Source organism: Roseateles sp. P5_E4 (genome assembly GCF_054049255.1).
The window spans coordinates 170118-226633 of record NZ_JBFUMS010000002.1 but is presented as its reverse complement, the minus strand read 5'-3'; the positions used below and the strand labels follow the sequence as shown (position 1 = coordinate 226633).

At 67.8% G+C, this 56516-nt stretch carries 50 protein-coding genes, 1 pseudogene and 1 riboswitch (2 of these 52 cut by a window edge); of the genes and pseudogenes, 26 read left to right on the top strand and 25 right to left on the bottom strand.

From position 1 onward, the window contains the following. Together ACXJLH_RS03815 and ACXJLH_RS03810 are read right to left on the bottom strand one after the other, a co-directional pair. On the bottom strand, positions 1-131 hold the 5' portion of the coding sequence (locus ACXJLH_RS03815; RefSeq protein WP_056205145.1) for a cold-shock protein. 85 nt of this gene lie to the left of the window's left edge; 131 of the gene's 216 nt are visible here — the first part of the coding sequence; the start codon lies at positions 129-131; its stop codon lies beyond the left edge, outside the window. Between the two features lie 124 nt (positions 132-255). Continuing rightward, positions 256-477: a (2Fe-2S)-binding protein gene (locus tag ACXJLH_RS03810; protein ID WP_082533065.1), complete on the bottom strand. Its 222-nt coding sequence runs from the start codon at positions 475-477 to the stop codon at positions 256-258. Positions 478-583: 106 nt separating this feature from the next. Between ACXJLH_RS03810 and bfr the strand changes: the two genes are divergently transcribed. Next, positions 584-1060 carry a bacterioferritin gene (gene bfr, locus ACXJLH_RS03805; protein WP_056205148.1) on the top strand — a complete coding sequence of 159 codons (477 nt, stop codon included), beginning with the start codon at positions 584-586 and terminating at the stop codon, positions 1058-1060. A gap of 51 nt (positions 1061-1111) precedes the next feature. On the opposite strand, the gene ACXJLH_RS03800 is transcribed toward bfr, so the two are convergent. From ACXJLH_RS03800 to ACXJLH_RS03790, 3 genes are read right to left on the bottom strand one after another with little or no spacing between them, the layout of a single operon-like run. After that, positions 1112-1585 (bottom strand): cyanophycin metabolism-associated DUF1854 family protein, encoded by a 474-nt coding sequence (locus tag ACXJLH_RS03800; RefSeq protein WP_457442548.1) that lies wholly within the window; start codon positions 1583-1585, stop codon positions 1112-1114. Beyond that, positions 1586-2080, bottom strand: coding sequence for a RidA family protein (locus tag ACXJLH_RS03795; RefSeq protein ID WP_056205161.1), 495 nt, complete (start codon positions 2078-2080; stop codon positions 1586-1588). Beyond that, on the bottom strand, positions 2073-4319 hold the full coding sequence (locus ACXJLH_RS03790; protein ID WP_056205165.1) for a cyanophycin metabolism-associated ABC transporter: 2247 nt from the start codon (positions 4317-4319) through the stop codon (positions 2073-2075). The genes ACXJLH_RS03795 and ACXJLH_RS03790 overlap by 8 nt, the downstream gene beginning before the upstream one ends. Positions 4320-4420: 101 nt before the next feature. Here ACXJLH_RS03790 and ACXJLH_RS03785 point away from each other — a divergent pair, with 101 nt between their 5' ends. Both ACXJLH_RS03785 and cphA read left to right on the top strand, forming a co-directional pair. After that, on the top strand, positions 4421-6595 hold the full coding sequence (locus tag ACXJLH_RS03785; protein WP_056205168.1) for a cyanophycin synthetase: 2175 nt from the start codon (positions 4421-4423) through the stop codon (positions 6593-6595). A gap of 14 nt (positions 6596-6609) precedes the next feature. Further along, a complete protein-coding gene (gene cphA, locus ACXJLH_RS03780; protein ID WP_457442547.1) occupies positions 6610-9183 on the top strand; it encodes a cyanophycin synthetase in 2574 nt (857 codons plus the stop codon). Positions 9184-9187: 4 nt separating this feature from the next. Here the strand turns inward: cphA and ACXJLH_RS03775 are convergent, their stop codons facing one another. Further along, positions 9188-9892, bottom strand: a complete 705-nt coding sequence (locus ACXJLH_RS03775; protein ID WP_457442546.1) for a substrate-binding periplasmic protein — start codon at positions 9890-9892, stop codon at positions 9188-9190. Positions 9893-10089: 197 nt separating this feature from the next. Here ACXJLH_RS03775 and ACXJLH_RS03770 point away from each other — a divergent pair, with 197 nt between their 5' ends. From ACXJLH_RS03770 to ACXJLH_RS03760, 3 genes are all read left to right on the top strand, one after another. Continuing rightward, positions 10090-10563, top strand: a complete 474-nt coding sequence (locus ACXJLH_RS03770; RefSeq protein ID WP_056205179.1) for a group I truncated hemoglobin — start codon at positions 10090-10092, stop codon at positions 10561-10563. 61 nt (positions 10564-10624) lie between these two features. Then, positions 10625-11698 (top strand): MBL fold metallo-hydrolase, encoded by a 1074-nt coding sequence (locus tag ACXJLH_RS03765; RefSeq protein ID WP_457442545.1) that lies wholly within the window; start codon positions 10625-10627, stop codon positions 11696-11698. A gap of 7 nt (positions 11699-11705) precedes the next feature. After that, positions 11706-12953 carry an NRAMP family divalent metal transporter gene (locus tag ACXJLH_RS03760; RefSeq protein ID WP_056205184.1) on the top strand — a complete coding sequence of 416 codons (1248 nt, stop codon included), beginning with the start codon at positions 11706-11708 and terminating at the stop codon, positions 12951-12953. Here the strand turns inward: ACXJLH_RS03760 and ACXJLH_RS03755 are convergent. Then, positions 12925-13557 (bottom strand): cation transporter, encoded by a 633-nt coding sequence (locus tag ACXJLH_RS03755; RefSeq protein ID WP_457442544.1) that lies wholly within the window; start codon positions 13555-13557, stop codon positions 12925-12927. The genes ACXJLH_RS03760 and ACXJLH_RS03755 overlap by 29 nt on opposite strands. Before the next feature lie 78 nt (positions 13558-13635). On the opposite strand from ACXJLH_RS03755, the gene ACXJLH_RS03750 reads away from it, so the two are divergent. Next, positions 13636-14070 (top strand): Cd(II)/Pb(II)-responsive transcriptional regulator, encoded by a 435-nt coding sequence (locus ACXJLH_RS03750; RefSeq protein WP_457442543.1) that lies wholly within the window; start codon positions 13636-13638, stop codon positions 14068-14070. 5 nt (positions 14071-14075) lie between these two features. On the opposite strand, the gene pyk is transcribed toward ACXJLH_RS03750, so the two are convergent. The 3 genes from pyk to ACXJLH_RS03735 all read right to left on the bottom strand — a co-directional run bounded on the left by pyk (position 14076) and on the right by ACXJLH_RS03735 (position 16657). Beyond that, positions 14076-15506 (bottom strand): pyruvate kinase, encoded by a 1431-nt coding sequence (pyk, locus tag ACXJLH_RS03745; RefSeq protein ID WP_457442542.1) that lies wholly within the window; start codon positions 15504-15506, stop codon positions 14076-14078. A gap of 67 nt (positions 15507-15573) precedes the next feature. Next, positions 15574-16047: a GNAT family N-acetyltransferase gene (locus ACXJLH_RS03740; RefSeq protein WP_457442541.1), complete on the bottom strand. Its 474-nt coding sequence runs from the start codon at positions 16045-16047 to the stop codon at positions 15574-15576. 16 nt (positions 16048-16063) lie between these two features. Further along, positions 16064-16657 carry a helix-turn-helix domain-containing protein gene (locus tag ACXJLH_RS03735; protein ID WP_457442540.1) on the bottom strand — a complete coding sequence of 198 codons (594 nt, stop codon included), beginning with the start codon at positions 16655-16657 and terminating at the stop codon, positions 16064-16066. Between the two features lie 20 nt (positions 16658-16677). Between ACXJLH_RS03735 and ACXJLH_RS03730 the strand changes: the two genes are divergently transcribed. Then, a complete protein-coding gene (locus ACXJLH_RS03730) occupies positions 16678-17619 on the top strand; it encodes a DMT family transporter (RefSeq protein WP_082533067.1) in 942 nt (313 codons plus the stop codon). On the opposite strand, the gene ACXJLH_RS03725 is transcribed toward ACXJLH_RS03730, so the two are convergent. The 10 genes from ACXJLH_RS03725 to def all read right to left on the bottom strand — a co-directional run bounded on the left by ACXJLH_RS03725 (position 17552) and on the right by def (position 27395). Continuing rightward, positions 17552-19888: an NADP-dependent malic enzyme gene (locus tag ACXJLH_RS03725; RefSeq protein WP_457442539.1), complete on the bottom strand. Its 2337-nt coding sequence runs from the start codon at positions 19886-19888 to the stop codon at positions 17552-17554. The two genes, ACXJLH_RS03730 and ACXJLH_RS03725, sit on opposite strands and share 68 nt — an antisense overlap. A gap of 76 nt (positions 19889-19964) precedes the next feature. Then, positions 19965-21221 (bottom strand): GGDEF domain-containing protein, encoded by a 1257-nt coding sequence (locus ACXJLH_RS03720; protein ID WP_457442538.1) that lies wholly within the window; start codon positions 21219-21221, stop codon positions 19965-19967. Positions 21222-21310: 89 nt separating this feature from the next. Continuing rightward, positions 21311-22504, bottom strand: a complete 1194-nt coding sequence (locus tag ACXJLH_RS03715; protein ID WP_056205208.1) for a phosphoglycerate kinase — start codon at positions 22502-22504, stop codon at positions 21311-21313. 67 nt (positions 22505-22571) lie between these two features. Beyond that, entirely contained in the window at positions 22572-22901 is a 330-nt protein-coding gene (locus ACXJLH_RS03710) for an AzlD domain-containing protein (protein ID WP_457442537.1), read from the bottom strand. Positions 22902-22986: 85 nt separating this feature from the next. Continuing rightward, on the bottom strand, positions 22987-23703 hold the full coding sequence (locus ACXJLH_RS03705; protein ID WP_457442536.1) for an AzlC family ABC transporter permease: 717 nt from the start codon (positions 23701-23703) through the stop codon (positions 22987-22989). Between the two features lie 25 nt (positions 23704-23728). Beyond that, positions 23729-24487 carry a head GIN domain-containing protein gene (locus ACXJLH_RS03700; protein WP_162247880.1) on the bottom strand — a complete coding sequence of 253 codons (759 nt, stop codon included), beginning with the start codon at positions 24485-24487 and terminating at the stop codon, positions 23729-23731. A gap of 116 nt (positions 24488-24603) precedes the next feature. Next, positions 24604-24978, bottom strand: coding sequence for a hypothetical protein (locus ACXJLH_RS03695; protein WP_457320711.1), 375 nt, complete (start codon positions 24976-24978; stop codon positions 24604-24606). Between the two features lie 47 nt (positions 24979-25025). After that, positions 25026-25871, bottom strand: coding sequence for a zinc metalloprotease HtpX (gene htpX, locus ACXJLH_RS03690; RefSeq protein WP_457443151.1), 846 nt, complete (start codon positions 25869-25871; stop codon positions 25026-25028). Positions 25872-25926: 55 nt separating this feature from the next. Then, a complete protein-coding gene (fmt, locus tag ACXJLH_RS03685; protein WP_457442535.1) occupies positions 25927-26859 on the bottom strand; it encodes a methionyl-tRNA formyltransferase in 933 nt (310 codons plus the stop codon). Then, on the bottom strand, positions 26859-27395 hold the full coding sequence (gene def, locus ACXJLH_RS03680) for a peptide deformylase (protein ID WP_457442534.1): 537 nt from the start codon (positions 27393-27395) through the stop codon (positions 26859-26861). The genes fmt and def overlap by 1 nt, the downstream gene beginning before the upstream one ends. A gap of 116 nt (positions 27396-27511) precedes the next feature. On the opposite strand from def, the gene ACXJLH_RS03675 reads away from it, so the two are divergent. From ACXJLH_RS03675 to ACXJLH_RS03665, 3 genes are all read left to right on the top strand, one after another. Next, positions 27512-28681 (top strand): LysM peptidoglycan-binding domain-containing protein, encoded by a 1170-nt coding sequence (locus ACXJLH_RS03675; protein ID WP_056205226.1) that lies wholly within the window; start codon positions 27512-27514, stop codon positions 28679-28681. Positions 28682-28908: 227 nt separating this feature from the next. Next, positions 28909-30000 (top strand): DNA-processing protein DprA, encoded by a 1092-nt coding sequence (dprA, locus tag ACXJLH_RS03670; RefSeq protein ID WP_457442533.1) that lies wholly within the window; start codon positions 28909-28911, stop codon positions 29998-30000. A gap of 110 nt (positions 30001-30110) precedes the next feature. After that, the gene (locus tag ACXJLH_RS03665; RefSeq protein ID WP_056205310.1) at positions 30111-30563 is read left to right on the top strand and encodes a DUF494 family protein; all 453 of its coding nucleotides are present in this window, start codon (positions 30111-30113) and stop codon (positions 30561-30563) included. A 105-nt stretch (positions 30564-30668) separates the two neighbouring features. Here ACXJLH_RS03665 and ACXJLH_RS03660 read toward each other — a convergent pair whose 3' ends face one another. The 4 genes from ACXJLH_RS03660 to yajC all read right to left on the bottom strand — a co-directional run bounded on the left by ACXJLH_RS03660 (position 30669) and on the right by yajC (position 36536). After that, entirely contained in the window at positions 30669-33140 is a 2472-nt protein-coding gene (locus ACXJLH_RS03660; protein ID WP_457389596.1) for a DUF1631 family protein, read from the bottom strand. A 45-nt stretch (positions 33141-33185) separates the two neighbouring features. After that, the gene (secF, locus tag ACXJLH_RS03655) at positions 33186-34220 is read right to left on the bottom strand and encodes a protein translocase subunit SecF (RefSeq protein WP_056205235.1); all 1035 of its coding nucleotides are present in this window, start codon (positions 34218-34220) and stop codon (positions 33186-33188) included. Positions 34221-34232: 12 nt separating this feature from the next. Further along, on the bottom strand, positions 34233-36131 hold the full coding sequence (gene secD / locus ACXJLH_RS03650) for a protein translocase subunit SecD (RefSeq protein ID WP_457352588.1): 1899 nt from the start codon (positions 36129-36131) through the stop codon (positions 34233-34235). 81 nt (positions 36132-36212) lie between these two features. After that, complete coding sequence (gene yajC / locus ACXJLH_RS03645; RefSeq protein WP_056205313.1) at positions 36213-36536, bottom strand: preprotein translocase subunit YajC; 324 nt, start codon at positions 36534-36536, stop codon at positions 36213-36215. Between the two features lie 161 nt (positions 36537-36697). Between yajC and ACXJLH_RS03640 the strand changes: the two genes are divergently transcribed. The 10 genes and pseudogenes from ACXJLH_RS03640 (at position 36698) to ACXJLH_RS03595 (ending at position 50809) form a co-directional block, all read left to right on the top strand. Further along, the gene (locus ACXJLH_RS03640) at positions 36698-38458 is read left to right on the top strand and encodes a diguanylate cyclase domain-containing protein (protein WP_457442532.1); all 1761 of its coding nucleotides are present in this window, start codon (positions 36698-36700) and stop codon (positions 38456-38458) included. Further along, positions 38442-39536: a DNA glycosylase AlkZ-like family protein gene (locus ACXJLH_RS03635; RefSeq protein ID WP_457442531.1), complete on the top strand. Its 1095-nt coding sequence runs from the start codon at positions 38442-38444 to the stop codon at positions 39534-39536. Before ACXJLH_RS03640 ends, ACXJLH_RS03635 begins: the two co-directional genes overlap by 17 nt. A 369-nt stretch (positions 39537-39905) precedes the next feature. Further along, positions 39906-40958 (top strand): LacI family DNA-binding transcriptional regulator, encoded by a 1053-nt coding sequence (locus ACXJLH_RS03630; RefSeq protein WP_457442530.1) that lies wholly within the window; start codon positions 39906-39908, stop codon positions 40956-40958. 160 nt (positions 40959-41118) lie between these two features. Next, a complete protein-coding gene (locus tag ACXJLH_RS03625) occupies positions 41119-42738 on the top strand; it encodes a glycoside hydrolase family 27 protein (protein WP_457442529.1) in 1620 nt (539 codons plus the stop codon). A gap of 29 nt (positions 42739-42767) precedes the next feature. Continuing rightward, complete coding sequence (locus tag ACXJLH_RS03620; RefSeq protein WP_457442528.1) at positions 42768-44402, top strand: DUF5597 domain-containing protein; 1635 nt, start codon at positions 42768-42770, stop codon at positions 44400-44402. Between the two features lie 14 nt (positions 44403-44416). Then, entirely contained in the window at positions 44417-44653 is a 237-nt protein-coding gene (locus tag ACXJLH_RS03615) for a hypothetical protein (protein ID WP_457442527.1), read from the top strand. A 57-nt stretch (positions 44654-44710) separates the two neighbouring features. Next, positions 44711-44857 (top strand): annotated as a pseudogene (locus ACXJLH_RS03610) (cellulase family glycosylhydrolase); the annotation flags it as partial. Positions 44858-44907: 50 nt separating this feature from the next. Beyond that, a complete protein-coding gene (gene galA / locus ACXJLH_RS03605) occupies positions 44908-47772 on the top strand; it encodes a beta-galactosidase GalA (protein ID WP_457442526.1) in 2865 nt (954 codons plus the stop codon). A 313-nt stretch (positions 47773-48085) separates the two neighbouring features. After that, the gene (locus tag ACXJLH_RS03600; protein WP_457442525.1) at positions 48086-49585 is read left to right on the top strand and encodes a hypothetical protein; all 1500 of its coding nucleotides are present in this window, start codon (positions 48086-48088) and stop codon (positions 49583-49585) included. Next, on the top strand, positions 49586-50809 hold the full coding sequence (locus ACXJLH_RS03595) for an MFS transporter (protein WP_457442524.1): 1224 nt from the start codon (positions 49586-49588) through the stop codon (positions 50807-50809). Here ACXJLH_RS03595 and ACXJLH_RS03590 read toward each other — a convergent pair. Next, complete coding sequence (locus tag ACXJLH_RS03590) at positions 50799-51800, bottom strand: aldo/keto reductase (protein ID WP_457442523.1); 1002 nt, start codon at positions 51798-51800, stop codon at positions 50799-50801. The genes ACXJLH_RS03595 and ACXJLH_RS03590 overlap by 11 nt on opposite strands. A gap of 156 nt (positions 51801-51956) precedes the next feature. Between ACXJLH_RS03590 and ACXJLH_RS03585 the strand changes: the two genes are divergently transcribed. The 5 genes from ACXJLH_RS03585 to ACXJLH_RS03565 form a co-directional block, all read left to right on the top strand. Further along, the gene (locus ACXJLH_RS03585) at positions 51957-52856 is read left to right on the top strand and encodes an AraC family transcriptional regulator N-terminal domain-containing protein (RefSeq protein WP_457321844.1); all 900 of its coding nucleotides are present in this window, start codon (positions 51957-51959) and stop codon (positions 52854-52856) included. Positions 52857-52866: 10 nt separating this feature from the next. Continuing rightward, a riboswitch (S-adenosyl-L-homocysteine riboswitch) is annotated at positions 52867-52948 on the top strand. Between the two features lie 76 nt (positions 52949-53024). After that, positions 53025-54437 (top strand): adenosylhomocysteinase, encoded by a 1413-nt coding sequence (gene ahcY, locus ACXJLH_RS03580; protein ID WP_457442522.1) that lies wholly within the window; start codon positions 53025-53027, stop codon positions 54435-54437. Positions 54438-54443: 6 nt separating this feature from the next. Beyond that, on the top strand, positions 54444-55190 hold the full coding sequence (locus tag ACXJLH_RS03575; RefSeq protein WP_056192440.1) for a TlyA family RNA methyltransferase: 747 nt from the start codon (positions 54444-54446) through the stop codon (positions 55188-55190). Next, entirely contained in the window at positions 55187-56026 is an 840-nt protein-coding gene (metF, locus tag ACXJLH_RS03570; RefSeq protein ID WP_457352611.1) for a methylenetetrahydrofolate reductase [NAD(P)H], read from the top strand. The genes ACXJLH_RS03575 and metF overlap by 4 nt, the downstream gene beginning before the upstream one ends. Positions 56027-56152: 126 nt before the next feature. Then, positions 56153-56516, top strand: the 5' portion of a protein-coding gene (locus tag ACXJLH_RS03565; RefSeq protein ID WP_056192435.1) for an OmpW/AlkL family protein. 251 nt of this gene lie beyond the right edge of the window; the window shows 364 of its 615 coding nt (coding positions 1-364); it begins with the start codon at positions 56153-56155; the stop codon falls past the right edge of the window.

Below are 56516 nucleotides of genomic sequence, written 5' to 3'. Positions count from 1 at the left end.
CGGAAGCCGCCGTTGTTCTTGATTTCGCTGTGGTGGGCGAACAGGTCCTTGCTGCCGTCGGCCGGCGTGATGAAGCCGAAGCCCTTGCCGTCGTCAAACCATTTGACAGTGCCGGTTTGGAGGGTGCTCATGGAATTTCCTTACTGTTGTCGTGCTGCGTGGCCCGCCCCAGATCGGCTGCGGAATTCACAACGACGTTCAGGAAATCAGACCAACAAAAAGGCGCCGGATGTCGGCGCCGGGGAGCATTCTAGTTCATGCCGCCAGTCGGATCGGGACGACCACCATGCCGCGTCCTCGCGGAGCGGCGCCTTCGACACGACTTTCCTCGAAAACCGCACAGGCGCAGTCCCGGCAGGCGCCGCAGGCCGTGGCCACGCGCAGGTCATCCTGCAGGGCCTCGAAATCCGGGCAGCCGCTGGAGGCGGCAATCGCGATGTCGCGATCAGAGACTCGGTGGCAGACACAAACAATCATGGGTGCGAAGTCTAATGCGAATCGGTCTCATTTGCAGAAAGAGCGGTTTTGCCGTGGGGCTTTCACTGGGGATACTGCGGCTTAATTTCACGATCCGGAGCTCCCCATGAAAGGCGACCCCCAAGTCATCGCCCACCTCAACGCCCAGCTGAAGCTGGAGCTGACGGCCATCAACCAGTACTTCCTGCACGCCCGCATGCTGAAGAATTGGGGCCTGCTGAAGATGGCCAAGCACGAGTACGAGGAGTCCATCGAGGAGATGAAGCACGCCGACAAGCTCATCGAGCGCGTGCTGACGCTGGACGGCCTGCCCAACCTGCAGGACCTCGGCAAGCTCTACATCGGCGAGAACGCCGTCGAGACCATGAGCTGCGACCTGATCATCGAAAAGGCCTCGCACGTCCACCTGAAGGAAGCCGTCGCCTACTGCGAGCAGGTGCGCGACTACGTGTCCCGCGAGATCTTCGTGCAAATCCTCGACGACACCGAGGAACACATCGACCACCTCGAAACCCAGCTGGAGCTGGTCACCACCGTCGGTGAACAGAACTATCTGCAGTCGCAGATGAGCGAGCCCAGCTGAGCACCCTCACCCTCGCGCCGAGCCGCCTCTTGCAGGCGGCTTTTTCTTGTCTCAGAGGAAGCGTTCCAGCAGCCGCTTGGAATGCTTGTCCAGCGCCCAGCGATCCGGCACCTGCAACTGCACGCCATGGGTGGAAGTGATCAGCAGGCGGCCCTCTTCCAGGCGGCGGATGTCTTCCTCGCTCTTGAGCACGAAGTCGACCTCGCCGCGGTCGGTCTCGATGCGCCAGGTGCTGGGCGTGGCGAAGGTGTTGACGGAGATCAGGCGCAGCAGGGTCGGGTGGAATTCGCGGGCGGCCAGTTCGGCCTCCAGCAACCGGCGCGGCCCTTCCGGCAGGGCTGACAGGCGCTCCACCCAGGCCAGTTCATGGCCGTGCGAGCCGACCAGGGACAGGCCCTCGTCCGGTGCCGAGATCGGGTGGGCACGTACCGGCGTGACACCGACATGGCTGTCGCCGTTCAGATCGGTCAGCAGCAACCGGCCAAGGGCGTCCAGATGCAGGTCGCGGAAGGGCAGTGTGGACATTCAGGACTCCGCGGAGGTCGCGATCAGGTCGAGTTCGACCGCCGCGTTCTTGGGCAGCTGCAGCACGCCGACCGAGGTGCGCGTGTGGGCACCAGCCGTGCCCAGCACGCGCCAGACCAGGTCGGAGGCACCGTCGGCCACTTCGCTGTGCTGGGTGAAGCCGGCGTCGCAATGCACGAAGACGGTCATCCTGACCACGGCCTGCAGCCGATCCAGGCTGCCGAGCTCCTGGCGCAGCAAGGTCAGCGCTCGCAGCACGCAGATGGCCGCGGCACGCTTGGCGCGCTCCAGGCTGACCTCAGCGCCGACGACGCCGGCCACGGCAACATGGTCACCGATGCGCGGGATCTGGCCACTCAGGTAGAGGGTTCGGCCGTCACGCACCAGCGGGCTGTAGCGCCCGCCAATCTGCAGGGGAACGGCGGGGTCGAAGCCGTGTTCCGCGCTGGCGGCATCCAGCTCGCGGTCACGGTCGTGCAGGGCGGTATCAAGCATCGGTGGTGTGGGCGCTGGGGTTGGGGGTCACGGCATGTTCCTCCAGGTCTTCCTGGTCCACGCGGCGGACCTGAGCTTCCCAGAGGCGCCAATAGTGGCCCTGGCGGGCGATCAGTTCGTCGTGCGGGCCCAGCTCGACGATCTCGCCGCGGTCCATGACAACGAGGCGGTCGGCCTTGCGCAGCGTGGACAGACGGTGGGCGATGGCGATGGTGGTGCGGCCCTTGACGAGGTTGTCCAGCGCGCGCTGGATCTCCTTCTCGGTCTCGGTGTCCACGGCTGAGGTCGCTTCGTCGAGGATGAGGATGGCCGGATCGATCAGCAGCGCCCGGGCGATGGAGATGCGCTGGCGCTCGCCGCCCGACAGGCCCTGGCCGCGCTCACCGACGAGGCTGTCATAGCCATGCGGCAGGCGCAGGATGAACTCGTGGGCATGCGCGGCGCGCGCGGCTGCGACGATCTCGTCACGCGTGGCCTCGGGCTTGCCGTAGGCGATGTTCTCGGCGATGGTGCCGAAAAACAGGAAGGGCTCCTGCAGCACGAGGCCGATGTGGCGGCGGTAGTCGGTCACCCTGATGCGCCGCAGGTCCACGCCATCGACCTTGATGGCGCCCTCGGTCACGTCATAGAAGCGGCAGATCAGGTTGACCAGCGTGCTCTTGCCCGAGCCGCTGTGGCCCACCAGGCCGACCATCTCGCCGGGGCGGATGTCGAGGTTCAGGTTGCGGATGACCGAGCGCGAACCGTAGCGGAAGTCCAGGCCCTGCATCGAAATCGCGCCGGTCACGTTCTCGAAGGGCTGGGGGTTGACCGGGTCGGGCACGTTGGAGACGTGGTCGAGGATGTCGAAGATGCGCTTGGAGCCCGCCGCGGCCTTCTGCGTGACCGAGACGATGCGGCTCATCGAATCCAGCCGGCCATAGAAGCGGCCGATGTAGGCCAGGAAGGCTGTCAGCGTGCCGACCGTGATGCTCTGGTGCGAGATCAGCCAGATGCCCACACCCCAGACGACGAGCAGGCCCATCTCGGTCAGCAGCGAGACCGTGGGCCCGAACAGGCTCCAGGTCTTGTTGAGGCGGTCGTTCACGACCAGGTTCTTGGCGTTGGCCTCCCGAAAACGCTGCGCCTCGCGCCTCTCCTGGGCAAAGGCCTTGACGACGCGGATGCCCGGGATGGTGTCGGCCAGGATGTTGGTGACCTCGCCCCAGACGCGGTCGATCTTCTCGAAGCCGGTGCGCAGCCGGTCTCGCACCAGATGAATCATCCAGGCGATGAAGGGCAAGGGCACCAGGGTGGCCAGCGCCAGGCCCGGGTGGATGTTGAACAGGATCGCCGAGATCATCAGGAGCATCAGCACATCGGTGATGAAGTCCAGCGCATGCAGGCTCAGGAACACGCTGATACGGTCGGTCTCGGAGCCGATGCGCGCCATCAGGTCGCCGGTGCGCTTGTTGCCGAAGTATTCGAGCGACAGGCCGAGCAGATGGTCGAAGGTCGCCGTGCGCAGATCGGCGGCAATGCGCTCGGACACCAGCGCCAGCAGATAGGTCTTGGCCCAGCCCAGCAACCACGAGAACAACGCCGCACCCAGCAAGCCACCCAGCAGCGACCCGACCAGCCTGGTGTCGATCGACTGGCCGTTCTGGAACGGGATCAGCACCCTGTCCATCAGCGGCATGCTCAGGTAAGGCGCCACCAGGGTTGCGCCAATCGAGCCGAGCATGAGCGAGAAGCCCAGCAAGAGCTGGCCCCGGTAGGGCCGCGCAAAGCGCCACAGCCGCAGCAGCACCCAGGTGCTCGGTGGTTTGCTGGCCTCGCCGAAATCGAAGGTCGAGTCCTCGCCGTCATCGGCCTCTTCGAGCACGACATGGCCCGAAAGGCGCTGCACCTCGCGGCCGAAGGCGTCGGCAAAGCGCACCGCCGCCGGATTGCAGGCCAGCGTGAAGCGCCAGCGCGCCAGGCGCCGGTCAGCGTCAAACAGCTCCATGAAGGCCAGGCCGCCATGGTCACTGAGCTTGAGGCTCAAGCCCGGCACCAGCGTGTGTTCGACCCAGCTGGCGCTGGTGGGATCGAGGGCCAGCAGGCGTGAATTCGTCAGCGCGATCAGCCCTTGCGCGAAGTGGCCCTGGGCATCCAGGTCAACCTCCAGCAGGGCCACCACGTTCTCGCCAGCCATGAGCCGCCCCTGAAGGACGGCTGTTTGGGGATGAAGCACTGCAGCGGGAGGAAGGTCTTGCATGTTGTTGTTGGCTCTTACGGGCTGCGGCGATTCTCCGCCATGAGTTCAGCGCACAATTCCACGCGATTGCACCGCGCACAACCCCTTACTCGATACGCTCCATGAGCCAGAAGAACGACATCCGCCTGCTGCGCATCAATTACCTGCGCGGGCCCAATATGTGGACCTACCGGCCGGTGCTGGAGGTCTGGCTGGACCTCGGCGAGCTGGAAGACCACCCCAGCCATGTGTTGCCGGGCTTCAACGAGCGGTTGACGGCCGCCCTGCCCAACCTCGTCGAGCACCACTGCGGCGTCGGTGAGCGCGGCGGTTTCCTGGAACGGCTGACCGAAGGCACCTGGTGCGGCCATGTGCTGGAGCACATCGTCATCGAGCTGCTCAACCTGGCCGGCATGCCGACCGGCTTCGGCCAGACCCGCTCCACCAGCCAGCGCGGCGTCTACCGCATGGTGTTCCGGGCGCGTGACGAGCAGGTCGCCCGCGCGGCCCTGGCCGAGGGTCATGCCTTGATCATGGCCGTCATCAACGACCAGCCCTTCGACGCGCCCGCCGCGGTGGCCCGCGTGCGCGACAAGCTGGACGACTGCTACCTGGGCCCCTCCACGGCGGCCATCGTCGCCGCGGCCACGGACCGCCGCATCCCCCATATCCGCCTGAACGACGGCAACCTGGTGCAGCTCGGCCACGGCGCGCGCCAGCGCCGCATCTGGACGGCCGAGACCGACATGACCAGCGCCATTGCCGAAGGCATCGCCAGCGACAAGGACCTGACCAAGACGCTGCTGAAGGCCGTGGGCGTGCCCGTGCCGGAAGGCCAGGAGGTCAAGACCGCCGCCGAGGCCTGGACGGTGGCACAGGACACCGGCCTGCCCGTCGTCGTCAAGCCCAGCGACGGCAACCATGGCCGCGGCGTCTCCCTGGACATCGCGACCGAGGCCGACTGCGAGGCCGCCTTCGCGCTGGCGGCCCGCCACGGCTCCTCGGTGCTCGTGGAGCGCTACATCCCCGGCAACGAGCACCGCGTGCTCGTCGTGGGCGGCCAGGTGGTGGCGGCCGCGCGCGGCGAGGCCGCCTGGGTGCACGGCGACGGCCGCCAGACCGTGGAGCAACTGGTTGAAAGCCAGATCAACACCGACCCGCGCCGCGGCCTGAGCGAGGACTTCCCGCTCAACCGCATCCGCGTGCACGAAGACACCGCCCTGCTGCTGGACCTGCAACGACAGGGCATGTCGCCCGAGGCCGTGCCCGCGGCCGGCAAGGCCGTGCTGATCCAGCGCAATGGCAACGTGTCCATCGACTGCACGCCCGAGGTCCACCCCGAGGTGGCGCATGCCGTGTCGCTCGCCGCCCGCACCGTGGGCCTGGACATCGCCGGCGTCGACCTCGTCACCGAGGACATCTCCAAGCCGCTGTCCGAGACCGGCGGCGCCATCGTCGAAGTGAACGCCGGCCCGGGTCTGCTGATGCACCTCAAGCCCGCCGGAGGCGCGCCGCAGCCCGTCGGCCAGGCCATCATCGACCACCTCTTCGCCGAGGACGAGACCGGCCGCATCCCCATCGTCGGCGTGGCCGGCTCGCGCGGCGGGCGCCAGATCACGCGCCTGGTCGCCTGGCTGCTGCACCTGAACGGGCGCCATGTCGGCCTGGCCTGCCGCGACGGCCTCTTCCTGGGCACGCGCCGCGTCGAGAAGCGCGACAGCGCCCGCTGGGACGCCGCCCACCGCCTCCTGATGAACCGCGGCGTCAACGCCGTCGTCATCGAGAACGATGCTGCCTCCATCCTGCGCGATGGCCTGGCCTATGACCGCGCCGCCGTCGGCGTCGTCACCGATCTGGACGGCATCGCCGCGCTGGCGGAGTTCGACGTGCAGGACATCGACCAGCTCTACAAGGTGCTGCGCACCCAGATCGACGTCGTGCTCAGCGACGGCGCCAGCGTGCTCAATGCCGCCCACCCGCGCTTGGTGGACATGGCCGAGCTGAGCGACGGCGAGGTCGTCTTCTACGCAGAGGACGGCAGCCTCGAGGCCCTGCAGCACCACCGCGACCGCGGTGGACGCGCCGTCTTCCTGCGCGGCGGCGCCGCCGTACTGGCCCATGGCCCGGCCGAGACGCCGGGCGCCAACATCGAGGCCCTGCTGCGCCGCTTTGGCGACCAGGCCATCGATGCCTCGACGCTGCTTGCCGCCGTCGCCGCCGCCTGGGCCCTGGGCATCTCGCCCGAGCTGATCGCCGCCGGGCTCGACACCTTCGTGCCCAACCTGCACCTCGCCTGAAAAGAACACGACTCATGGACGTTTCCCGCACCCGCGCGCTGCGCGGCCCGAACATGTGGAGCCGCCACACGGCCATCGAAGCCGTCGTGCATTGCAACGAGTCCGAGCGCTCGCTCGAGCGCCTGCCCGGCTTCGAGCCGCGGTTGCGCCAGCTCTTTCCCTCAGTCGGCGAGCTGCGCAGAGACGCCTCGCTGGCCCAGGTGCTCGAGCAGGCCACGCTGGCCCTGCAGGCCCAGGCCGGCTGCCCGGTGACTTTCAGCCAGACCCATGTCACGCCCGAGGCCGGCACCTACCAGATCGTCATCGAGTACAGCGAGGAAGACGTCGGCCGGCTGGCCTTCGAGCAGGCGCTCAAGCTCGTGCTCGCTGCGCTGAACGGTGGCGAGTTCGATGCCGACGCGACGCTGGCCCGGTTGCGCGAGCTCGACGAGGACATCCGCCTCGGCCCCTCCACCGGCTCCATCGTCAATGCGGCCCTGGCGCGCGGCATTCCCTACCGCCGCCTCACGCAAGGCAGCCTGGTGCAGTTCGGCTGGGGCGCCAAGCAGCGCCGCATCTGGGCCGCCGAGGTCGACGCCACCAGCGCGGTCAGCGAGTCCATCGCCCAGGACAAGGACCTGTGCAAGCGGTTGCTGCAGGCCGCCGGCGTGCCGGTGCCCATCGGCCGGCCGGTCGACTCGGTGGACGATGCCTGGGCCGTGGCCCAGGAGATCGGCCTGCCCGTCGTCGTCAAGCCGCAGGACGGCAACCAGGGCAAGGGCGTGACCGTCAACGTGACGACACGCCTGGGGCTTGAGGCTGCCTACAAGGCGGCCGACGAGATCGGCCCCGTCATGGTCGAGAAGTTCCTGCCTGGCTCCGACTACCGGCTGCTCGTCATCGGCGACAAGCTGATCGCCGCGGCGCGACGCGATCCGCCGCACGTCATCGGCGACGGCGTGCACACGGTCAAGCAGTTGGTCGACAAGGTCAATTCCGACCCGCGCCGCGGTGACGGCCACGCGACGTCGCTGACCAAGATCCGCTTCGACGACATCGCCGTCGCGCGCCTGACCCAGCAGGGCCTGGCGCCGGAGTCGGTGCCCGACAAGGGCCAGCGCGTCATCCTGCGCAACAACGCCAACCTGTCCACAGGCGGCACCGCCACGGACGTGACGGACGACGTCCACCCGGAGGTGGCTGCGCGCGCCATTGCCGCGGCCCAGGTCGTCGGCCTGCACGTCTGCGGCGTCGACGTCGTCGCCGAGAACGTGCTGCGGCCGCTCGAAGAGATCAGCGGCGGCATCGTCGAGGTCAACGCCGCACCGGGCCTGCGCATGCACTTGAGCCCCAGCTATGGCAAGGGCCGCAATGTCGGCGAGGGCATCGTCGGCCATCTGTTCGGCACCGGCAACAAGTCGGGCGGCATGGCCGAGGACGGCCGCATCCCCGTCGTCGCCGTCACCGGCACGAATGGCAAGACCACCGTCACGCGGCTGATCGCGCACTTGTTCGCCAGCTGCGGCCTCAAGGTCGGCATGACCAACACCGACGGCGTGTATGTCGATGGCCGCCAGATCGACAGCGGCGACTGCTCCGGCCCCAAAAGCGCCCGCAATGTGCTGATGCACCCCGACGTGGAGGCCGCTGTGCTGGAGACCGCCCGCGGCGGCATCCTGCGTGAAGGCCTGGGCTTCGACCGCTGCCAGGTCGCCGTGGTCACCAACGTCGGCGCGGGCGACCACCTCGGCATGAACTTCCTGCACACGGCGGAAGACCTGGTGCTGGTCAAACGCGTCATCGTGCAGAACGTCGCGCCCAACGGCTACGCGGTGCTGAACGCCACCGACCCGCTGACGGCCAGCATGAGCGCCGTCTGCCCCGGCCAGGTCATCTACTTCGCCGCCGACCGCCACCACCCGCTGATGGCAACCCACCGCGCCCAGGGCAAGCGCTGCGTCTATGTGGACGGCGACCAGCTCATTGCGGCCCAGGGCGTCTGGCGCGAGAGCATCCCGCTGCGCGACATCCCCATCACGCGCGGCGGCCTCATCGGCTTCCAGGTCGAGAACGCGATGGCTTCGGTGGCCGCGGCCTGGGCCGTGGGCCTGGACTGGGACACCATCCGCCGCGGCGTAGCCAGCTTCGCCAATGACGCCGACAACGCGCCGGGCCGCTTCAACGTCATGGACTACCGCGGCGCCACCGTCATCGCCGACTACGGCCACAACGGCGACGCGATGAAGGCCCTGGTCGGTGCCGTCGCGGCATTGCCGGCCAAGACCCGCAGCGTCGTCATCAGCGGCGCTGGTGACCGCCGCGACGAGGACATCCGCGTGCAGACCGAGATCCTCGGCGGCGCCTTCGACGAGGTCATCCTCTACGAAGACGCCTGCCAGCGCGGCCGCGCGGCCGGCGAGGTCGTGGCCCTGCTGCGTGCCGGGCTGGAAGGCGCGTCACGCACCCGGCATGTCGAGGAGATCGTCGGTGAGTTCACGGCCATCGACCGCGCACTGGAACGCCTGCAGCCGGGCGACCTCTGCCTGGTGCTGGTGGATCAGGTGGAAGAGGCGCTGGCCCATCTGGCTCAGCGCATTGCCGCCGGCTGAGGGTTCAGCGGTACCTGGCCAGCAGGCGATTCAGTTCGCCTTCGCTGACCAGGCCCTGGATGGCGGTGTTCAACGCCGCAAGGCCCACCGGGCTGCTCGGCGACAACGCGCACTGGGCCAGCACTTCCGACACGACCAGCGGCGGATGCAGGGGCAGCTTGAAGTGGCCGATGCGCTGCTGGTACTCCAGCACGCGCCGGCCGGTCAACGCATGGCGGATGCGGCCGAGTTCGAGTTTCTGCAGATTGGCCACCGCATCGGGTGCGTCGTCGCGCAGGAAGCCTGATCGCAGTGCGTCCGCCATCTCCGGATAGACATAGCCACGCACCGTGCCGATGGGCTGCCCTGTCAACGCTGTCAACGAGGCCGGCGCCGGCACCGAGGCGGCACTGATGAGCAGGGCCTGGTCGGGCAGGAAGGGCCGGCTCCACGCGAAGGCGCCGGGCAGCCAGTCGCTCTGGTAGTCGCACAACAAGTCGCCCTCGCCGCGTTGCAGGGCTTCGGCCAGGCGCTTGCGCGGCGTCGGGCGGGCCACCAGGTCGCGGCCCAGGCGCCGCGCAAGGGCCTGGCCGATGTCGATGTTCAGGCCTTCGATGACGCGGTCGCCCTCGATGCGGGCATGCGGCATCAGCGCGCTGGTCTCCACCAGCATCACCAGCGGCCGGGCAGGTTCGGCACCGGCAAGCGGGCTCAGCAGCAGCGCGGCCATGCCGCCCACTCCCCTTCGCACCCAATACCGCCGCGTCCCGACCATGGGACTGCATCATGCCGTGCCCGTCAATCCAGGGCGAGCGCAGGGTGGCCAGCCGGCCAGCGGACCGTGACCGGCGCACGAAAACCTGCCGACCCGGCACGCCACGCCCAGGGTCGCATCGCTAGACTCGCCGGTCACCTGCCACACCCCCGATGAAGTCCCGCCTGTCGTTCGCCGCCCTCACCCTGGCCTGGGCCCTGGCGGTGCCGTTGGCCCATGCCCAGACGCAGGCCAGCACGGTCCGCCCCGGCGTGGCCCCGATTCCCCACGATGACCTGCTCTACCAGCAGCTCGGCGGCCAGGAAGCCATCCAGCGCTTCACCAACGATTTCTACGACACCCTGCTGCAGGACGCGCGCATCGCGCGCTTCTTCGACGGCATCAACATGAAGCACCTCAAGCGCGTGCTGGCAGACTACTTCTGCGTCGTTGCCGGCGGCCCCTGCGTCTACGACGGCGTGGGCATGAAGGACGCGCACGCCCATCTGGGCATTGGCAAAGGCGACTTCAACACCCTGGTCGAGCACCTGCAGCGCGCCATGGACAGGGCCAACGTGCCCTTCGGCGTGCAGAACCAGTTGCTGGCCCGCATGGCCCATTTCCACCGCGACATCATCACGAAATGAAGCTCCCAGGCCCGGCATTCGCCCAGCCCGACTCACACTGGACGCGGCCCGGCGTTTCCTCATGAGCCTGCCCCCACACCACCGCAACGGCGGCTTCCAGAACAACCACGGCGACTTCGAGCCCAAGTCGCTGGCGGACGTGATCCGCTGGCGCTGGAACGCCTCCCGTCGCGGCCTGCCACCGCGCCCGGCTGAGCCCATCCCGACGCAGCCGGCCGATCTCGGCTTCATCCGCACCAACCACGGCGCTGCGCAGCAGCCGGCGGTGACCTGGATCGGCCACGCCACCGTGCTGACCCAGCTTGGCGGCCTGAACCTGCTGACCGACCCGATCTTCTCCGGGCGCGCCTCGCCGCTGCCCTTTGCCGGGCCGAAGCGCGAGCAGCCGCCAGGCGTGGCGCTGGCCGAGTTGCCCCACGTCGACGCCGTGCTCGTCTCGCACAACCACTACGACCACCTCGACCTGGCTTCGGTACGCAGCCTCGCGCGCCAGCCCGGCGGCAGCCCGCTCTTCGTCGTGCCACTGGGCCTCAGGGCCTGGTTCCAGGCACGCGGCATCGAGCGCGTCGTGGAACTGGACTGGTGGCAGGCCGAGCGCCTCGCCGGCGTGGACATCGTGCTCGTCCCGGCCCAGCACTGGTCGGCGCGTGGCCTGAACGATCGCATGAAGACGCTGTGGGGCGGCTTCGCCGTGTTCGCACCGGACTGCCAGCTCTTCTTCGCCGGCGACACCGGCTATTCGCGCGACTTCACCGACATCCGCGAGCGCTTCGCCGAGCGCCAGCAGCCTCATCAAGGCGGCAGCTTCGACATCGCGCTGATCCCCATCGGTGCCTACGAGCCGCGCTGGTTCATGCAGAGCCAGCATGTCAACGTAGAGGAAGCGCTGAAGATCCACGCCGACCTCGGCGCCAAGCGCTCGCTGGGCGTGCACTGGGGCACCTTCGAGCTGACCGACGAGGCGCTGGACGAGCCGCCCCGCCAGCTCGAACGGCAGCGCGCGGCGCTCGGGCTGGCTGAGGAAGCCTTCTTCACGTTGGCCATCGGTGAGACACGGCGTCTGCCGCTTCGCCAAATCCGACAGCCGCCCGAGGAACTTGCCGACAGGCTGCCCCCATCCTCGCGGCTAGGCTAGCCACGCCATGACTCTCCTTGCCCGTCTTCGTCGGCCTTTCCATGAGCTCGGCCCTGGGCTGATCACCGGCGCGGCGGACGACGACCCGAGCGGCATTGCCACCTACTCCCAGGCCGGCGCGCAGTTCGGCTACGGCATGTTGTGGAGCGTCGTCTTCACCCTGCCGCTGATGGCCGCGATCCAGATCGTCAGCGCCCGCATCGGCTATGTATCCGGCCGCGGCCTGGCGGCCAACATGAAGCGCACGTTCCCGCGCCCTGTGCTGCTGGCGCTGGTGGGCCTGCTGCTGGCAGCCAACACGCTGAACATCGCCGCCGACATCGCCGCCATGTCCAGCGCGCTGCACATGCTGGTGGGCGGCCCGGCGCTGATCTACGCGATCGCCTTCGGCGTGGTCAGCGTGCTGATGCAGGTCTTCCTCGCCTACCAGAGCTATGTGCGCTGGCTGAAGTGGCTGACGCTGGCACTGCTGGCCTATGTCGGCGTGGTCATCGTGCTGGGCCTGGACTGGGGCGAGGTGTTGCTGCACACGATACGGCCCGAGCTGAAATGGAACCGTGACACGGTGCTGATGCTGGTGGCGCTGTTCGGCACGACGATCAGCCCCTATCTGTTTTTCTGGCAGGCGGGCCAGGAGGTCGAGGACTGCGCAGGCCGCCCCTGCAAGCCAGCCGACGTGAAGCGCCATCTGCGCCGCATCAAGCTGGACACGCATGTCGGCATGGGTTTTTCCAACCTCATCGCCTTTTGCATCATGCTGTCCACGGCCGTGACGCTGCATGCCGCCGGCGTGCACGACATCCAGACTTCGGCCCAGGCCATCGAGGCGCTGCGGCCGATCGCGGGCGAGCATGCGGCGCTGCTGTTCAGCCTGGGCATCATCGGCACGGGCATGCTGGCCGTGCCGGTGCTGGCTGGCTCGGCGGCCTACGCGGTGGCCGAGGTGGCCGGCTGGCGCGACAGCCTGAGCCTCAAGCTCGAACGCGGCGAGGGACGCGGCTTCTACAGCGTCATCGCCGTCGCGACCCTGGGCGGCGTGGCCCTGTGCTTCGCGCCGCTGGACCCGGTCAAGGCGCTGTTCTGGTCGGCGGTGTTCAATGGCATCAGCGCTGTGCCCATCATGGCCGCGATGATGGTGCTGGCCACGCGCGAATCCGTCATGGGCGAGCATGTCATCGGCCCCAGGCTGCGCCGCATGGGCTGGGCTGCCACCGGCGTGATGGCGCTTACCGCACTGGCACTGGCGCTGGTCTGAGTTCTTCACGCGCGTGGCGCAGCACCACGCGCGACGAATGCAAGGCGAGGCCGGCCATGATGACGGCCACCAGCAAGTCGGGCCAGGCCTGGCCGGTCAGCGCCACGCCACCGGCGGCGGCCACGACGGCCACATTGCCCAGCGCGTCGTTGCGACTGCACAGCCAGACCGCGCGCATGTTGGCGTCGCCTTCGCGCCAGGCATAGAGCATCGCGGCCACACCCACATTGGCCAGCAGGGCCAGCGTGCCGACGATACCCATGGTCGCGGCCTGCGGTGGCTCGCCCGCCCAGGCGGCCCAGGCCGCGCGGGCCAGCACACCAACGCCGAACACCGCCATCGCCCAACCCTTGACCCAGGCCAGCCGCGCCCGCCACAGCAGCCCGGCCGACAGCACGGCCAGCGACGCGCCATAGTTGGCTGCGTCGCCGATGAAATCCAGCGCATCGGCCCACAGCGACAGCGACCCGGCGCGCCAGCCGGTCGTGATCTCGACGACGGCCATGGCCGCATTGATCAGCAGTGCCGCCCACAGCACGCGGCGGTAGGCCGGCGAATTGCCGGGGCTGGGTTCATCGTGATGGTGGTGGCAGGCGTGGCTCATGGCGGAGAAGACCTTGGCTGAAAACTGCCACCATTGCAAACCCTGGAGCCACACCAGAGTCAAGCCGAGAATCGTGAGATGCGTATCGGAGAACTCAGCCGCCTGACCGGAACAAAGGTCGACACCATCCGCCACTATGAGCGCGAGGGCCTGCTGGCGCCGCCACCGCGCACGGATGCTGGATACCGCGTCTATGGCCCGCCTGATGTCGAGCGCCTGCACTTCATCCGCCGCTGCCGCTCGCTGGACATGAACCTGGCTGAGGTGCGGGCGCTGCTGGCGCTGCAGGGCGACGGGCACGGTGGCGCCAACGGAGCAGGTGTGCATGCGCTGCTGGACGCGCACATCGGCCACGTCAGCGCACGCATCGCGGCGCTGCAGGAACTGGAGAAGGAATTGCGCGCGCTGCGGGCACGCTGCCAGGGCGACGAGCCGGCCTGCGCCATCCTTGAAGGCCTGGCAGAGCCCGGGGCCGAGCTACCGGCCAAGAGCCACGTCGGCCACAGCCACTAGGCCGATCAGCCGACTCGACACACCTTCAGCATATTGGTGCCACCCGGGTAGCCCATCGGCTCCCCGCAGGTGATGGCATAGGTGTCGCCGGGCATCAGCACACCGCGCTCGACGAGGATCTTTTCTGCGGCGGCCAGGGCCACGTCGCGGTCCTCGAACTTGGGCATCAACAGCGGCAGCACATTGCGGTACAGCGCCATCTTGCGCTGGCTGACCGGCTGGGTCGTCAGGCCGAAGATGGGCACCTGGATGCGGTGGCGGCTCATCCACAGTGCCGTCGAGCCGGACTCGGTCAGGGCCAAGATGGCCTTGCAGCCGAGGTGATAGGCCGTGAACAGCGCGCCCATGGCGATGGACTGGTCGATGCGGCCGAACTGGCGGCCGGCAAAGTCGGTGTCCAGGCTGACGAACTCGGCACGCTCGGCTTCCAGCGCGATGTTGGCCATCTGCTCGACGGTCTCGATCGGGTATTTGCCGGCGGCCGTCTCGGCGGACAGCATGACGGCGTCGGTGCCGTCCAGCACGGCGTTGGCCACGTCGCTGACCTCGGCGCGCGTGGGCACCGGGTTGACGATCATGGACTCCATCATCTGCGTGGCCGTGATGGACACCTTGTCCAGCTCGCGGGCCAACTTGATCATGCGCTTTTGCAGCGCCGGCACGGCCGCGTTGCCCACTTCCACGGCCAGGTCGCCACGCGCGACCATGATGCCGTCGCTGGCCTTTAGGATGGCCTCGAGGTGGGGGATGGCCTCGTAGCGTTCGATCTTGGCGATCATGGCCGGCTTGTGGCGATAGGCCTCGCCAGCCACATTGGCCAGCTGGCGCGCCATTTCCATGTCGGTCGCGTTCTTGGGGAAGCTGACGGCCAGGTATTCGCACTGGAAGGACATCGCGGTCTTGATGTCGTCCATGTCCTTGGCGGTCAGTGCCGGCGCCGTCAGACCGCCGCCCTGCTTGTTGATGCCCTTGTTGTTGGACAGCTCGCCGCCGAGCTTGACGATGGTGTGGACCTGCGCGCCGCGCACGGACTCGACGGTCAGCACCAGCAGGCCGTCGTTGAGCAGCAACGTGTCGCCGGGCTTCACGTCACGCGGCAGTTCCTTGTAGTCGAGGCTGGCGATGTCCTGGTTGCCCAGCTCGGTGCGGTCGGCGTCCAGGATGAAGGGCGCGCCGGGGATCAGCTCGATCTTGCCGCCCTCGAACTTGCCGACGCGGATCTTGGGGCCCTGCAGGTCGGCCATGATGGCCACCGACTTGCCGACACGTTGCGCGGCTTCCCGGACCATGGTCGCGCGGTCGATATGGTCCTGCGCCTTGCCGTGGGAGAAGTTCAGCCGCACGACGTCGACGCCGGCGCGGATCATCTTCTCCAGGATCTCCGGCGTGTTGGAAGCAGGGCCGAGGGTGGCGACGATCTTGGTGGCGCGGGTCATGGCTGTCTCGATTCTTGGAAGGCGCGGAATTATGGTCCGCCAAGCCTCGCGCGAGTTTCGTCGTGTTTCAACCCAACACCTTCTCGAAGAAGGAGCTCAATGGATCAGGCGTGTAGCCGCCGAAGGGCCCGCGCTCCGAGTAGCCCAGACGCCGGTACAACGCCAGGGCCTCGGGCTGGTGGATACCGGTCTCCAGCCGCGCGATCCGCAGGCCGCGTTCGGTCAGCTCGGCCTCTAACTGCGCCATCAGCTGCCGGGCGACGCCACGGCCACGCTCGCTATCCAGCACGAAAAGACGCTTGATCTCTCCATAGCCGTCCGCGTCGAAGTGCTTGACGCCGCCGCAGCCGACGAGCTGCTCGCCACGCCACAGCCCGTAGAAGCTGCCCTGCGGTGGGCGCAGGCCATCGGCGGGCTCGAAGTGGTTGCTCTCGCTGGGATAGAGCGCGCCCATATAGGCCTCGGACAGCGCGATCAGACGCTGCGCATCGGGGTGACCGGGGTCCAGCGGCGCAAGGCGGGCGGGCAGTTCGGAACTCATGGTTGTTGGATACCAGTTACAGGGAAGGCACCGTCATCGCGAGCAGATAGCGCGCTGATTCGGCCCCGGGGTTGGTGAAAACGCTGCGCCCAAGGCAGCGAAAGCTGATCGAGTCGCCAGCGCCCAGCTCGAAGACCTGCCCCTGCAGAGTCAGCCGCAGCCGGCCTTCCAGCAGGCACAGGTGGTGTTCCAGGCGCGCGACGGTGGGCTCGTCGTAGGCCAGCTCGGCGCCGGGCGCGAGACGGCCCTCGATGACCTCGGTCGCGAAGCCGGCCAGGGGCGGACAGCGCATCAGTCGCTCGAAGCCGCTCTGCACGTCGTGCCAGCGTGGCTGGTCGGCGGCGCGCAGCAGGCGCACGGGCAGGGCCTCGGCTTCGGCGAGCAGGCGGCTCAGCGGCAAGCCGTAAGCGCGGGCCAGGCGCGACAGCAGCGTCGCCGTCGGGCTGGTCTCGGCGCGCTCCAGCCGGCTCAGCGTCGCGCGGCTGACGCCGCTTTTCAAAGCCAGCTCATCCAGCGACCAGCCGGCGGCCGTGCGCAGCGCAGCCAGCCGCTCGGCCAGTTGACGCTCGAACTGCCCCTCTTCGTTCAATTCAGAGAATTCTTCTCTCATATGGGAATATGCTAGCCGAGATGAAGGACCGCCAGCTCGCTCCATTGATCGCCGCTATGGCCGTCGTGCTGACCTGGGGGGTCAATTTCCCGCTGTCCAAGGCCTTGTTCAACCAGGTCGGCCCGACCGGTTTCCTGGGGCTGCGCTATCTGCTGATGCCCTTCTGCGCCGTGGCCCTGCTGTGCTGGCGTTTCGGCATGCGCTGGCCGCGACTGGACCGCGGCGAAGTCTGGCCGCTGGTGCGATTGACGCTGATCGGCCAAGGCCTGCACCTGTTGCTGTCGGCCTACGGCATGCAGGGCTCCACTGCCTTCAGCGCCAGCGTGCTGCTGGCCTGCGGGCCGGTGTTCACACTGCTGATCCTGCGCGCAACCGGCGTGGAGAAACTCTCCGCGGGCCAGGTCGTCGGCGTGGCGATGGCGGCCACGGGCGCATTGGTTTTCACATCGGACAAGCTGCTCGCCGCCGACTGGCAGGCCGGCCTGGGCGACCTGACCCTGCTGGCCGCCGCCGCTCTCTTCAGCTACTACACGGTGGCGAGCAAGCCGCTGATCCAGCACCACGGCGGTGTGACGGTGCTGGGTTATGGCAGCCTGGTGTGCACGCTGCCGATGCTGCTGTGGTGCTCGCCGGCACTGGTGTCCTTGGACTGGGCGACGCAGCCCACATGGGTATGGCCGGGCCTGGCCTGGCAGGTCATCGGCGGCGGCTTCCTGGGCTGGCTGGCCTGGGGCTGGGCCAACGAGAAGCGCGGCGTGGCCCGCACCGCGCCGCTGATCTACCTGATGCCGCTGGTGGCCGGCCTCATCGCGTGGCTGTGGGGCGGTGAGCAGTTCAGCGCGCCCAAGCTGCTCGGCGCCGGCGTCATCCTCGCCGGTGTGGCGCTGGCGCAGTTCAGCCCTGCGCTGAACGGGCCTCGCGGGCTTCCCGCACGTCCGCAACCGCCAGAGCCGTCATGTTGACGATGCGGCGCACCGTCGCGGAGGGCGTCAGGATGTGCACGGGGGCTGCGGCGCCCAGCAGGATGGGGCCGACCGTGACGCCGTGACTGGCGCTGATCTTCAGCACGTTGAAGAGGATGTTGGCCGCATCCAGCGTCGGCAGCACCAGCAGGTTGGCAGCGCCCTTGAGCTTGCTGTCGGGCAGAAAGGCCTGGCGCACGCTCTCGGAAAGGGCCGCGTCGCCATGCATTTCACCGTCGCATTCGACTTCAGGGTGGGCGGCCGAGAACAGCTCGTGGGCGCGGCGCATCTTGACGGCCGACGGCCGCGTGCTGGAGCCAAACATCGAATGGCTGACGAAAGCCAGCTTGGGCGGCAGGCCAAAGCGGCTCACCTCCTCGGCAGCCATCGCGGCGATGTCGGCCAGCTCCTCGGCGCTCGGGTCGTCGTTGACGAAGGTATCGGTGATGAAGAGCGTCATCTGCTCCAGGATCAGCGCGTTCATCGCGGCGAACTGGCGCACGCCTTCGCGAAGGCCGACGAGGTCGCGCACCTGCTCCAGGTGGCGGTCGAAGCGGCCGACCATGCCGCAGATCATCGCGTCGGCGTCGCCCAGCTCGATGGCCAGCGCACCGATCGCCGTGTTGGAGCGCCGCACGGCGGACTTGGCCATCTCGGGCGTGAAGCCGTTGCGCTTCATGCGGGCGTAGTAGGCCTCCCAGTACTGCCGGAAGCGCGGGTCGTCCTCGGGGTCGATGACGGCAACGTCTTCACCCAGCTTCAGCCGCAGGCCGGCGCGCTCGATGCGCGCCTTGAGCACTGCCGGTCGGCCGATCAGCGTCGGCTTGCACAGGCCCTCGTCCAGGGCCACCTGCACGGCACGCAGCACGCGCTCGTCCTCACCCTCGGCATAGATGACGCGTGCGCACTCGGCCTTCGCGGTGGCGAACACGGGGCGCATGAACATGCCGGTCTGGTAGACAAAGCGCTCCAGCGACTGGCGGTAGGCGACGAGGTCTGTCACCGGCCGCGTGGCCACGCCGTCGGCCGCCGCAGCCGCTGCAACCGCCGGCGCGATGCGCAGGATCAGCCGTGCGTCAAACGGCTTGGGGATCAGATATTCCGGGCCAAAAGCCAGTTCCTGGCCGGCATAAGCCGCGGCCACTTCGTCACTTGTCTCGGCCTTGGCCAGCGCCGCGATCTCGCGCACGCAGGCGAGCTTCATGCCTTCGGTGATCTTGGTCGCGCCGCAGTCCAGCGCGCCGCGGAAGATGTAGGGGAAGCACAGGACGTTGTTGACCTGGTTGGGGTAGTCGCTGCGGCCCGTGGCCATGATGCAGTCCGGCCGCACGGCCTTGGCCAACTCGGGGCGGATCTCCGGCTCGGGGTTGGCCAGCGCCAGGATGATGGGCTGACTGGCCATGGTCTTGACCATGTCGGCCGTCAGCACCCCGGCGGCCGAGCAGCCGAGGAAGACGTCGGCGCCATCGACCACATCGGCCAGTGTGCGCGCCGCCGTGATCTGGCAATAGCGCTGTTTGGACTCGTCCAGCTTGCCGGCCTTCGCGTCTTCACGTTCGGACTGGATGACACCGCGCGAGTCGCAGACGAAGACGTTGTCGCGCTTCACGCCCAGGCCCACCATGACGTCCAGGCAGGCGATGGCCGCGGCCCCCGCGCCCGACACGGCGACCTTGACCTTGGCGATGTCCTTGCCCACCAGCTCCAGGCCGTTGAGCAGCGCCGCCGACGAGATGATGGCCGTGCCGTGCTGGTCGTCGTGGAAGACGGGGATGTTCATGCGCTTGGACAGCTCGCGCTCGATGTAGAAGCACTCGGGCGCCTTGATGTCCTCGAGGTTGATGCCGCCCAGCGTCGGCTCCATGGCCGCGATGATGTCGATCAGCTTGTCCGGGTCGCGCTCGGCGAGCTCGATGTCGAACACATCGATGCCGGCGAACTTCTTGAACAGGCAGCCCTTGCCTTCCATGACGGGCTTGGCGGCGAGCGGACCGATGTCGCCCAGGCCCAGCACGGCGGTGCCGTTGGTGATGACGCCCACCAGGTTGCCGCGCGACGTGAAGTCGGCCGCCAGCGACGGGTCGCGTTCGATGTCGAGGCAGGGATAGGCCACGCCCGGGGAGTAGGCCAGCGACAGGTCGCGTTGGTTGGACAGCGCCTTGGTCGGCGTGACCGAAATCTTGCCGCGCGTCGGGCTGCGGTGATAGTCCAGAGCGGCTTCGCGCAGCGCAGCTTCGGCAGGCGACAAGGGAGCGTTGTTCTTTTCCATGAGGGTGACTCTCCAGGGAGGAACCCTCAAGGTTACGCCGCGTTTCAGCCCCCGCCGATGCAGGTTTTTTGGCGATCTATGCCGAAGCCGATATCACCCGGTCGCGGCCTTCATGCTTGGCGCGGTACATGGCCTGGTCGGCCTCGCGCAACGCAGCCTCGACATCCGCCGCCGCCGCGGCCTGGGCGACGCCCCAACTCGCAGTGACCTTCAATCCGGCTGGCCACTCGACGCGCGCCAGCACCTGGCGCAGCCGCTCGGCCACGGCCACGGCCTCATCGGCCGGCGTCTGCGGCATGACGATGACGAACTCTTCGCCACCCCAGCGGGCCAGCAGGTCGTCGCGCGGCAGGTTGGCCCGCAGCGTGCGGGCCAGCAGCACCAAGACCTGGTCGCCGACCTCGTGGCCATGCTCGTCGTTGACGCGCTTGAAGTGGTCGGCGTCGACGAAGACGACCGACAGCGGGAAGCTCATGTCGCCCTGCACTTGCAGCAGCAGGTCCAGTGCACGGTTGAGGCCATCGCGGTTGGCCACACGGGTCAGCGGGTCGCGCAAGGCCATCTTCTCGAGCGCTCGCGAGCGTTTCATCGACAAGCGCAGGCGCCCGTGCACCGTCCAGCTTTCCCAGACCAGATAGCCCAGCAGGCTGAACATCCACAGGCCAACCAGGCCGAGGCGGAAGGTCTCGGGAGCGACCCAGTCACCGACGAGCTCGGCGCGGTCGACGCGGATCAGGTGCTGGCCCGGCGCCACCTGGCCGCTGGTACTGAAACTGATGACGCGGATGCTGTCCATCTCCGGGCCCACCAGGGATACGGGCAGTTGATGTGTCTGGGCCCACCACGAGCTGACGGCGAACTGCGACAGCCGCACTTCCAACGGCTGGGGCTGGGCGCCGGGCGCGAAGGTGACCTCCTGGGGCTTGAGGCTTTCGGCGTCACCCGGCTTGGTATAGGCCGGGTTGGCATTGCGCAGGAAGACGCGCACCTGTGGCGCCTGATGGTCCAGCGATGGGCCCTCCGCGTGCAGCCATAGGCGGATATGGCTGAAATTGCGCAGATCCAGGGCCCGGCCCTTCATCTCGAATTGCAATTCGCAGTAGGGCCACTCGTAGCCGGGGCGGATGTCGCAGCGCATGCCCACCGGGCCGCCGGCAGGCGCGTCCAGCCTGGCTTCACTCTTGCCGCCGCTGCTGCGGTCGTCGACGATTTCCAGATGCTGACCCGCGCCGCGCCCATCGAGCACGAGGTGGCGAGTCATCCAATACTCGTTGGCATAAAGGCCGAGCAGCGTCGTGACGACGAGCAGGGCGAGGAGCCAGCGCAAAACCATCCGGCAATTGTGTCGGCCGGTAACGCCGGGCGGTGGGGGCGGCCGACGCTGAACGTGAAATCATGACCGCCCCCAGCGGCGGACTTGTATCAGCCCGCTGCGCGCTCGGCCAGGATCTTGAAGGCCGGCAGCGTCTTGCCTTCCAGCACCTCCAGGAAGGCACCGCCGCCCGTGGAGATGTAGCCCACGTCCTTCTCGATGCCGTACTTGGCAATCGCAGCCAGCGTGTCGCCGCCACCGGCAATGCTGAAGGCGACGCTCTCGGCGATGGCGCGGGCGATGGCTTCCGTGCCATGGGCGAAGGCCGGGAACTCGAACACGCCGACCGGGCCGTTCCAGACGATGGTGCCGGCGGCCTTGAGCTTCTCGGCCAGCTTGGCGGCCGTCTTGGGGCCGATGTCGAGGATGAGGTCGTCGTCCTCCACGTCGGTGGCCGCCTTGACCGCCGCCGTGGCACCAGCGGAGAAGGTCTTGGCCGTCACGACGTCTTCGGGGATGGGCACGTCGGCGCCGCGCGCAGCCATCGCATCGATGACGGACTTGGCCTGATCGATCAGATCCGGCTCGGCCAGCGACTTGCCGATCTTCAGGCCTGCGGCCAGCATGAAGGTGTTGGCGATGCCGCCGCCGACGATGAGGCCGTCGACCTTGCTCGCGAGGGCTTGCAGGATGGTCAGCTTGGTCGACACCTTGGAGCCGGCAACGATGGCGACGAGCGGGCGGCGCGGGTTGGCCAGGGCCTTGGTGATGGCGTCGATCTCGGCTGCCAGCAGCGGGCCGGCGCAAGCGATCTTGGCGTACTTGGCGATGCCGTAGGTGGTGGCCTCGGCGCGGTGGGCCGTGCCGAAGGCGTCGTGCACGAAGATGTCGCACAGGGCAGCCAGCTTCCTGGACAGCTCCTCGCTGCACTTCTTCTCGCCCTTGTTGACGCGGCAGTTCTCCAGCAGCACCAGTTGGCCCGGCGCGACGGAGACGGCATCGACCCAGTCGCGCTGCAGCGGCACCGGGCGGCCCAGCAGCTCGGCCATGCGCTCGGCCACCGGCGCCAGCGAATCTTCAGGCTTGAACTCACCCTCGGTCGGGCGGCCCAGGTGGGATGTGACCATGACGGCGGCGCCAGCGTCCAGGGCCATCTTGATGGCCGGCAACGACGCGCGGATGCGGGTGTCCTCGGTGATCTTGCCGGTATCGTCCTGCGGCACGTTGAGGTCGGCGCGGATGAAGACGCGCTGGCCGGCCACCTTGCCGGCGGCGATCAGGTCGGAGAAGCGGATGACGTTCATGGTGGGCGGGGCAGTTGATGAGAAACCGAAACTGCCGCGATTCTCGCCGCCCGCCGTTCCGGCGCGGTTACCAGCCGAAGCCCAGCTTGAGCGGCAGCATGACCGCCATGCCGACGAGGATGGTGCCCAGGATGCCCTTGCGCCAAAAGTAGTAGGCCGTCGCGGCCACCGCCGCGGGCCAGCGCGCATCCTGCCAGGTCGTGATGAGCTGGCCCTGCGTCATGAAGATCTCGGGCGCGACGACCGCGACCAGGGCCGCCAGCGGCGCGACCTTGAGCAGTTCGCGCAGCCAGTCCGGAATGGGCAGGGGCTTCTCGCCGATCATGAAGAAACCGCGCGTCAGGACGGAAATGCCGGCCAGACCGAACAGCGCCACCCAGGTCATCGCATCGCTCATGTCCGCCCCTCGGTCGTCGAGTACGCCGACCGATCCCCCGAGGGGATGCGCGCCGACTTGGGACGGCCCGGCGTTCGGCGCGCGCTCATGCCCTGGCCTTTCGCGCGTCCAGCCACCAGCCTACGGCGCCCGCCGCAAAGATGGCGCACAGGATGTTGAGCTTGAGCGGCAATGCATAGGTGGCAATCGACACAGCGCCGGCCGTCACAGCCACCCACCACAGCACCTTCTCGGTCAGCAGCGAATAGGACAGCCCCAGCAGCGCCAGCACGCCGGCGAAGCCAATGCCCCAATGCGGCGGGATGCGGTCGGCCAGCAGGATGCCGGCGAAGGAGCAGGCCTGCCAGGTCGGCCAGTTGACGGCCACGCCACCCCAGAAATAGCGTTGCTGGCCCGGTGCCGGCACGGGGTCCGGATAGCGCTTGACGAAGTAGACGAAGTTCAGGTCGGCCGCGACATAGCCGCTCAGCAGCCGGCGCGCCCTGGGCAGATGGCCCCAGTAGTTGCGCCATTGCGCGCTGAAGATGACAAAGCGCAGGTTGACGCAGAAGGCTGTGGCCAGCAGCACCCACAGCGGCGCGCCGGAGGCGATCAGCGGAAGGGCCGTCAGCTGCGCGCTGCCGGCAAACACCAGCAGCGACATGCCCATGGCGAGCGGGATGCTGAGCCCGCTCTTGACCATGGTCACACCGGTCACCAGGCCCCAGGCCGCCAGGCCCAGGGAGGGCGAGGCCATGTCGCGCGCGCCGTGGCGGAAATCGGGGTCGGCCGCGAGCGCGCGCAACCTGGAAGTCAGACTCATGCCGCCATTGTCGGCGGCACTTCAATCACTGCCCGATGCGACGGACTTTGCCGCTGCCGGCGACGGAGGACGAAATCTCCGGCGAGCCCGCGTACTTCACGTCACCCGAGCCGGCGATGGACACGTTCAGGCGCTTGGTCGCGTTGACCTGGGCGTCGCCACTACCGGCGATGCTGACCTTGACGTCTTCCGCCACCAGGTCGGCCGCCTTCACGTCGCCGCTGCCGGCGATGGTCACCTGGGCGCTGGCACAGCGGCCGGCCGCGACGATGTCACCACTGCCGCTGACCTTCATCCCCAGGCGTTCGGCGTCCAGGCCCGCGAAGCGGATGTCGCCGGAGCCGGCGATGGAGGCGTCGACGCCGGCCGTCTTCATGGCCTCGACCTTGACGGTGCCGGAGCCGGCCACAGCGATCGAGCGCAGGGCCGGCATCTCGATGGTCAGGCTGGGGTTGGTCGAGCTGTGCACATTGACGCCCTTTTTGGGCGAGATCTCCAGCGTGCGGCCCTTGCTGCCGTCGACGACGCGGGTTTCGATCAGGGGCAGCAGGTTGCGGTCGGCCTTGACCTCGACCTTGTTGCCCGAACCCTGGCGAATGACGACGTTGAAGCCGCCGGTCAGCGCGACACCGTCGAAGGCGCCCGTGTCGCGGGCCTCGGTAGCGATGTCGCCATTGCCGTTGACGCGCTCGCTGTTGATGGTCCAGCTCCAGGCCTGGGCGGAGCCGCTGAACATGGCGGCGGCCACGAGACCGAGGGCAAAGAGACGGCGGGAGGTGTTCATGTCGGGCTCCATCGGGGTTTTGATGGTTCCCATGGTGCCAAGCGGCTGCGCAACGGGCCCGCGGCAGGCGACAGTGCGCGGGATAGAAGGGGCGAAATGCGTCTGGAGGTGCCGGATCAGTGGCCCTTGGCCTTGTCGCCGCCCTTTTCAGACGCCTTTTCAGCGACTTTCTCGACCGGCTTGGCCTCAGGCTCGTCGGCCGGCGGCTTGACCGAGCCCGGGCGCGGCACGACGGGCGCGACGCCCTCGAGCTTGTTCTCGCGCATGTACTCGTCCATCTCGCGCCAGCCGGTGTAGACGGCGGCCTTCTGGGCCTTGGGGTTGAGGACGTAGCAGTCCTCGATGGCACGCATCGCATGCCGGCAGGCGCTGCCGATGGCCTTGCCCTCGGCTTCCTTGGCAGCGGCCACTTTGGCGGGGTCGTCGATGCCAAGCTGCTCGCAGGCCGACAGGGCTGCGAGCAGGGGCAGGGCAAGAAGAAGGCGCTTCATGGGCTCAGCTATCGGCCGGCGCGGCTGCAACTTGAGGTCACGTCGAGTCAGCGCCTGGCCATCGCGAGCAGGCGCGTGACGCGTTCCTCGGTCGACGGGTGGGTGGAGAACAGCCCTCGCAGGCCACCACCGGACAGCGGGTTCATGATCATCATCTGTGCCGTCTCCGGGTGAGCCTCGGCGGGTGCCATCGGAATGCCCTGAGCGTAGCGGTGGATCTTGTCCAGGGCCGAGGCCAGCGCGGCCGGGTCGCCGGAGAGTTCCGCGCCGCCGCGGTCGGCCTCGAACTCGCGGGCGCGGCTGATGGCCATCTGGATCACCGTCGCGGCCAGAGGCGCAAGCAACGCGATCGCAATGCTGGCGATGACATTGGTCTGCCGGCCGTTCTCGTCGCGGCCGCCGAACAGCCCGGCGAAGTTGGCCAGCATCGAGATCGCACCGGCCATCGTCGCGCTGACGGTGCTGATGAGAATGTCCCGGTGCGCCACATGGGCCAGTTCATGGGCCATGACACCACGCAACTCGCGCTCGGACAGTACGCGCAGGATGCCCGTCGTTGCCGCGACGGCGGCATGCTCGGGGTTGCGGCCGGTCGCAAAGGCGTTCGGTGCTTCCTCGTCGATCAAATAGACCTTGGGCATGGGCAGACCGGCCCGTTGCGCCAGTTCCTGAACCATCCGATAGAACTGCGGCGCCGTGCTCTCGTCCACCTGCCGTGCGCTATACATGCGCAGGACCATGTCGGCCGAAAACCAATAGGCGAAAAAGTTCATGCCAACGGCCACCAGCAACGCGATCAGCATGCCGGCCTGGCCGCCGATCCAGGACCCGACGGCCATGAACAGCGCCGTGATGGCGGCCATCAGGACAGCGGTTTTCACCAGATTGAACATGTCACCGGCCCGGGAGTCAGGAATACGTGGGAGATGGTGCCACGCACCCGGGGTTTCAAGCGTCGAAGCGTTCGCCGACGGCAATCGGCCGGGCCTGGAGGAAGGTCGAAGCCGGCCCGCGCTTGCCCCCGGCGCGTTGCAGTTCGGTCAGTTTCAAAGCGCCTTCACCACAAGCAACCTCCGGCCCGGCGGCGATGACTTCACCCGGCTTACCCCGGCCTTCAACRACCTCGGCCCGCCAAACCTTGAGCGCCTCGCCGGCCAGTGTCGCCTGGCCGCCGGGGAAGGGATCGAAGGCGCGCAGCCGGCGCTCGATCACGACAGCGGGCAGCGTCCAGTCGATGGCGCTCTCGGCCTTCTCGATCTTGTGCGCGTAGGTGACGCCCTCGCCGGGCTGGGGCGTCGGCGCCAGGCTGGGCGCCTGCAGAGCCTCGACAATCAGGCGACCGCCCAGTTCGGCCAACCGGTCATGCAGGGCCGCGGTCGTGTCGTCGGCGCGGATGGTCTCGCGGCCGATCAGCAGCATGTCGCCGGTATCCAGGCCCGCATCCATTTGCATGATGGTGATGCCGGTCTCGGCGTCGCCAGCCTCGATGGCACGGTGGATGGGCGCGGCACCGCGCCAGCGCGGCAACAGCGAGGCGTGGATGTTCAGGCAGCCGCGGCGCGGGGTGTCCAACACCCACTGCGGCAGGATGAGGCCATAGGCGGCGACGACCATCACGTCGGCATCCGCCGCCCGCAACGCCTCGCGCGCCGCAGCCGCGTCAGCGGCATATTTTCCGTCCAGTTTCAGGCCCTGCGGCTGGGCGGCCGGGATGCCGGCCGCGACGGCGCGTTGCTTGACCGCCGAAGCCTGCAGCTTCATGCCACGCCCGGCCGGGCGGTCGGGCTGGGTCAGCACCAGCGGCACGGCAAAACCGGCAGCCAGCAACGCGTCCAGCGCAACGGCAGCGAATTCTGGCGTGCCAGCAAAGACGACGCGCATCACAACCTTTGGTTGCGCTTTTTGGCCTCGAGCTCTTCCTCGCGCGTCTTCTTGACCATCTTGGTCTTGATGCGGTCGCGCTTGAGCGGGCTCAGGTATTCGACGAAGACCTTGCCCAGCAGGTGATCCATCTCGTGCTGCACGCACACGGCCAGCAGGCCATCGGCCTCGAACTCGTAGACCTCGCCGTCGCGATTGGTGGCGCGCACGGTGACCTCGGCATGGCGCGGCACCTTGTCGTAGATCTGCGGCACCGACAGGCAGCCTTCCTCGCCCTCGACCATGCGCTCGCTGAGACGAACCAGCTCGGGATTGATCAGCACGCGCGGGGTGTCGCGATCCTGCGACGTGTCGATGACGATGACTCGCTCATGCACGTCGACTTGCGTCGCGGCCAGGCCGACACCGTCGGCGGCGTACATGGTTTCCAGCATGTCATCGACGAGCTGGCGGGTGCGCTCGTCCACGGCGGCCACCGGTTTGGCAACGGTGTGCAGACGCGGGTCGGGGTAGCGAAGGATGTGCAGTTGGGCCATGGCGCCTTGTAAGCACTCGCAAACGAGCGCTAGCGGTTGTTGGTTGCCCCCGGTGATTGCGGGCAGAATCGCCTGGATTTTCGCCGATCCGGCAATCCCCTCGGAGACCGCGCCAGATGCCCGTTGCCCGCCCAGCCCACTTCGCAGTCCTTGCGACCTGCCTCGCCCTCGCGACGGCGACCTCAGCCTGGGCGCAAACCAGCAAGCTGCCCGTCACCGCCGAACAGCGACGCGTCGCCGATCAGGTCGCGTCCGCGGGCGTGCCCCTGGCCGAACTGGCGCCCAATGCGCCGGACAGCCACACGGTGCAGCCAGGCGACACGCTTTGGGACATCTCCAAGCTGTTCCTGAAAAGCCCCTGGCGCTGGCCCGAGCTCTGGGGCATGAACCGCGACCAGATTCGCAACCCCCACCTGATCTACCCGGGCCAGGTGCTGCTGCTGGTCAAGGTCGATGGCCGGGCCCGGCTGCAACTGGCACAGGGCGTCGGCGGCAATACGGCCGGCAATGGCGTGGTCAAGCTGCGGCCGCAGATGCGCATTTCGGCGCTGGATTCCAGCCCCATCCCAAGCATCCCGCTGCACCTGATCCAACCCTTCCTGACCGACGCTGTCGTCTTCGACACCGATGCGCTGGCCACGGCACCGCGCATCGTCGCCGCCCAGGAAGGGCATGTGCTGCTCGGCCCGGGCGAACTGGCCTATGCGCGTGGCGATTTCGGCAGCGGCACCGACTTCCGCGTCTTCCGCAACGCCCGCCCGCTGCGCGACCCAGCCACCAACGAGATCCTGGGCTACGAGGCCCCGTATGTCGGCACGGCTGAACTGACCCGTCTGGGCGAGGAGCGCACCGGCGCCGATGGCAAGGCCGAGATCGTGCCGGCCACGATGACCGTCCGGCAGATCAAGCAGGAGGTCGGCATCGGCGACCGTCTGGCGCCGGCACCGGCACGCAATCTCGAGCTGTATGTGCCGCACGCGCCCAGCCAGCCCATGGCGGGTCAAATCGCGGCCATCTACGGCGAGGCACTCAACGCAGGCCAGAACCAGATCGTCGCGCTCAACCGCGGCAAGCGTGATGGCATCGAGCGCGGCCATGTGTTCGCGCTGTGGCGCGACGGCGCCAGGGTCATGGACAAGACCCAGGAGCGGGCCGAGGCCATCAAGCTGCCCGACGAGCGCCACGGCATCCTGTTCGTCTTCGAGGTCTATGAGCGCGTGTCCTATGCGCTGATCATCTCGGTGAAAGAGCCGGTTCGACCGGGCGACCGCTTTACCCAGCCTTAGAGAATGGAGCCCCTAGCCCAAGGAGTACCTTGGTCGGTCTTGCAGACCGCGCTGCGGCGGGTGCCGCAGCCCTTCGGTAGGCACATCGCGCCCACTGGGCGCAATGTGTCCGGCCTCAGCCCCCGAGGGAACGGCGATGCTTGCCGGATTGACCGTCAAGCACATCGCCAAGGCGGGCCGGCTCGGGAGCGGCCCAGCGCTCGGCCCGGCGGGTCTTCGAACCGCTGATGCTGACACCCATCGAGCTTGTCGCCTGGCTGCGGCTCACCGAGAGCGTGGGCCCGGCAGCGGCGCGGCGGCTGCTGGCCATGGCCGGCAGCCCGCAGGCTGTCTTCGAACTCCCCGCCGTCGCCCTGGACCAGGCGCTGCCGGGCAAACAGCGCGAGGGCTTCAACAAGCCCCCTGACCATCTCGACGAATTAATCGACAAGGCCCAGGCATGGTTGGCCGAACCCGGCCATGACCTGCTCGTTCTCGGCGATGCCGACTACCCACCCCGCCTGCTGGCCACGGCCGACCCACCGCTGCTGCTGTGGCTGCAGGGCCGGCGCGAACTGCTGGGCACGCCGTCCATCGCCATCGTCGGCAGCCGCAACCCGACCGCCCAGGGGGGCGACAACGCGCGCGCCTTCGCCCGGGCGCTGGCACGCGGTGGCTACACCATCGTCTCGGGCCTGGCCCTGGGCGTGGACGCCGCCGCGCATGAGGGTGCCCTGGACGCCGACGGCGCCACCATCGCCGTCGTCGGCACCGGGCTGGACCAGGTCTACCCGCGCCGCAACGAGAAGCTGGCGGCGCGGCTACTGGCCGGCGGCGGCCTCATCGTCAGCGAGTACTCACTGGGTACTCCGGTGCTGCCGGCTAACTTTCCGCGCCGCAACCGCATCATTGCCGGCCTGGCCCAGGGCTGCCTGGTCGTCGAGGCCGCCGTGCAGTCGGGCTCGCTGATCACGGCCCGGCAGGCCGTCGAGGCGGGCCGCGAGGTGTTCGCCATCCCCGGCTCCATCCATTCACCCCAGGCCCGCGGCTGCCATGCGCTGATCCGCCAGGGCGCCAAGCTGGTCGAGTCGGCCCAGGACGTGCTGGAGGAGCTGCCGCCGCTGGGCAAGCTGTGCGTGACGCCCGAGCCTGCCGAGACGCCTCACGAGCAGCAGGCGCTGCTGGACGCCATGGGCTTCGATCCGGTCAGCCTGGATGCCCTGATGGCCCGCTGCGGCTGGCCGGCGGCCGAGCTCAGCGCCGCCCTGCTGGAGTTGGAGCTCGACGGCCACATCGCCCGCCTGGCGGGCCAGCTCTTCCAGCGCCGACGGCAGGGATGAGGGCAGGCTGGGCAGCAGAGACAGCGAGCTTAACCGCGGATATCAGAGCCTGATCCGAGGGGTTATTCGCGTCCGGAGTGCGCCAGACCCTGGGCTATCATCCCCTCACGATGTTCGATGTCCTGGTTTATCTCTACGAGACCTATTGGCGCCCGGACGCCTGCCCCGATCACGCGCAACTCGCGCGAAAACTGACGGCGGTGGGCTTCGAGAACGACGAAATCCAGGAGGCCCTCTCCTGGCTGGACGGTCTGGCCGCGTCCGGGGAGTCCTACCAGGGCGAGCAGAGCGAACACGCGATGCGCGTGTATTCGCCCGCGGAGATGGAGCACCTGGGCGAGGAGTCGATCAGCTTCGTCAGCTTCCTCGAGTCGGCCGGCGTGCTGCCCGGCCCGATGCGCGAGATGGTCATCGACCGCGCCATGGCCATCTCCGGTAACCCGATGGACCTGGAAGATCTGAAGATCATCGTGCTGATGGTGTTCTGGAGCCTGGGCGAAGAGCCCGATGCACTGATCCTGGACGAGCTGTTCGTTGCCCCCGAGGATCGGTTGATCCACTGAACCCGCTGATGCACCAAGAACAAAGGACGCCGCGGCGTCCTTTTTCAATTCCTGAATCAGTTGGGGTCAGAGCAGCGCGCTACGCGCGCAGGTCTGACCCGCAAATCATTTGAGCAATTGCCCGGGATCGGCATCCAGCTTGGCCAGCGCCTTGCGCGTGGCCTGCACGGTCAGCGCTTCGTCCTGGGCAGGCAGCAGCAGGCCTGCCTGCAGGAAGGCGGCCATGCGGTTCAGCGAGAACAGCACGCCGCGGCCCTTGGGCGTGACGAACAGCGCCAGCTGCTTGCGCAGGCCGCGCCAGGCCAGCTGCACCTGCTCGTTGCGGCCGCGGTAGTCGAGCATGAACCAGCCGCCGACCTGCAGCTCGCGCGCCCAGGCCACCATGGCCGGCGTCGGCGCGGAGCCACCCTCGGCGACGACCTCCATGCCCTCGGATTCGTGGCCGGACAGGTCGCGCACCAGCATCTCGTCGACATGGCTGTCGCCGCCTTCGATGTCCTCGGGCAGCATGGCTTCCAGTGTCTCGAGCTGGTCCATCAGCTCGTCCAGGCGCTCGCGCGGGATGGCGGCCGTCTTGGCCGTGAAAGCGGCGGCCAATGCGTTGTTGAGCTGGCGCACATGCTCGTCCTGCTTGTCCGTCGGCAGGCCGGCGTGGCTCATGCCATCGCGCAGCGTCTTGAGCAGGGGCGGCAGGCGGCGGATGACCTCGGCACGCTCCTCGCGCGAGGCCTTGGAGCTGGCGCTCCAGATCAGGTCGGCGGCGGCCCGCTTCATGGACTTGGTCACGTCGGACTGGGCGCCCGCGCGCACCGCCGTGACGGCCAGCACGTCGGCCCAGACGTGGAAGAGGAAGTCGCGCACGCCGTCCTGTACCGGCACCTCGGACAGCATCTTGCGCAGCTCGATGGTGTACTGGATGGCCAGGGTTTCGCGTTGCTCGACCTGCTGGGCCAGCGACACGCCGCGCTTGGAGGCCTGGTTCTCGTTCTCGAAATAGTGGTCGAGGAACTTCTCGAACTCGGTCAGCACGGTGGCAAAGACCCGCCGGCCGGTGTCCGGATAGGCCTCGACGACCTGCACGACGCGCTTGATCTCGCGCTCCAGCGCATCGTTGCTGGCGCGCTCCGAACCCGGGCCACTGACCTGGGCCGTGTTGAAACCCATCACGCACGCGCCCATGCGGTCAATGAGACGACGCGCCGGATGGTCGGCGGCGGCAAAGAAGTCGGGTTCGCTGACGGCCACCCGCAGCACCGGCATCTGCAGCCGCGCGAACCAGACCCGCACCGTGGCCGGGATGCGCTCCTCGGTCAGGATGCTCTGGAACATCATGGCGACGATCTCGATGGTCGCGCGTTCGGCCGGATTGCTCGCGGCCTGCTTCAGGACCTGCTTGAAGGCCTGGTTGCGCGCGCCAATCTCCTCCAGCGCACGCGGGGCGCTGGCGCTGCCACCGGTATCCACACCGCCAGCTGCGCCGGGGCGGCGCTGCAAGGACTCCTGGGCATGCTTGATGGCACCCATCAACCGCGGCGAGGCGGCGGAAACGGAGACGGGCGGCGCATCGGCCAGCGACGGCCTGGCCACGGAGGCGGGTGCATCGCCGCTCGATGAACTGCCACCACCGAGGGCACCGGCATGGCTGGGTGTCACATCGGCCAGGCTCGGCTTGCCGCCACCCGGGCGGGCCGGCACCTGGCTTTTGACGACCGGAAAGCCCGGCACATGGCGGGCCAGCACGCGCTGCAGTTGGGCCATGACTTCGTCGGCCTGGCTGCTCGCCTTGCTGCGCGCCGATGCCCCACCCGCGACCATCGGCACCGGGCCTGACGTGGGGGCGAGACCCGGGCCGGGAGACACCGGCGGTGGCGGCGGTACCGGCGCGCCAGTGGCCGTCGCCGTCGCCGCCGTAGCGGCCTGGGCCGTGCGGCGGATGAAGGGCCGCAGATCGACCTCGGGCAGCACCTTCTGGGCGATCAGCCAGCGGTTGGTCTCGTGGTAGGCCTCGCTGATGAGCTGGGCGAATTCCTCGTGAAGCTCATGGTGCAGCAGCTGCCAGATGTTCGCGTCCAGGCCGACGCGGGTCCAGGCGTCCAGCGCCACGCGGGCCACGACATGGGCCCGCAGCAGGTCCAGCGGTTCCAGGTCGTCATGAGCCTCCAGGGCCTGCATGCGGGTGCGCAGGTCGGTGAATTCCCAGGTCGCCCGGTCCATCATGACCAGGGCCAGGCGGGAGCTGGTGATCTCGCGCTCGATGGTCGAGTCGTCGACCAGGCTCATCTTCACCGACTGGGCCGGCACGGTCGTGTCGTGCTCGCGGGCGTTGTCGGAGACGCCGTGCACTGCCGCGTGGCGCAGCGCCGCGACGACGGCCATCTGCCAGTTGGGGCCCAGCTTCTGCCAGGCCTGCACCGCGTCGCGCCTGGCCATCATGATGGCGTGGGGGACGCCGTGGGCCAGTTGCTGGCCAGCGCCCTGGCCGACCGCAGCGACCAGGGGCGTCATGCCGCGCACCAGAGCTTCCAGATAGACGCGCCGCGCCTGGGTCGCCAGGGCCTGGTTACGAGCGGCGGTCATGGACTGGTGAGGGCTGCGCGGCTGGAATGTTGGGTTGCGATCACTCTACACGACGGCCCCGGAGTTCGGGTCATTGGGGTCGTCACGATTCACGCCCGCCTTGACCAGGTCCTCCCGCTTGACGCCCAGCCACATGGCGATGGCCGCCGCCACGAACACCGAGGAGTAGATGCCAAACAGGATGCCGATGGTCAGCGCGACGGCGAAGTAATGCAGCGTCGGCCCGCCGAACAGCAGCATGGACACCACCATCAGCTGCGTGCAACCGTGGGTGATGATGGTACGGCTCATCGTCGAGGTGATGGCGTGGTCGATGACCTCGTGGGTGTTCATCTTGCGGAACCTGCGGAAGGCCTCGCGCACCCGGTCGAAGATGACGACAGATTCGTTCACCGAGTAGCCCAGCACCGCCAGGATGGCCGCCAGCACCGCCAGCGAGAACTCCCACTGGAAGAAGGCGAAGAAGCCCAGGATGATGACCACATCGTGCAGGTTGGCGATGATGCCGGCGACCGCGAACTTCCATTCGAAGCGGATGGCCAGGTAGATCATGATGCCGATGACCGTCGCGGCCAGTGCCTTGGCGGCGTCCTGGGCCAGCTCGGCCCCGACGGCCGGGCCGACGACCTCGGAGCGCGACAGCTTGATCGGCTCGGCGCCATCGGCTCGTCTGCAGATCTGCTTGCTGACCTGCTCGCCCTGGGGCGTCACTTCCTGATGCTCGCTGATCGTGCCGGCCTCGGCCGTGCACAGCTCGGTGAAGACCTTGCCGACCAGCTCGGTCTGCTTGATATCGCCGCGCACGGGCAGGCGGATCATCACGTCGCGCGAAGAGCCGAAGTTCTGCACCTGCACTTCGCCGAAGCCCATCTTCTCGACGACCAGGCGAGTCTTCTCGATCTCGGCCGCCTGCGGGTAGGCCACCTCGATGACCGTGCCGCCGGTGAACTCGATGGAGAAATGCAGGCCCCGCGTGACCAGGAAGAACACGGCGGCTGCGAAGGTGATGAAGGAGATCGCGTTGAAGACCAACGCATGCTTCATCAACGGCAGGTCGCGCTTGATGCGAAAGAGTTCCATGTTCTAGCTTTCTCAGGCCTTGGCGGCGACGTCGGTCGTCTCGGCGGCGGGCTTGTCGGCGTCGGGCCTCCAGATCTGCCCGATGGACACGCTCTTGAGCTTCTTCTGGCGGCCGTACCAGAGGTTCACCAGGCCGCGCGAGAACACGACGGACGAGAACATCGAGGTCAGGATGCCTAGGCAATGCACGACGGCAAAGCCCTTGATCGGGCCGGAGCCGAACACCAGCAGCGAGACACCGGCGATCAGCGTCGTCACGTTGGAGTCCAGGATGGTGGCCCAGGCGCGTTCGTAGCCCAGCCGGATGGCCTGCTGGGGCGATTCGCCGCCACGCAGTTCCTCGCGCACGCGCTCGTTGATCAGCACGTTGGAGTCGATGGCCATGCCCAGCACCAGCGCAATGGCGGCGATGCCCGGCAGGCTCAGCGTGGCCTGCATCATCGACAGCGCCGCGATCAGCAGCAGCAGGTTGAAGCCCAGCGCCAGCGACGAGAACACGCCGAACAGCAGGTAGTAGACGCACATGAAGGCGGCCACCGCGGCAAAGCCCCAGGTGACGCTGGCGATGCCCTTCTCGATGTTCTCCTTGCCCAGGCTCGGGCCGATGGTGCGCTCTTCGATGATCTCCATCGGCGCGGCCAGCGACCCGGCGCGCAACAGCAGGGCTGTGTCGCTGGCTTCCTGGGTCGTCATCGCGCCGCTGATCTTGATGCGCCCGCCGCTCAATTCGCTGCGGATGACCGGCGCCGTGACGACCTCGCCCTTGCCCTTCTCGAACAGGATGATGGCCATGCGCTTGCCGACGTTCTCGCGCGACAGGTCCTTCATGATGCGGGCGCCCTTGGCGTCCAGCGTCAGGTCGACCGAAGGCGAGTGGTTCTCGTCGAAGCCGGGCTGGGCGTCCACCAGGGCGTCACCGGTCAGCACCACCTGGCGCTTGACGATGATGGGGCCGAAGCCGCGGTCGATGAAGCGCTCGGTGCCGAAGGGCACGGGCCCGTTGCCCTTGAGCGCCTCCAGCGACTCGCTGCCGTCGTCCACCATGCGCAGCTCCAGCGTGGCGGTGCGGCCGATGATGTCCTTGGCCTTGGCGGTGTCCTGCACGCCCGGCAGCTGCACGACGACGCGGTCGGCGCCCTGCTGCTGGATGACGGGCTCGGCCACGCCGAGCTCGTTGACGCGGTTGTGCAGAGTGGTGATGTTCTGCTTGATGGCGGCGTCCTGCACCGCGACCTGGGCCTTGGGCGCCAGGCTGCCGGACAGCTGCAGCTCGCTGCCTTCGCCCTGCGGCGTCCAGACGACATCGGGCAGCTGCGTCTGCAGCAACTCGGTGGCAGCGGCGCGCTGTTCGGCGTCGCGAAAGGCGATGACCACCGTGTTGCCGTCGCGGCTGATGCCGGCGTGGCGGATGTTCTTGTCACGCAGCATGCTGCGTGCATCGCCGGTCAGCGACTCGGCCTTCTTGGTCAGTGCCGCCTTCATGTCGACCTGCATCAGGAAGTGCACGCCGCCCCGCAGGTCCAGGCCCAGGTACATCGGGTTGGCATGCAGGCTGGCCAGCCATTGCGGCGAACGCGACAGCAGGTTCAGCGCGACGATGTAGGTCGGCTCGGCAGCATTGGGGTTGAGCTCCTTGCTGATGACGTCCTTGGCCTTGAGCTGGGTGTCGGTGTCGCCGAAGCGCGCCTTGACCGAGTTGCCGTCGAACTGGACGAAGTCCGCCTTGATGCCGGCTTGCTGCAGTGCGGCCTCGATGCGGGTGGTCATCGAGTTGTCGACCTTGACAGTCACCTTGGCACTGGACACCTGCACCGCCGGCGCTTCGCCGAACAGATTGGGCAGGGTGTACAGAGTGCCGATCAGCAGCGCGACGAGCAGGATCGCGTACTTCCAGAGCGGATAGCGGTTCATGGGGACTTCCTTGTATGCGCCTGCACGGCGTAATCAGCAGCGCCCGGGCGGCCGTGGCCCGGGAGATGGGCGCAGGGCCGATTACTTCAAGCTGCCCTTAGGGAGAACCTGGGTGACGGCGCTGCGCTGGATCTGCAGCTCCACGCCGTTGGCGACTTCCAGGTGGATGAAGTTGTCACCCAGCTTGGCGACCTTGCCGATGATGCCGCCGGCCGTGACAACCTCGTCGCCCTTTTGCACTGCCTCGATCATGGCCTTGTGCTCCTTCTGGCGCTTCATCTGCGGCCGGATCATGACGAAATAGAGCACGACGAACATCAGCACCAGGGGCAGCATGCCGAGCAGGCCGTTGTCGGAACTGGCGGCAGCCGGGGCGGCCTGGGCGTAGGCGTTGGAGATGAACACGTTGAATTCCTTGGGTGGGCGGCCGCAAAAACCGCAGGGCAACCTTGAATTCTAGTGCGCCGCGCCAAACGCCCCGATGACGGGGCTCCGAGGGGCTACGCCGCGGCGCCCACCCCTGCTAACCTGCCGCCGCCACATTCAACCTGCCTGGAGTTCCTCTTTTGCCGATCAGGGCGCTGACCGACCGACTGAGCCTGCGCAGCCTGCTGACGCTGCCCTATGTCGTCTTGGTGCTGGGCCTGGTGCTGCTGGTGGGCACGCTGTCCTGGCGCGCCGGGCGCGACACGGTGAACACCTTGTCGGGCCAGCTCCTGGTCGAGGCCGTGAACCGCATCTCCGTGTCGCTGGAGCGCCATGTCGGCGGGGCCGATGCCGTGCTGGAGGCGGCCTTCCCCACCGGCCTGCCGGCGCCGGAGAACCTGCCCCGCGAGCTGGACACGCTGCGCAACCGCTTCTGGCTGGCGACCTCGGTGCACCGGGATCCCAACAATTACGTCTACTACGGCGACCGCCAGGGTCATTTCCTTGGCCTGTGGCGCTTCTCCGAACTGGAGGCCGAGCTGCGCGTGCGCACCGCGGGCACCGGCCCGCGCACCATCTACCGCCTCAGCGGTATCACCGGCGACATGCGCTCGCCGGTCACCGAGGACAAGGTGTTCGAGCCGCGCGAGCGCCCCTGGTACCAGGCCGCACTGGCCAACCCGGCGCCGCTGAGTTGGACGCCGGTCTACATCGACTTCAAGACCCTGGATCTGGTCACGACGCGCACCAAGCGCGTCGGCAACGACGTCGGCGAGCCTGAGGGCGTGGCCGCCACCGACCTGTCGCTCAAACAGGTCAATGCGTTGCTGCAGCGGCTGGCGCTGAGCGAGAACGCCGTCGCCATGGTCGTGGAACGCGATGGGCAACTCGTCGGCGTGTCACGCGGCGCACACATGAAGACGCTGGCCGTCGGCCAGCACGAAAGGCTGAACGCCGCGCAGAGCCCCGACGCCCTCGTTGTTGCCGCCTTCGAGGCAGTGCGCCAACGCACGGCGGCCGGCGCCGAGGCCCTGGGCACCGCGCCGCGCACGGCGAGCTTTGCCGATGCCGATGGCCGCGTCGTGCAGCTCGGCTATGCCCGCGTCGACCCGGCCCTGGGCTTGAACTGGCTCATCATCGTCGCCGTGCCGCGCGCCGACTTCCTGGTTGGTGTGCAGCGCAACTTCGTGCAGGCCGGCATGCTCGCGGGCCTGGGCGTCGTCATCGCCCTGGGCCTGGGCTGGGCGGTGCTGGGCATCGTCACCCGTGAGCTGCGCGAGCTGGCCGACGCCGCCCGGCGCGTGGGCGAGGGCGTGCTCGACGAGCCGCCCGAGGTGCACCGCACCGACGAACTCGGCGAGCTCGCGCGCAGCTTTGCCGACATGCAAAGGCGCTTGCTGACCGACCAGTTGACGGGCCTGTCCAACCGCAGCGCCATCCTGCGCCGCATCGAGGACCGCATCCTGCAGCAGCGCCGCCGCGGCGACCGCTGGCCCTTCGCCGTCATGTTCGTCGACCTCGATCGCGTCAAGGACGTCAACAAGCGCTTTGGCCATGGCGTGGGCGACGCGATGCTGAAGGAGGTCGGCCAGCGGCTGCGGGCCGGCGTGCGCATCGGCGACATCGTGTCCCGCTATGCCGGCGACGAATTCGTCATGCTGCTGGACTCGGTCGAGAACCGCGCCGACGCCGAAGCCGCGCGCGACCACCTCGAGGCCAGCATGCGCATGCCGCTGGAAAGCCTGGCGGGCCTGGCACCGGCCGACTTCCAGGTGGCGGCAAGCTTCGGCATCGCCCTCTACCCCGACGACGGCCAGGACACCGAGAGCCTGCTCCGGCATGCCGATGCAGACATGTTCGCCCGCAAGCAGCCCCCGCCTAGCGATGCCCGCCAGCCTTGATCTCAGCACCCTGCGCCGCCATGCCGTCGCGCGCAGCCTGTTCACGCCCACCACCCTGGTCAAGGCCGTCGAGAAGCTCGGCGGCTTTGTGCAGGCCGACCCGCTGCGCGCCCCAGCCCGCGCCCAGGACCTGACGCTGCGCCACCGCGTCAAGGACTACCGCGCCGGCGACCTGGAGCGCCGCTACCCGCGCCTGCCGCTGCAGGAAGACTTCTTCATCAACTACGGCTTCGTCACGCCCGAGCTGCGCGCGCTGATGCACCCGCGCACGACGCGTCGTGTGTGGGACAAGCCGCGCTGGAAGCTCGCCAACGCCGTGCTGGCCGAGGTCGAGCGCCTGGGCGAGGCCCATCCCGCCGAGGTCGACGCGGCGCTGGGCCACGGACCGGTGAAGAACTGGTTTGGCGGTAACAGCCGGCTGTCCACCGAGCTGCTGGATGGCCTGCACTACCGCGGCCATCTCGACGTCGTGCGGCGCGACAGCGGCACGCGCGTCTACCGACTCGGTCCGACCTGGGAAGCCCACCCCGACCCGCAGACAGCCATGGACGCGCTGGCCGATGTGCTGGTGCAGAAATACGCCCCCCTGCCGGCCGGCAGCCTGTCCCAGCTCATCCGCATGCTGTTCCACGGCGCCCACCAGTGGCGCGAGCTGGCGCCGGCGACGATCACCCGCGCGAAGGAACGCCTGGCGCACACGCGCATCGACGGCGTGGATTGGTACTGGCCGGCGAATGAAGACCCGACACGCGGCTGGCGCATCCCCTCGCAGGTGCGGCTGCTCGCGCCCTTCGATCCTGTCGTCTGGGACCGCCGCCGCTTCGAGCTGCTGTGGGGCTGGGCCTACCGCTTCGAGGCCTACACGCCCGCGGCCAAGAGGGTGCGTGGCCATTACGCGCTGCCGCTGCTGTGGCGCGACCAGGTCGTCGGCTGGGCCAATGCCAGCGTGAAGGGCGGGCGACTGAAAGTGGACTGCGGCTATGTGGCCGGCCGCGCACCCCGCGACGCGGCCTTCAAACCAGCGCTGGAGGTGGAGCGGACGCGGCTGGCGGAGTTCTTGGGGGTCGAGGCCGGCTGATGCGAAGGACGAGTGCTTGACGGGGCGGCTAGCGGCCAGCAACTGACGGTCCCACGTCACGGAAAGCCTCTTCACCAGCAAGTCAGCCCGCAAATGGCGAGGATCGGGCTCTGACCACATAGGTCAACGGCCTTCGTTGACGACCATCAGCCACGAAGACGTCAGGTCCGACAGTGACCACGGTCGGCCGCAAGCTGGCGAAGGTAAGCACAGAGCTGCCTTTGCAGCATTGATTCGACTGAAGGACTCGAGCAGTTCCAGCGGCTCCAGCCAGACGCGATGCTAGAGTGCCTCGCCCCGTCTCCAGCCCCGGAAGTGTCCGCTCCGATACCCCCGCCGTCCAAGCCGCCGAAGAGCCGTCGTCACAAGTTGCCCACGCTTGCTGACGTCGCGCGAGAAGCGGGGGTTTCTAGTGCGGCGGCGTCCTCCGCGCTCAGCGGTGCGAAGGGTTCGACGCGCGTGTCGGTCGAGACGCGTGAACGGGTCCTCGCGGCGGCGGCGCGCTTGAGCTACCGGCCCAACGCGACCGCGCGTGCGCTGACGTTTCAACGCACCAATGCCATCGGCTTCGTCGCCAACATTGCCAATGAGGAGCCCAACCTCTATTTCCTGGAAATTTTCAACGGCGTCGTGCGGGGCGCGACGCAAGCCCAACAGAGCACATCCATTTTTCCGCTCGGCGGCTGGGAAGAAGCGCCCAAGCGCATCCCTGCGTTGTGCGACGGACGCGTCGACGGGCTCGTCGTGCTGGCGCGTCAGCTGGAAGATGACAGCACGACTTGGCTGCCACCGCATACGCCCATGGTCACGATCCACGCTGGCCCGCTATTGCAGGCCCAGGTGAACGTCGAGGCCGACGACGAAGCAGGCGGCTATGCCATTGCACGCCACATGCTCGAGCTTGGCTATCGCCGGATCCTCTGCATGGGTGGTCCGTTGAACGTCAAGGGCGCGGACGTCCGTGTCGATGGCTTCCTGCGCGCCCATGCCGAAGCCGCAGTGGAAGTTGCGCCCGACCATCTGATCCGCACGTGGTTCACCGCCGAAGGGGGTAGGCAGGCCATGCGGGAATGGCTGCAACGGCACCGCGGTCAGCCGTTGCCCGAGGCCGTCTGTTGTGGCAGCGACGACATCGCCTTCGGCTGCATCGAGGCGCTGCAGAGCTGCGGGTTGAGCGTTCCTCGGGACATCTCCATTGCAGGCTTCGATGACACCTTGATGGCCCGCGCACTGGGCATGACGACCGTGCGCCAGCCCCTGCTTGAGATAGGTCGTCGTGCGGTCGAGGCCCTGATGCAGCTGATCGAGGCGCAGCGCCGTGGCGAGGCCTACGAGGGCCCTCGCGACATCGTCCTGCCCGTCGAGATCGTCCACAGGCGGACCTTGCCAGGACCGCGGAGCGAGCCGCTGACCATCCCTTGACACGTGCGGAGGTGGCTAGGTTTTCCCCTAGTCAGCTTAACTGGTCGACCAATTTAAGATGCGCGTGCGGCGTGGCCGCACCTTTTTTGATCAGCTGATTAATCGGTTAATTATGAATTGGTCAACCGATTAGTCAATCCGCAAAAGCAACGAGAGCCGTATGTTCCTGGGCCAGGACGAACACAACAATTTCTCCGAAGGAGTGCTGGCCTGCGCGTTAGTAGGCACGCTCGCCGACGCGCGCGACAGGGCAGCAACCTTCGGCGCTCGACGCTGCCGGCAGTTGCCGGCGGACGCGCGGTCCGACGGTTGCGCTTGGCGCCGAACGGCGGAAGGCGTGCGTTTCCATCTACGCGGTATGACCAAAAGCGTTCTGTTCTACGGTCCGAACCTGGTGCGCGTGGCGGCCTACCTTGAGTCGCCCACCATCCAGCCGAGTCTGGCGGTGGTGGTGAGGCCAAAGCGTGCCGGCCGATTGCTGCCTACAACTGATCGAACTGAGAGTGATCCGGAAATGAAAACAAAGCACACAACACACAAGACGCTGTTCCACAGCTGGGCAATGATGGCCGTCGCGGCGCTGACCCTGTTCCTTGGCGCGGCAGGCAATAGCTGGGCACAAAAGGCTGAAGGCCTGGCCCTCACCCCGCCCATGGGCTGGAACAGCTGGAACAAATTTGCCTGCGATATCGACGAACGCCTGATCCGCGAGACCGCCGATGCCATGGTCAAGTCAGGCATGAAGGACGCCGGCTACCAGTACGTGAACATTGACGATTGCTGGCAAGGCCAGCGCGACGCCGAGGGCAACATCCAGCCCGACGCCAAGCGCTTCCCATCCGGCATGAAAGCGCTGGCGGACTATGTGCATGGCCAGGGACTCAAGCTGGGTATCTACTCGGATGCCGGCGATGCCACCTGCGGCGGCCGTCCCGGCAGCCGCGGCCACGAATATCAGGATGCGCTGGTCTATGCGCGCTGGGGCATCGACTACGTCAAGTACGACTGGTGCAACACCCCAGGCATGAGCGCCGAACCGGCCTACACCACGATGCGCGACGCGATCGCCAAGACGGGCCGTCCGATGGTGTTCAGCATTTGCGAATGGGGCATGAGCAAGCCGTGGGAGTGGGCCGGCAAGGTCGGGCATCTGTGGCGCACCACGCCCGACATCTACAACTGCTTCGACTGCCAGTTCAATCCCGGTTTCTCGACGGGTCTGGGCGTGTTGCGCATCCTCGACAAGCACGCTGACGCCAACCTGCGCAACTTCGCAGGGCCGGGCCACTGGAACGACATGGACATGCTCGAAGTGGGCAATGGCATGAGCGAGGATGAAGACCGCGCCCATCTGTCGATCTGGGCCATGCTGGCCTCGCCCCTCATCCTGGGCAACGACCTGCGTTCCATGTCCGAGTCGACCCGCCGCATCCTGACCAACCCCGGCGTGATCGCGGTGAGCCAGGACAAGCTGGGTGTGCAGGCGCTCCGCGTTCTGGTCGACGGCCCACTGGAGTTCTATGCCAAGCCGCTCGACGGCGGGGATTGGGCACTGATGTTCCTGAACCGCTCCAACCAGCCTGCCGACGTTCACCATGACTGGAAGAAGCAGGTCCTGGGCGATGACCTGAGCAAGCGGTCGGTCGATTTCAAGCAGGCCGTCTACCGCTGGTCCGACCTGTGGAGCAAGAAGACGGGCGACACCAGCGCCAAACTGGAAGCGCGGCTGGCGCCACACAGCGTGCTGATGCTGCGCCTGACCGGCCCTGCGAAACCGTAAGGCGCGCCCGGCCGCGCAAAGCGTCACCCATGAAGAAGACCACCTTGATCGCGGCGCTGCTCGCCGCGGTGCTGACCACGCCCGTCAGCGCCGCCGAAGCCCCGCGCCTCGTGCAGCGCGACGGCCAACATGCCCTGCTCGTCGACGGCAAACCCTTCCTGATGCTCGGGGCCCAGGCGCACAACTCCAGCAACTATCCCAAGGCCCTGGGCAAGGTCTGGGCCGCGGCCAACGATGCGCATGCCAACACCGTGCTGATGCCGGTGGCCTGGCAGCAGGTCGAGCCCCAGGAAGGCCAGTTCGACTTCAGCTTCCTCGACGTCCTGGTCAAGGAAGCGCGGCAGCAGGACAAGCGCCTCGTGCTGTTGTGGTTCGCGACCTGGAAGAACACCGGCGGCTCGTACACCCCCGACTGGGTCAAGCTCAATGGGAAGCGCTTCCCTTCCATGCTGGACCGCGACGGCAAGGCCAACTTCTGCTTCAGCCCCTTCGGTGAAGAGACGCTCAAGGCCGACAAGCGCGCCTTCGTGGCGCTCATGGCTCACCTGAAGAAGATCGACGCGACCGAGCGCACCGTGCTGATGGTTCAGGTCGAGAACGAGGCCGGCACCTACGGCCTCGTGCGCGACTTCGCGCCAGCCGCCCAGGCGGCCTTCGAGCAGCCGGTGCCCGCCGAAGTGGTGGCGCGTCAGAAGCCCAAGGCCGCCGCATCGGGCAACTGGCGCGAGGTCTATGGCGACTACGCCGACGAGTACTTCCACGCCTGGGCCATCGCCCGCTACATCGGCGAGATCGCCAAGGCCGGCCGCGCCGTCTACGACCTGCCGATGTACGTCAACGGCGCGCTGCGCGAGGCGCTGGAACAGCCGCCCAAGCCATGGCAGGGCAACTTCGCCAGCGGTGGACCGGTCTGGGACGTCATCGACATCTACAAGGCCGCCGCGCCCGCCATCGACATCGTCGCGCCCGACATCTATACGCCCAACTCCGAGGGGATCAAGGCCAACATGCGCCTGTACCAGCGGCCGGACAACGCGCTGTGGATTCCCGAGATCGGCAATGCCGAGGGCTATGCGCGCTGGATCTACGCGGCGCTGGGCCGCGGCACCCTGGGTGTGGCGCCCTTCGGCCTGGACTACTTCAACTACGCCAACTTCCCGCTGGGCTCCAAGCGCGCCGACAAGACCATGGTCGAGCCCTTCGCACGCGTCTTCGGCGCCTTCCGGCCCATCCAGCGCCAGTGGGCGCAGTGGGCCTTCGAGGGCCGCACGCGCGGCGCCGCTGAGGGCGACGACCGCAAGCCCCAGTCGCTGGAACTGCCGGGCGGCTGGGTCGCCAAGCTGACCTACCGCCAATGGCAGTTCTGGGACCTTGCATGGGACAGCAAGGACGAGCGGCCGGCCGGCACCGAACAGCCCGGCGGCGGCGTGGCCATTGCGCAGATCGGCGACGACGAGTTCCTCATCGTTGGCCAGCGCACCCGCGTGCGCATGGAAGGCGGGCCGCAAGCAAGCGGCTTCATGCTGCGCGTCGAGGAAGGCAGCTTTGACGACAAGGGCCGCTGGCAGATGGAGCGCGTCTGGAACGGCGACCAGGTCGACAGCGGCCTGAACCTGATGGCCGAGCCCATCATGCTCAAGGTCAAGATGGCGCGCGCGCGCTGACGGGCAATAGCGTCATGCCCGAGCGCGTTTTGCCCTTTGGTGACGGCACCGCGATCCGAGTGACGACCAACCTCACATCCGCAGCCAAGGGCCAGTTGCTGACCGCAGTCGCCATGGACGCGCACAACACCTTGGCGCAGCCGCAGGTCATCACACCGGTGCCGTTCTCCGCCATGCCGGCCCGCAAGGCCTGGTGCTGGAACTGTCGCCCAAGTCCGTCGTCGTTGTCGGGATGTAGGTCCACGCACTGAGCCACATCCTTCAATAACGCTCGTGTCCGGAGGAGACAACCGGCCGAGCACCTTCATGCGGCCTGCCTCAAGACCGTGCGCATTCCCGCCAGCTGGAACCAGTACGCCGACGCCAACGGCAACATCAGCCCGACCTTCATGGCACGCGTCACCGAGGTAGTCGGCTATGCCCGCAACGCTGGTCTGCTGCATTGGCCGCGATAGGCAGCCGAAGCGAATCCGAGCAAACCATGACCCCAACGTCAAACATCAAGATGAGACCACTTCGCCCCTTCTCCTGGGTCTTCTGGGCCCTTGCACTGGCCCTTGCCGTCGGCAGCGCCACTGCCGCTGATGGCGCGCGCCAGCGCACCCGCATCGATGACGGCTGGCGTTTTGCGCTGGGCCATGCGCATGACCCGGCGCAGGACTTCAACCACGGCACGGGCTCCTTCTTCTTCGCCAAGGCCGGCTTTGGCGACGGCCCTGCGGGGGCCGAGTTCGACGACCGCAGTTGGCGCCGCCTGGACTTGCCGCACGATTGGGCGGTGGAACTGCCCTTCGACGCGCGCGGCAGTTCGCTGCATGGCTCCAAGGCCATCGGCCGGAGCTTTCCCGAGAACAGCGTCGGCTGGTACCGCCGTGAGCTGGCTCTTCCCCAGTCGGCACGCGGCAAGCGCATCGCGCTGGAGTTCGACGGCGTCTTCCGTGACAGCGTGGTCTGGGTCAACGGCCACTACCTGCGCCGCGAGGCCAGCGGCTACTCAAGCTTCAACGTCGACATCACCGACTACCTGAACTTTGGCGGGCGCAACGTCGTCGCGGTGCGCGTGGACGCCACCACACAGGAAGGCTGGTGGTACGAAGGCGCCGGCATCTACCGCCATGTCTGGCTGACGCAGACCGAGCCGCTGCGCGTGGACCACTGGGGCAGCTCCGTGCGCGCCACGGTCACGGGTGGCCGCGCCGACGTGGCCGTCGACACGACGGTGCGTAACGACGGCAAGGCGCCCGCCTCCTTCAGCCTGGAGCACGAGCTGCGCGACCCCGCCGGGCGCGTCGTCGCACGCGCCAGCGTACCGGCAAGGCGCGTGGGCGTGGACACCAGCACCGACGTGGCCGCGACGCTGCGCGTGACGGCGCCGCAGCTGTGGTCTCTGGAAACGCCGCAGCGCTACACGCTGACGACCCATGTGAAGAGCGGCGGCCGCGTGGTCGACAGCTACGACACGCCCTTCGGCATCCGCACGATCCACTTCGATGCCAACGCCGGCTTCTTCCTCAACGGCCGCCACGTCAAGCTGCACGGCGTCAACAACCACCAGGACCACGCCGGCATCGGCATTGCCCTGCCCGACGCCATGCACGAGGCGCGGCTGAAGATGCTCAAGGGCATGGGCGTGAACGCCATCCGCTCGGCCCACCATCCGGCCACGCCCGAGCTGCTGGACGCCTGCGACCGCCTCGGCATCCTCGTCATCGACGAGCACCGCATGATGGGCACGGCCCCGCAGATCCGCGACGAGCTGGAGCGCATGGTGCGGCGCGACCGCAACCACCCGTCGGTCATCCTGTGGTCGGTGGGCAACGAGGAATGGGCCATCGAGAACTCCGAGATCGGCACTCGCCTCGCGCAGCAGATGCAGGCCATCGTGCGCCGCCTGGATCCGACCCGGCCCGCGACGCTGGCCGCCTCCAGCTCGGGTGCGGCCGAGGGCACATCGGTCGGCTCGCAGGTCATCGGCTTCAACTACAAGGGCCAGCACAACATCGATGCGATGCACAAGCGCTTCCCCGAGCGCGCATCAGTCGTCACCGAGGAAGGCCTGACCTACGCCACGCGCGGCATCTACGCCGACGACCCGGCGCGCGTGCAGATCGCCGCCTACGACAAGCGCTCCGGCGGCGACTCGACCTCGACCGTCGAAGAGGCCTGGCGCTTCAACGCCGAGCGCCCCTTCCTGGCCGGCGTGTTCTTCTGGACCGGCTTCGACTACCGCGGCGAGACCACGCCCTACGGCTGGCCCGCCGTCTCGTCGCAGTTCGGCATGATGGACACGACCGGCCTGCTGAAGGACAGCGGCCAGTACCTCAAGGCCGCCTGGACTGCCGAGCCCATGGTGCATGTATTGCCGCACTGGAACTGGCCCGGCCGTAAAGGCCAGCCCATCGACGTGCGCGTCTACGCCAACACCGATGAGGTCGAGCTGCTGCTGAACGGCAATTCACTGGGCCGCAAGTCGCTGGCGCGCTACGCCCATCTGCAATGGAGCGTGCCCTATGCGCCGGGCAGCCTGACGGCGCGCGGCTACCAGGGCGGCAAGCTCGTCGTCACCGAGACCGTGGCCACCACGGGCAACGGCAGCGCCGTGCGGCTGACGGCGGACCGTGCGCGCATCCGCGCCGATGGCGACGATGTGGCGGTGGTCAGGGTCAGCGTGGTCGACCGCGAAGGCCGCGTCGTGCCCACGGCCAGCCAGCGCATCAGCTTCGAGGTCTCCGGCCCGGCGCGGCTGATCGGCATGGGCAATGGCGACCCGGGCTCGCACGAGGCCGACAAGCCGGCCGAGTTCCACCGCTACGCGACGCTCGACCGCTGGCGCCTGCAGGGCGTGGCGCGGCAGGATGACGCGGCGGCATTGCTGGCCGGCGCCGACGCCGAGAAGGGGCGCGACCCGTTCGCCTGGATGCCGCCCGAAAAGCAGCCGGCCGACAGCGCCTGGAACGTCGTGCACGCCAGCTTTGCCCGCCCGGCTGCGGGGGTTGGCCGCGCGGCGCTGTTCGTGGGCGACATCGCGCCGGGACAGCAGGTCTATTTGAACGGCAAGGCCCAGACGCCGCGCCGCGAGGACGGCATGGGCGTGATCGACCTCGACCCTGCTCAGTTGAGCGATCTCAACACGCTGACCCTCGTCTTCGCCACGCCGGCCGGTGGCACGCGCAAGCTCTTCGACGACGCGCAGGGCGGCCGGCGCTGGGTCACGCTGCGCACCACCACGTCCACCGGGCCGTGGCAACGCAGCGTGTTCAACGGCCATGCACAGGTGATCCTGCAATCCACCGGCAGCCCCGGTCGCGCCACGCTGCGCGCCGTCAGCGAAGGCCTTGCCCCAGCTGCAACGGTGATCGAGATCTTCTGAACACCGGGAACAGATTCGTCACCGTCGCTACGCTCGGAACCAGGCCACTGGACGGCAACGTTATGCAGCTTGAAGATTTCACCGAAGGCTAGGAGCCCATACATGTCGGGCTGGAGGGCGCCGCGCTTGTGATTGGCGGCATCGATCCCTGGCTGCATGCGAACGCTTGGCGCAGGGCTTGGCGAGAGCACATCGTTGTACCGCATCCGACTTATCGACAGCAACGCCATCGTGCCCGGATCTACGAGATCGCGGCGCTTGGGTCGATCACCCCTAGGATCGCCCGGTCACGATTGCCGCCCGAGTTGCCGCCATGCGCCGTCTTGCCCCACTGCTTCTCGCCCTGACCCTGTGCCCGCTGGCCCATGCCGACGAGGCCGGTGCAGCCCGCGCGCTTGAGCAAGCCCGCAGCAACCCCTGGCTGCTGCGGCAATTCATGGCCACCTTCCCCAAGGGCGGCGACCTGCACAACCACCTGGACGGCAGCATCTACGCCGAGAACATCATTGGCTGGGCCAGCGCCGACGGCAAATGCGTGGACCCGGCCAGTGGCCAGATCAGTTTCCCGCCCTGCGACACGGCGCGGCCCCTGATGAAGGACTACGCGGCCGACAGCGCCCGCTACAGCCAGCTCGTCGACGCCTACTCGGTACGCAACTTCGAGCGCGGCAGCAAGTCGGGCCATGACCAGACCTTCGTCACCTTCGGCCGCTTCATCCCCGGCACCCTGGGCCGCGAGGGCGACATGCTGCGTGAGGCGACCAACCGCCGCGGCGCGGAGAACACGGTCTACCTGGAGCTGTTGCAGTCCTGGGGCATGGACAAGGCGCGCGCGATCGCGGCGGCCGAGGCCGGTGCCTTTCGCGCCGACCGGCCCACCAGCGACTGGGCCCATCACCCGGCCCTGCAGCGCATCGTCGCCGACACGCGCGCCGAGCTGGACCGCATCGAGAAGCGCTGGCGCGAGCTGGCGCACTGCAACCAGGCCAATGCCGAGCCGGGCTGCGGCGTGGCGCTGCGCTATCTGGCCCAGGTCATCCGCACCTTCCCGCCCGAGCAGGTCAATGCGCAGATCGCGCTGGCCTTCCTGCTTGTGAAGGCCGACCCGCGCTACGTCGGGCTCAATCTCGTCGCGCCCGAGGACGACCCCGGCACGCTGCGCCACTACAAGGAGCAGATGAGCGTCATCGGGCGCTTAAGCAAGCTCTACCCCGAGGTGAAGGTCACGCTGCATGCGGGCGAGTTCGGATTCGGCCTCGTACCGCCCGAGGATTTCAAGGACCACATCCGCCAGGCGCTGGACGTCGCCGGTGCGCGCCGCATCGGTCACGGCGAGGCGATCGGCCTGGAGACCGGCGCCTTCGACACGCTGCGCGAGATGGCCAAGCGGGGCGTGATGGTTGAGATCAACCTGACCAGCAATGCCATCGTGCACGACCTCAAGGGCGATCAGCACCCCTTCCTGCTGTACCGCCAGTTCGGCGTGCCCACGGCCTTGTCGGCCGACGATGAAGGCGTGTTCCGCATCGACCTGACGAACGAATACCAGCGCGCCGCGGCCACCTATCCGAAGCTGAGCTACCGTGACTTCAAGCAGCTGTCGCGCAATGCCCTCCACTACGGCTTCGTCGAAGGTCAGGCTTTGCTGGCCGACACCGGCAGCGGCCGCTTCGTTGCAAGCTGCACAGGCGAACGCACCGGAGCTGAGCCCAAGACGGCGCGCTGCCGCGACTTCCTTTCCACCCACACCAAGGCCCGCCTGCAATGGGACCTCGAAGCACGCTTTGCCCGCTTCGAAAGCCAAGTTCACTGAATGCTTCTTGATATCGGGCCGCTGCGCCGCAACACCGCCTTTCGCCGTCTCTTCGCCAGTCAGTTCATCTCGGGCCTGGGCACCATGGTCAGCTATGTGGCCGTGCCCTGGCAGCTCTATGAGCTGACGCATTCCAACGCCCAGGTCGGCCTGTTGGGTCTGGTGCAATTGGTCCCGGTCGTCGTTTGCGGCCTGCTGGGCGGCGCCGTGGCGGACCGGGTCGACCGCAAGCGGCTGCTGATCGGCTCGGAGGCCTTGATGGCGTTGTGCCTGGCCGGCCTGCTGACGAATGCGCTGAGCGCCACGCCGAGCGTGCTGGCCATCTACGCGCTGGTGGCGGTGCTACAGGGTGCCAGCGGCTTCCACCGCCCGGCGCTGGAGGCGTTGACGCAAAAGCTCGCCAAACCCGAAGAGTTCGCGGCTGTAGCGGCGCTGTCGTCGGTGCGGGGCACGGTGGGCATGGTCGCCGGGCCGGCCCTGGCCGGGCTGCTGCTCGCGAAATGGGGCGCGGTCGGTGCCTACATCTTCGACCTCGCGACCTTCATCGCGGCGCTGTTCTTCATCGCCCGCATACCGCGCGAAACCATCGGCACGGTCGACGCACCAGGCGAACGGCCGCATCTGCTGGCCGATCTTGCCGAAGGCCTGCGCTTCGCGTGGGCGCGGCCCGAGCTGATGGGCACCTACATCGTCGACATCGTCGCGATGGCCTTTGCCTTCCCGGTGGCGCTGTTCCCGGCGATGGCGGCGGCGGACGGGCGCACCGAATCGGTGGGTTGGCTGCTGTCGGCGATGTCGGTCGGCGCGCTGGTCATCGGCCTGTTCAGCGGCTGGACGGGCAAGGTCAGCCACCACGGCCGCGCGGTCGTCATCGCGGCGGCGGTGTGGGCTCTGGGCATCGTGGCGCTGGGCTTTGCACCCAGCCTGATGCTGGGCCTGGCTTGCCTGGCCGTGGCCGGCGCCGCAGACATGGTCAGCGGCGTGTTCCGCGGCACGATCTGGAACGAGACCATCCCCAACACATTGCGCGGCCGCCTGGCCGGCATCGAGATGATCAGCTACCTGACCGGCCCGCTGGTCGGCAACGCGCGGGCCGGCTTCATGGCCGATGCCTGGGGCGTGGCGCCGGCGATCTGGATCGGCGGCGTGATCTGCCTGGCCGGTGTCATCGCCACCGGCTTCCTGTTGCCGCGCTTCTGGGCCTATCGCAGCATCACACGTTGACCGCGCTCATCTGCGCCGCCGGGTAGCGCGTGCCGGCCACCATGTGCGCGGCCAGCAGCGCCTCGATGCGCTCGCGCCGGCCGGCATCGAAGTGGATGTGGGACGCCAGCGCGTTCTCATCGAGCCGCTTGATGCTGCGCGTGCCGGGAATGGGCACGATGTCCTCGCCCCGGTGCAGCAGCCAGGCCAGCGCGAGCTGGGCCGGCGTGTAGCTCCACTCCTCGGCCAACGCCGACAGCGCATCCGCCAGCGCGAGGTTGTGGTCCAGGTTGCCACCCTGGAAGCGCGGATGGATGCGACGGCGATCGTCGGGTGCCAGTTGCTCGGCCGAACGGATGGCGCCGGTCAGGAAGCCGCGGCCCAGCGGGCTGTAGGGCACCAGCGTGATGCCCAACTCACGGCAGGTGGGCAGGATCTCGGCTTCGACGTCGCGGCTCCACAGCGAGTATTCGGTCTGCACAGCGGCTATTCGGTGCACCGCATGCGCGCGGCGGATGGTCGCGGCCGAGGCCTCCGAAAGGCCCAGGTGCCCGACCTTGCCGGCCTTGACCAGCTCAGCCATCGCGCCGACGGTTTCTTCGATGGGCACGTTCTTGTCGACGCGGTGCTGGTAGTAGAGGTCGATGTGGTCCACACCCAGGCGCTTGAGACTCGCATCGCAGGCCTCGCGCACATAGGCCGGGCTGCCGTCGATGCGCACCGCCGCGCCATCCGGCGCACGCACATGGCCGAACTTTGTCGCGACGATCACCTCGTCGCGACGCGTGGCCAGCAACTGCGACAGCAGGCGCTCGTTGGCGCCGGTGCCATACATGTCGGCCGTGTCGAGGAAGTTGATGCCGATGTCCAGCGCATGGTGAAGCACGGCCAGCGACTGGGCATCATCGGCCGGGCCGTAGAACTCGGACATGCCCATGCAGCCCAGGCCCAGGGCAGAAACCGCGGGGCCGTGAGCGCCGAGGCGGCGGCGGGGAAGGGTCGAATGCGTCATGGTGGAACTCCTTGAAGGGATCATCAATGGGATGGGGACAGCTTAGGAAACCGGGCGCCGGTCGCCCAGCACAAAGCTCGGACATGCTTGCCCGATCCTCCAGCGCATGCCCCTGCACGACGCCAGCTTTGGGCAAGTGTTTGCACAATCGCTCACATGCCTCAAGACGATGACCTGCACGCCCTGCGCGAGCGCACCATCGCGCAGGCCCTGGCCCGCGCGCCCGCAGATGGCCTGCACACGACCGCCCTGCCCTGGCTGCGGCTGATCCGCGCCAGCGCGCCGGCCCAGCCTGTGCCGGCGGTCTATGAGCCCGGCCTGGTGCTGGTGCTGCAGGGCCGCAAGCGCGCGCAGCTCGGCGAGCGCGTGGTGCATTACGACGCCATGCAGTGCCTCGTCGTACCCATGACCATGCTGCCGCGCGGCCAAGTGCTGGAGGCCAGCCCGGCCAAGCCCTATGTCTGTATGCGCCTGAGCTGCGAGACGCAGGCGCTGACCGAGCTGCTGCTGGACGGCGATGCACCGCCTGAAGGCAACGACGCCGGCCTGCATGTCGCGCCCGTCACCGCGCCGCTGCTGGACGCTGCCCTGCGTCTGCTGCAGCTGCTGGACAGCCCGCAGGATCTGAAGACGCTGGCACCGTTGGTGCAGCGCGAGATCCTCTACCGCGTGCTGACCGGCCCGCTGGGCCCGCGGCTGCGTTCGCTGGCGCATACCGACGGCGTCACCCGCCGCGTGGGCCGCGTCATCGAGCAGCTGTCGCGCCGCTATGCCGAACCTCTGTCCATCGACGAACTGGCCGAGTTGGCCCACATGAGCCCGTCGACGCTGCATCTGCGCTTCAAGCAGCTGACCGCCCTGTCACCGCTGCAGTTCCAGAAAAACCTGCGCCTGCAGCAGGCACGCCGGTTGATGCTGGGCGATGGCCTGGATGCCGCCAGCGCCGCGCACCGGGTTGGTTACGAGAGCCCTTCGCAGTTCAGCCGTGAATATCGTCGCCTTTTTGGCGCGCCGCCACGCGAGGACATCTCGCTGCTGCGCAGCGCTGCCGGCTAGAATGCCGCCTCCTTCCGAGGAGCGTTGCAACCTCAGCACCTATTGAGGCCAGGCTCGGAAGTTCTGACCCCCTGCAACTGCGCTCACCCGCTGGCAATCCGTGCCTGGGTGAGGTTTGATCCCCCCGTACGACCCGCCAGCGGCTTCATTCGCTTGAAGGAGCCCTGCATGAGCACCACGAATCACATCGTCAAGGACCTGTCGCTGGCCGACTGGGGTCGCAAGGAAATCAAGATCGCCGAGCATGAGATGCCGGCGTTGATGGCCATTCGCAAGGAATACGCCGCCACACAGCCGCTCAAGGGCGCGCGCGTCACCGGCTCGCTGCACATGACCATCCAGACGGCCGTGCTCGTCGAGACGCTGCAAGCCCTGGGCGCCGAAGTGCGCTGGGCCTCGTGCAACATTTTCTCCACGCAAGACCACGCCGCCGCCGCGCTGGCCGCCGTCGGCACGCCCGTGTTCGCCTACAAGGGCGAGACGCTGGAAGACTACTGGGACTACACCCACCGCATCTTCGAATTTGCCGGCAAGGGTGAAGCGGGCGAAGGCCCCAACATGATCCTGGACGACGGCGGCGACGCGACGCTGCTGATGCACCTGGGCCAGAAGGCCGAGAAGGACTTGTCCGTGCTGGCCAACCCCGGCAGCGAGGAAGAGCGCATCCTGTTCGCGGCCATCAAGAAGAAGGTCGCCGAAGACGGCACCTGGTACACCCGCAAGAGCGCTGAGATCATCGGCGTGACCGAAGAGACGACCACGGGCGTGCACCGCCTGAAGGAAATGTCGGCCAAGGGCACGCTGCTGTTCCGCGCCATCAACGTCAACGACTCGGTCACCAAGAGCAAGTTCGACAACCTCTATGGCTGCCGTGAATCGCTGGTGGACGGCATCAAGCGCGCTACCGACGTGATGGTCGCCGGCAAGATCGCCGTCGTGGCCGGTTATGGCGACGTGGGCAAGGGCTCGGCCCAGGCGCTGCGTGCGCTGTCGGCGCAAGTGTGGGTCACCGAGATCGACCCCATCTGCGCGCTGCAGGCCGCGATGGAAGGCTATCGCGTCGTGACGATGGAGTACGCCCAAAGCAAGGCCGACATCTTCGTGACGACGACCGGCAACAAGAACGTCATCCGCCACGAGCACATGCTGGCGATGAAGAACAACGCCATCGTCTGCAACATCGGCCACTTCGACAACGAGATCGAGGTCGCGGCGCTGGAGCAGTACGAGTGGGAAGAGATCAAGCCCCAGGTCGACCATGTGATCTTCCCGGACGGCAAGCGGATCATTCTCTTGGCCAAGGGCCGCCTGGTGAACCTGGGCTGCGGCACGGGCCACCCGAGCTATGTGATGAGCAGCTCGTTCGCGAACCAGACCATCGCCCAGATCGAGCTCTACGCGCACAAGGACAACTACGCCATCGGCCAGGTCTATGTGTTGCCCAAGCACCTGGACGAGAAGGTCGCGCGCCTGCAGCTGACCACGCTGAATGCGCAGCTGACCGAGCTGACGGAAGAGCAGGCCGCCTACATCGGCGTCAACAAGGCCGGCCCGTACAAGCCCGACACTTATCGGTACTGATCGTCGATGCGCGCTGACCAGCTCCTCGTCGCCCAAGGCCTGGCACCGACCCGCTCGGTGGCCCAGCGCTTGATCTCGAACGCCGCCGCCGAATGGGCCTCGCCCACCGGCTGGGCGATGTTGAAGAAGGCCGGCGAGGACCTGCCCGAGACGGCGCAGCTGCGCGTCACCGACGACGCGGAGCTGCGCTATGTGTCGCGCGGCGGGCTCAAGCTGGAAGGCGCGCTCACCCGCGTCGGCTTCGACGTCACGACGCACACGGTGCTGGACGTCGGCCAGAGCACAGGCGGCTTCACAGACTGCCTGCTGGCTCACGGCGCCCGCCATGTCGTTGGCGTGGACGTAGGCCATGGCCAGCTGCATGCCAAGCTGCTGGCCGACCCGCGCGTCACGGCGCTGGAAGGCGTGCATGTGCGCGAGCTGGACGTGTTGCGCCAGCACGCGCCGACGGGCGGCTTCACGCTGATCGTCGGCGACCTGAGTTTCATTTCCATGGTGGGCAGCCTCCCGGAGTTGCTGCCCTGGCTGGAGGTGCACGGCCATCTGCTCGTGCTTATCAAGCCGCAGTTCGAACTGGGGCCACAAGCCCTGGGCAAGGGCGGGCTCGTCAAGGACGAGGCCGACTACCCGCGACTGGAAGCCCGCGTGCGCCTGGCCTGCACGGCCCTCGGCCTCAAGGTGCTGGACTACTTCGACAGCCCCATCACCGGCGGTGATGGCAATCGCGAATTCTTCTTGTGGGCCTCCCGATGAGCACCCTTGTCAGTTTCGAATTTTTCCCCCCGAACACGCCGGTCGGCGTCGAAAAGCTCAAGACCGTCGTGCAGGAGCTGGGCGCGATGTCGCCCCAGTACTTCAGCGTCACCTACGGCGCCGGCGGCTCCACGCGCGACAAGACCCTGGGCGCCGTGATGGACATCGCCGCGGCCGGCTTCAACGCCGCCCCGCACTTGAGCTGCGTGGGCTCCACGCGCGAGAACATCGCCGAGATCCTGGCCACCTACCGTGCCCAGGACATCCACCGCGTCGTCGCCCTGCGCGGCGACCTGCCCAGCGGCACGGCCACGGCGGGCGAGTTCCGCTACGCCTCCGAACTGGTCAGCTTCATCCGCGAGACCCAGGGCAAGGATTGGCATATCGAGGTCGCGGCCTACCCCGAGGTGCACCCGCAGCAGCGCTATGCGGCGCGCGACCTGCAGCACTTCGTCGACAAGATGAAGGCCGGCGCCGATGGCGCGATCACGCAGTTCTTCTTCAACGCCGACGCCTACTTCCACTTCGTCGACGAGGCGCGCCGCCTGGGCGTCACCCAGCCCATCGTGCCGGGCATCATGCCCTTCCACAACTACGGCCGCATCGCCCAGTTCGCGCAGCGTGACGGCATCGACATCCCGCGCTGGGTGCAGATGAAGATGGAAGGTTTCATGGACGACGCCGCCAGCATCCGTGCCTTCGGCCTGGACGTCATCACGCGGCTGTGCGAACGCCTCATCGACGGCGGCGCGCCGGGCATCCACTTCTACACGCTCAACCAGAGCGCGCTGACGCTGGAGTTGTGCAAACGCCTCGGCCTTGGCAACAAGGTTTGATCCAGCTCAAAACCCCACATCGAGTGTGGCGCTGCGAGGCGCCGCCTTGTGTTGCCTCAAACCGCCGTGAGCCGCCGGCGCGTGCAATGCCTCCATCGGGACACGTCCCATTCACTGGAGCCATTGATGAAGTTCTCTTCCGCCCTGCGCCTGGCCGCCGTTGCCGCCGCTGCCCTTGCCCTGCAGCCCGCCTTCGCCGATGAAGGCCCGCTGCTGGTACGCGTGCGGGCGCTGCACCTGGATTCCGCCAACAAGGACAGCACGGGCCTGGGCCTGTCGATCAACAACAAGACCTTCCCAGAAGTTGATTTCAGCTACTTCATCGCGCCCAACATCGCGGCCGAACTGATCCTGACCTATCCGCAGAAGCAGACGATCTACTCCAACGGCAGCGAGATCGGCTCGCTCAAGCACCTGCCGCCGACGCTGACGCTGCAGTACCACTTCAACCCGACCGGCACCGTGCGTCCCTACGTCGGTGCGGGCGTGA

Excerpts from the sequence above, each read along its gene's own strand:
- ACXJLH_RS03810 (WP_082533065.1), bottom strand. The coding sequence starts at position 477 with ATGATTGTTTGTGTCTGCCACCGAGTCTCTGATCGCGACATCGCGATT.
- bfr (WP_056205148.1), top strand. The coding sequence starts at position 584 with ATGAAAGGCGACCCCCAAGTCATCGCCCACCTCAACGCCCAGCTGAAG.
- ACXJLH_RS03800 (WP_457442548.1), bottom strand. The coding sequence starts at position 1,585 with ATGTCCACACTGCCCTTCCGCGACCTGCATCTGGACGCCCTTGGCCGG.
- ACXJLH_RS03795 (WP_056205161.1), bottom strand. The coding sequence starts at position 2,080 with ATGCTTGATACCGCCCTGCACGACCGTGACCGCGAGCTGGATGCCGCC.
- ACXJLH_RS03790 (WP_056205165.1), bottom strand. The coding sequence starts at position 4,319 with ATGCAAGACCTTCCTCCCGCTGCAGTGCTTCATCCCCAAACAGCCGTC.
- ACXJLH_RS03785 (WP_056205168.1), top strand. The coding sequence starts at position 4,421 with ATGAGCCAGAAGAACGACATCCGCCTGCTGCGCATCAATTACCTGCGC.
- cphA (WP_457442547.1), top strand. The coding sequence starts at position 6,610 with ATGGACGTTTCCCGCACCCGCGCGCTGCGCGGCCCGAACATGTGGAGC.
- ACXJLH_RS03775 (WP_457442546.1), bottom strand. The coding sequence starts at position 9,892 with ATGGCCGCGCTGCTGCTGAGCCCGCTTGCCGGTGCCGAACCTGCCCGG.
- ACXJLH_RS03770 (WP_056205179.1), top strand. The coding sequence starts at position 10,090 with ATGAAGTCCCGCCTGTCGTTCGCCGCCCTCACCCTGGCCTGGGCCCTG.
- ACXJLH_RS03765 (WP_457442545.1), top strand. The coding sequence starts at position 10,625 with ATGAGCCTGCCCCCACACCACCGCAACGGCGGCTTCCAGAACAACCAC.
- ACXJLH_RS03760 (WP_056205184.1), top strand. The coding sequence starts at position 11,706 with ATGACTCTCCTTGCCCGTCTTCGTCGGCCTTTCCATGAGCTCGGCCCT.
- ACXJLH_RS03755 (WP_457442544.1), bottom strand. The coding sequence starts at position 13,557 with ATGAGCCACGCCTGCCACCACCATCACGATGAACCCAGCCCCGGCAAT.
- ACXJLH_RS03750 (WP_457442543.1), top strand. The coding sequence starts at position 13,636 with ATGCGTATCGGAGAACTCAGCCGCCTGACCGGAACAAAGGTCGACACC.
- pyk (WP_457442542.1), bottom strand. The coding sequence starts at position 15,506 with ATGACCCGCGCCACCAAGATCGTCGCCACCCTCGGCCCTGCTTCCAAC.
- ACXJLH_RS03740 (WP_457442541.1), bottom strand. The coding sequence starts at position 16,047 with ATGAGTTCCGAACTGCCCGCCCGCCTTGCGCCGCTGGACCCCGGTCAC.
- ACXJLH_RS03735 (WP_457442540.1), bottom strand. The coding sequence starts at position 16,657 with ATGAGAGAAGAATTCTCTGAATTGAACGAAGAGGGGCAGTTCGAGCGT.
- ACXJLH_RS03730 (WP_082533067.1), top strand. The coding sequence starts at position 16,678 with ATGAAGGACCGCCAGCTCGCTCCATTGATCGCCGCTATGGCCGTCGTG.
- ACXJLH_RS03725 (WP_457442539.1), bottom strand. The coding sequence starts at position 19,888 with ATGGAAAAGAACAACGCTCCCTTGTCGCCTGCCGAAGCTGCGCTGCGC.
- ACXJLH_RS03720 (WP_457442538.1), bottom strand. The coding sequence starts at position 21,221 with ATGGTTTTGCGCTGGCTCCTCGCCCTGCTCGTCGTCACGACGCTGCTC.
- ACXJLH_RS03715 (WP_056205208.1), bottom strand. The coding sequence starts at position 22,504 with ATGAACGTCATCCGCTTCTCCGACCTGATCGCCGCCGGCAAGGTGGCC.
- ACXJLH_RS03710 (WP_457442537.1), bottom strand. The coding sequence starts at position 22,901 with ATGAGCGATGCGATGACCTGGGTGGCGCTGTTCGGTCTGGCCGGCATT.
- ACXJLH_RS03705 (WP_457442536.1), bottom strand. The coding sequence starts at position 23,703 with ATGAGTCTGACTTCCAGGTTGCGCGCGCTCGCGGCCGACCCCGATTTC.
- ACXJLH_RS03700 (WP_162247880.1), bottom strand. The coding sequence starts at position 24,487 with ATGAACACCTCCCGCCGTCTCTTTGCCCTCGGTCTCGTGGCCGCCGCC.
- ACXJLH_RS03695 (WP_457320711.1), bottom strand. The coding sequence starts at position 24,978 with ATGAAGCGCCTTCTTCTTGCCCTGCCCCTGCTCGCAGCCCTGTCGGCC.
- htpX (WP_457443151.1), bottom strand. The coding sequence starts at position 25,871 with ATGTTCAATCTGGTGAAAACCGCTGTCCTGATGGCCGCCATCACGGCG.
- def (WP_457442534.1), bottom strand. The coding sequence starts at position 27,395 with ATGGCCCAACTGCACATCCTTCGCTACCCCGACCCGCGTCTGCACACC.
- ACXJLH_RS03675 (WP_056205226.1), top strand. The coding sequence starts at position 27,512 with ATGCCCGTTGCCCGCCCAGCCCACTTCGCAGTCCTTGCGACCTGCCTC.
- dprA (WP_457442533.1), top strand. The coding sequence starts at position 28,909 with ATGCTGACACCCATCGAGCTTGTCGCCTGGCTGCGGCTCACCGAGAGC.
- ACXJLH_RS03665 (WP_056205310.1), top strand. The coding sequence starts at position 30,111 with ATGTTCGATGTCCTGGTTTATCTCTACGAGACCTATTGGCGCCCGGAC.
- ACXJLH_RS03660 (WP_457389596.1), bottom strand. The coding sequence starts at position 33,140 with ATGACCGCCGCTCGTAACCAGGCCCTGGCGACCCAGGCGCGGCGCGTC.
- secF (WP_056205235.1), bottom strand. The coding sequence starts at position 34,220 with ATGGAACTCTTTCGCATCAAGCGCGACCTGCCGTTGATGAAGCATGCG.
- secD (WP_457352588.1), bottom strand. The coding sequence starts at position 36,131 with ATGAACCGCTATCCGCTCTGGAAGTACGCGATCCTGCTCGTCGCGCTG.
- ACXJLH_RS03635 (WP_457442531.1), top strand. The coding sequence starts at position 38,442 with ATGCCCGCCAGCCTTGATCTCAGCACCCTGCGCCGCCATGCCGTCGCG.
- ACXJLH_RS03625 (WP_457442529.1), top strand. The coding sequence starts at position 41,119 with ATGTTCCTGGGCCAGGACGAACACAACAATTTCTCCGAAGGAGTGCTG.
- ACXJLH_RS03620 (WP_457442528.1), top strand. The coding sequence starts at position 42,768 with ATGAAGAAGACCACCTTGATCGCGGCGCTGCTCGCCGCGGTGCTGACC.
- ACXJLH_RS03615 (WP_457442527.1), top strand. The coding sequence starts at position 44,417 with ATGCCCGAGCGCGTTTTGCCCTTTGGTGACGGCACCGCGATCCGAGTG.
- galA (WP_457442526.1), top strand. The coding sequence starts at position 44,908 with ATGAGACCACTTCGCCCCTTCTCCTGGGTCTTCTGGGCCCTTGCACTG.
- ACXJLH_RS03600 (WP_457442525.1), top strand. The coding sequence starts at position 48,086 with ATGCGCCGTCTTGCCCCACTGCTTCTCGCCCTGACCCTGTGCCCGCTG.
- ACXJLH_RS03595 (WP_457442524.1), top strand. The coding sequence starts at position 49,586 with ATGCTTCTTGATATCGGGCCGCTGCGCCGCAACACCGCCTTTCGCCGT.
- ACXJLH_RS03590 (WP_457442523.1), bottom strand. The coding sequence starts at position 51,800 with ATGACGCATTCGACCCTTCCCCGCCGCCGCCTCGGCGCTCACGGCCCC.
- ACXJLH_RS03585 (WP_457321844.1), top strand. The coding sequence starts at position 51,957 with ATGCCTCAAGACGATGACCTGCACGCCCTGCGCGAGCGCACCATCGCG.
- ahcY (WP_457442522.1), top strand. The coding sequence starts at position 53,025 with ATGAGCACCACGAATCACATCGTCAAGGACCTGTCGCTGGCCGACTGG.
- ACXJLH_RS03575 (WP_056192440.1), top strand. The coding sequence starts at position 54,444 with ATGCGCGCTGACCAGCTCCTCGTCGCCCAAGGCCTGGCACCGACCCGC.
- metF (WP_457352611.1), top strand. The coding sequence starts at position 55,187 with ATGAGCACCCTTGTCAGTTTCGAATTTTTCCCCCCGAACACGCCGGTC.